We start from the raw sequence: 57,671 nt of genomic DNA on the forward strand, positions 1-57,671 counted from the left end.
AATGCCAAAGACTAAAGTGATAGAGGAGATGTCCACTTATGAATATTTATGATCAAGCCCACGGGCTTGCCAAAGCGCTGAAAGAAAGCAAGGAAGTCGAAGAGATCAACGCGGCTATGAAGCTGGTGGATGCCGATCCTGAGAGCAAACGGATGCTGGAGGATTTCCGTGCCCGTCAGATGGAAGTGCAGCAGCGGATGATGTCCGGCGATATGCCTGCCCAGGATGAGATGGAGCAAATGGAGAAGCTGTTTGATACGCTTAGCCTGAACCTGAACATTCGCCGCCTGTTTGATGCGGAGCGCAGACTTAGCGTTATTATCCAGGACGTGAACCAGATTATTTCGGACAGTCTGCAGCACCTGTACGGTGGTCCGAGCCAGCCGTAGTCTTTAATCTTTCAAACTTGCTCTCATATTTGTCCGAAAGCTTCATAGACTAGGAATATAGATTTCTAGCGAAGGAGTGTTTAAGGATGACAATTTGGGGGAAAGTGAAGCATATCCTGTACATGCTGGCTGCGCTGGTCATGCTGCTTTATGCGCTGCCGATGATTTCTTTTGCTCCGGGCAGCGGCTGGGTGTCCTGGTTTGGCGCCGTGTGGGCTTTATTTGCTTTTCTGGTGATCGGGGCCCATCTTCATTTCATTTTGGGTGTCGATACGGAGAATAAGAAGCAGCTAGAATGGATTCGCCAGGCCAAGCTTCGGGAGTGGCAGCTCAAGTGGTCCAAAGACCGCAAGCAGAGCCGGACCTTGTAAACCAGATGAACTGGCTGAGACAAGCCCTGTCGTCCGTTTTGGACAGCAGGGCTTTTTTTTGCGCAGCTGTGTTTGTATTTGCTCAGTTGTGTGATTTTTGCGCAGCTGTCTGTATTTTGCACGGCTGTAGCGCTTTGGTTTCGGGATGCCGCTAATGATGTTATAATAGATACAGATTAGTACAGATTTGCGTCCGGAGGGGTAACAGATGGAGGGACATGAAGAATCCATTACCAAACACGAACAGCTGCTCCAATATATAGAGGGCCTGAAGGTAGGTACCAAAATTTCGGTGCGCAAGCTGGCCAAGAATATGGGCGTCAGCGAAGGCACGGCCTACCGGGCTGTTAAAGAAGCGGAAAATGTCGGCATTGTCATTACAAAGGAACGGATCGGGACGGTGCGCGTGGAGAAGAAGCCGCGTAATTTGAGCGACCAGCTTTCTTTCGGGGATGTGGCGGAGATTGTGGAAGGCCATGTGCTCGGGGGAAACGAAGGGCTTAGCAAAGCGCTGCACAAATATGTGATCGGCGCCATGAAGATCGACGCCATGGTTCGTTATATTGACGCAGGCAGCCTGCTGATTGTCGGCAACCGTGAAGATGCCCATATTCTGGCGCTGGAGCAAGGCTCGGGGGTGCTGATTACCGGCGGCTTCGGGACAAGCCGGGAGGTCAAGCAGCTGGCTGACAAGCTGGCGCTGCCGATCATTTCTTCGCGCCACGATACGTTTACGGTCGCTTCGATGATCAACCGGGCGATCTTCGACCGGATTATCAAAAAGAAGATTATGCTGATCGAAGACATCGTAACGGCTTCCAAGAGAAAGGTCAGCTTTCTGAAGACAACCAGCTCTGTCGCCGACTTTGAGCGGCTGGCTGCTGATTCCGGACAATCGCGTTTTCCGGTCACGGACGACTGGAACCGGGTTATCGGCATTGTCAGCCGGAAGGATCTGGAAGAAGCCGATCCGGAGCAAGCTATCGAGAAATACGTCACCCGCAGCCCGATCACGGCCGGGCTTCAAACCTCGCTGGCTTCAGCGGCACAGATCATGGTTTGGGAAGGCATCGACTTCCTTCCTATTGTGGACCGCAACCGGAAGCTGGTGTCTTCCGTTACGCGCAAGGAAGTGCTCCAAGCGATGCGGGATGCCCAGAACCAGCCGCAGCTCGGCGAAACGTTCGAGCAATTGATGTGGAACGGCTTTGCCGAGGAACGAGGAGCGGATGGACATTTGTTTTTCCACGGGATTATTACACCGCAGATGGCGACTTACCTGGGGACCATTTCGGAAGGCGTGCTGTCTTCGCTGATGACCCAAGCCGGACTCGCAGCGGCCAAAGACCTGAGCGGAAGCGGTTATGTGGTGGACAATATGACCACGTATTTCATCCGTCCGCTGCAGATTGAGAATCAAATCGTTATTACCCCGGTTGTGCTTGAGGTCAGCCGCAGAACATGCAAGCTCGAAATCGAGATGAGCCATCATGACGGCATTGCTGCCAAAACGGTTATGACTCTTCAGTCGATTGATCACGGGTAAGAGGAGTAGAAATAGGAACAAGAAGCGGCTCCTAGATTAGGTAGAAGCAGGCTTCAGATCCACCCAGACCTGCAGCACGCCTTCGCTGACCAGCATCGTTTTGATCTGAATGCTGTATTCCTTGTCCCGGACCACGTATCTTTTCTGATTTAACAGGATGCGCGCCATTTTGGCGTCGCTGTCGATATCATACATATTCCGCCCCCGCAGAACATTCAGTTCGGTCTGCAGTTTCTGCGTTACTTCCTTGACGACAAGGGAGTCAAAAGGCGGATCGTGCTCTTCAATCGTGATTTTGATTTCCTTGATTGCGGTTTGGCGCCGGCTGTATTTCTTCATGGCCTGCAGATCAATTTTGGCTTGCTCCAATTCGATCTGCAGGTCTTTTTTTTCCGTCCAGATCCGGTTGTAGGCCGCATGGTACAGCGAGTTGTATACGATGCTTCCGGCGAGCATGCCCAGCACAAAGACGCCCGCAAGCTGCATAAAGGGCCTGAAACGGTCAAACTGCGGCACTCTCATACGTTATCCCCGGCTCCCTCCGCACACCCATTTCACAAGCTCCGAGCCCATATGGGCGCCCAGAAAGGCAAACAGCAGATATAGAATTTGCTTGATTGCGGGCGATAGATTCCCGTCAAAAAAATTGCTTTCAATGACCCGCATAGGGTCAATAGTTCCGCCGACGGCAGCAGCGAGCGCCCAGATCTTGATCCGGTCGGAAACGTCAAGCATGGTCTGGGTAGGAGGCTGAAGGGAGATGACAGCCCCGATGCCTCCGATCATCGCGCCTCCCAGGACAATGCCGAAGGCGATAAAGAAATCAAGAATGGCTTTGGTCATAAAAGAGCTCATTGTGGCGGATTCTCCTCTCCAGCCCCGCTTGTCCGGAGCGCTTTTATACCATTGTATGGGCGAATGGTGCTCTTATATGATAAAATCTTTAATAGGAACGGATGTGCCTATCCGGGATAAGGAAGAAACCTAAGGCGGAGTCCGAAGGTCGCCTGTTGTTGGGCGAAGGATATGTCTAAAATAACGGGCTGATGTCCGTTCGATTCATATAACCATTGGGTATGGAAAAAACTACGAATTACCGCGGCAGCTGCCGCGGCGGGGAGGGAAATGGATGACAAGCGAAAGTTTTGTGCATCTGCATGTGCACAGCGAATACAGCCTGCTGGACGGCGCGGCCAGACTGGAGGATCTGGTGGGCAAGGCGGCCGAATACGGCATGAAGGCCCTCTCCCTGACGGATCATGGCGTGATGTACGGGACGGTTCCTTTCTATAAGCTGTGCAAATCGAAAGGGATCAAGCCGATCATCGGCATGGAAGCTTATTTCACTGCAGGCTCGCGCAAGGAGCGCGGCAGCCGGAAGGATCAGCCGATTTACCACCTGATTCTGCTGGCCAAAAATGAACAGGGCTACCGCAACCTCATGAAGCTTTGCTCGATCGGGCATCTTGAAGGGTTCCACTACAAACCGCGGATTGACTGGGCCGTGCTTAAGGACCACAGCGAAGGGCTCGTCGTGCTCAGCGCCTGCCTGGGGGGAGAAGTGCCCCAGCATTTGCTGCATGGCCATCATGAAGAGGCCAAACGGGCCGCCTTGCGATACAAGGAGGTATTTGGCGAGGATTTCTATATCGAAATCCAGGATCACGGTCTGCCCGAGCAGAAGAAGGTCAACCCGCAGCTGGTGGATCTGGCCCGCGAAATCGGCGTGCAGCTGGTGGCTACCAATGATGTGCATTATCTCCGGCAGGAGGATGCGGATGTACAGGATGTGCTGATCTGTATCGGCACGGGGAAAAATGTCGACGACGAGGAACGATTTAAAATTCCAACCGATCAGCTGTATCTGAAAAGCCAGGCCGAGATGGCCCGGCTGTTCCCGCAGTGGGCGGAAGCCGTTGCCAATACAGCGGTCATCGCTGAGAAATGCAATCTGGAGCTCGAGTTCGGACGCTCCATCCTGCCCGAATACCGTCCGCTGCCGGAAGGCCTGGACGCGGCCGGTTATTTGGAGCAGCTGTGCCGCAAAGGGCTTGAAGAGCGTTACGCCAAGCTGGACCGCTGGCAGGATGAGAAGCTGCGCGCCGAGCTGGAACAAAGGCTGGCGTTTGAGCTTGGAGTCATCGACCGGATGGGCTTCTCAGATTATTTCCTGATCGTCTGGGATTTTATTGCTTTTGCCCACAGCCAGGGAATCGTTACCGGGCCGGGCCGTGGTTCTTCAGCCGGCAGCCTGGTCGCTTATACCCTGCATATTACAGATGTAGATCCCATGAAATACAATCTGCTCTTTGAACGGTTTCTGAATCCGGAGCGGGTGACCATGCCCGATATTGATATTGACTTCAGCGACGAACGCCGCGATGAAGTCATTGCTTACGTCGCCGGGAAATACGGCCCTGAACATGTGGCGCAGATTATTACGTTTGGAACGATGGCGGCCAAGGCGGCCGTCCGTGATGTCGGGCGGGCGTTAAACGTCCCTTTTGGTGAAGTGGACAGGGTTGCCAAGCTGATCCCTTCCCATCTGGGCATCACGCTTGAACGGGCGCTGAGGGACAGCCCCGATCTTAAAGCGCTTTATGAATCCTCGCCAAGGATTCGCGAGCTGCTGGACACGGCCATGAAGGTCGAAGGCATGCCGCGCCATGCTTCTACCCATGCTGCCGGCGTCGTGATTTCCCGCGATCCGCTTACCGATGCGGTGCCGCTGCAGGAAGGCAGCGAAGTAGCCGCTTTGACGCAGTATTCGATGGAGAATCTCGAATCCATCGGCCTGCTTAAGATGGACTTTCTGGGATTGCGGACCTTGTCGATTATTGAAAGGTGTATGAACTGGATCGTCAGCCTGGAAGGCCAGGCGCCGGATTTCCGCGTTGTCCCCGACGACGATCCGTTAACGTATGCGATGCTTTCCAAAGGGGAAACAACGGGCATTTTCCAGCTGGAATCCTCCGGCATCCGGCGGGTGCTCAAGGATCTCCGGCCCTCGAAATTTGAAGATATTATTTCGGTTGTTGCTCTGTACCGTCCGGGCCCGATGGAGTTTATCCCCAAATATATAGGCGGCAAACACGGCCAGCTGGAGGTCGAATATCCCCATGCGGATTTGAAGCCGATTCTGGAGGATACGTACGGCATTATCGTCTATCAGGAACAGATCATGCAGATCGCTTCCAATATGGCCGGTTTCTCGCTGGGCGAAGCGGATTTGCTGCGGCGCGCCGTTTCCAAGAAGAAACGTGAGGTGCTGGACGAGGAACGCGGGCATTTTGTGGCCGGCAGCCTTAAGCAGGGCTACAGCGAGCAGGATGCGAACGCTGTTTATGATATGATTGTCCGGTTTGCGGATTATGGATTTCCCCGCGCCCACGCCGCCGCTTACGGGGTGCTTGCCTTCCAGACCGCCTACCTGAAGGCGCATTATCCGGTCGAATTTATGGCCGCCATGCTGACGGCGGTGATGGGCAGCCACCGCAAGGTGGCGGAATATATTCTTGAATGCCGACGCATGGGCATCCAGGTGCTTCCGCCGGACGTTAACGACAGCGGCGTGCTGTTTACGCCGCGGCGCGGCACCGGGATTCCGGGCGCCGAGTCCGAAGCTTCAGGCGGGGGCGTGATCCGCTTTGGCCTGGCCGCGATCAAAAACGTCGGCACCCAGGCGATGGAGAGCATCATCCGCGAGCGGGCCGAGAAGCCGTTCGAAAGCTTGATTGATTTCTGCCGCCGCGTCGATCTGCGGGTCTGCAACAAGCGGGTTATCGAGTCGCTGATTCAGGGCGGCGCGTTCGACAGCCTGCCGGGCCACCGCGCCCAACTGCTGGCGATGCTGGACGAAGCGGTGGAAGCGGCGCTGAAATGGCGCAAGGAGCGGGAGGATCTGCAGATCCAGTTCTTTGATTTCGTCGAGACGGTCAACTGGGAGATCCCTTATCCGGAGGTGCCGCGTTTGCCTGCGGCAGACCAGCTGTCGCTGGAGCGGGAGCTGCTCGGCTTGTATTTGTCGGGCCATCCGCTCGACGATTATGAAGAACTGCTGTCTTCGGAAGGCGTGGACAAGCTGATGGATTTGGCGGAAGCGCCGGATGAGACCCGCACGGTCGTCGGCGGCATGGTCGTTTCGCTGAAGGCGATCACGACAAAAAAAGGCAAGCCGATGGCGTTCATGGAGCTGGAAGACCAGGTTGAACGCGTGGAGGTTGTGCTGTTCCCCGAGGTGTGGGTGAGAAGCCGCAGCCTTGTGGAGAAAGGCGCGCTGCTGGCCGTCCGGGCGACGGTGCAGCAGCAGGATGAGGGCTTCAAGCTGCTGGCCGATGAAGTGGCGCAGCTTGAAGCCGGGGGCCTCGCGAGGCTGCGCCGCGCGGCCCAGGCCCCGCGGGCGCGCAGCGCCGGCGCCGGTCCGGGCAGCCGTCCGGCGCCAGCCGCGGGGCAGAGGTCCGGGCCTGCCGCAGGCGCCCGGACTCCTGCAGCGGCCGGTCCGCAGACGGGACCGGCCGAAGGCAGCGCCGGCCCGGCCCGGCCGGCTGGCGCTCCCGCCGCCCGAGCAGGCGGGGCGGCGGCTTCGCCGGCCTCCCGCGGGGCCGGCGGCCAGGGCGTGAAGACGCAGGGGCAGCGCGTCTTCATCAAGATCGCCGCGGCGGCGGAGGACGCCCGGCTGCTGGAGCAGCTCAAGCAGCTGCTCCAGCAGCATCCGGGGCCGCTGCCCACGGTGCTGTTCTACGAGAGCAGCGGCCGGCTGCTCGCGCTGAGCGAGCGCTACCGCATCAAGCCGTCGCCCGAACTGGTCAAAGCGATGGAGCAGCTGCTTGGCGCAGGCACGGTCCGAATCAAATAGCCGCGCATTCGCGCGATCGGCGGCCTTCCGTTAAGCTTTGGGAGGCCGTTTCTTTATAAGTACAGTCGGATGATGGGTCCTTATAAGAGGCAGGCGCTACACAGGCGAAAAGGAATAAGATCTGCGTCATTTTTCACAAGAAAATTGCTGTTTTAATGATTAGGTTTTAAGAACTTTTTTCGCTCTCCCCGCATACACTTAGGAACACGCAAGGACAAAGATCGGGACGGTGCCCGGTAATTTGATCAGGCGTACTTTACGCACTAGATGCGGGAGGGATTAGATGACCTATGAATTGGCAGAAGCCCAGCTGCGCAGAAGGGGAGTCAGTCTGGAGTCCATCGCTTCCATCGTGTACCAGCTCCAACTGCCCTATCATCCGGGCTTGAAAGAGGAAGAATGTTTGACCAGCGTCAAATCGGTCCTGAGCAAAAGGGAGGTCCAGTACACCCTGTTTACGGGGATTGCGCTGGATGAGCTGGCGGAGAAGGGGCAGCTGCCCGAACCGCTGCAGGCGATTCTCGAAGCTGACGAGCCGCTGTATGGGGTGGACGAAACGATGGCGCTTGGCATTACCAGCCTGTTCGGCATGATCGGTTTGACGAGCCTGGGTTACTTAGACAAGGTGAAGCCGGGAATCATCGGGATTTTGAACGATCAAACGACTAACATCCACGTCTTTCTGGACGATCTGGTCGCCGGAATTGCCGCAGCGGCATCAGCTCGCATTGCCCACAACAACGAAAGCGCCAAGGAGTACCTCTAAATGGGTCAAAGCCGGGGACTGAATGCTGATTCAGCCTGCCCGGCTGCCGCCGGCTGAGTCGGACAGGCCCGGGGTGCTCAACAAAGCTGACTAATTTTGTTAAGATAGAAATAAGAACCTAAGTCGGGAGCCGGAATAGGTCCGTGGACTTCGGTTCGTTTGTTCCTGTGGTTGAGAATCAATGAGCTGTTACTGGGTGAGGATGGTGCTGGGTTATGATGCAATATGAGCTGCTGCTCAGGGTGCTGCTGGCCGGAATTTGCGGGGTAATCATCGGTTATGAACGCAAGAACCGGATGAAGGAAGCCGGGGTGCGTACCCATTTTGTGGTTGCTGTCGGAGCGGCCTTGATGATGATTATTTCCAAATACGGCTTTCAGGATCAGGTTGGTTGGGACAATCTGTCGCTCGATCCTTCGCGGATTGCGGCAGGGGTTGTCAGCGGCGTAAGTTTCCTTGGAGCCGGCATGATTTTTATGCAGAAGCAGACGGTCAAGGGTTTGACTACCGCAGCCGGGATCTGGGCAACCTCGGGCATCGGCATGGCGGTTGGCTCGGGTTTGTACTGGATCGGTTTAGGGGTGACGCTGATCATCTTCATCGGCCAGATTCTGATGCACAGCCGGGTCGGAGGCAAAGGGCTGACTACGCCCAAAAGTGAAAAAATCCATGTGCTCCTGCAAAATGAAGCAGGTGCGGCGGAACGTTTGTTGAATAAGCTTAAGGAGCAGCATATTGAGGTAACGACCTTTTCACTGGAAAAATTGGAAACCGGCTTGTCTCTCGAAGCCGTAGTCAAATGGAAGGGCGAATTGCCTTCCGATCAGCTGATTGCGCTGCTGAGCGAGCTTTCTGTCGTGCGGAAGGCGGAGCTGGAATAACGGCTCCGGACTGGAAAACGGCCTGTGTTGTCCCGTTTGGCCGAAGGTCGGTTTGTTGCGGGAAAAATGAAAATTATGTTATCATAATTCTATTATTCGGGTTCAGAACGTTTGTAAGGGGGCTTCACGAACTATAATGTGGACGGTTATTTACATTGCTCCTACCGCCAAATTGGCAGAAATGATCAAACACAGGCTTTCCGAAGAAGGCTTTCTGGTTCACATCCGTCCAGTGAATATGTCTAAGGGGCATTTTGAAATATTGGTTCCGTCAGGCGAGCTAGAGGAAGTGCAGGAAGTGCTGAATTTGATTCTGCATCCATAATACGAACGTTTGGGGATCGCATGAACTGCAAGATGCGGCCAATACATTAACGGCTGAAGAGGTGTAGCTTTTGTTCAAAGATTTGTTTCAGAAGAAAAGAAAATACGCGACCGTACCTTCAGAACGTTTGGGACAAGGCCATGCGGAAGAGGCTGGCGACCGTCCAAAACGCGAAATACCTGAAGGCTTGATGAATAAATGTCCGAAATGCGGCAGCATTCAGTACAGCAAGGAACTGGAGAAGAACTTTAAGGTCTGCTCCTCCTGCGGCTATCATATGCGTCTGAATGCTTGGGAACGCATTCGTTATACCGTGGATGAAGACAGCTTTACGGAGTTTGACGAGAACCTGGAATCGCTGGACCCTCTTGAATTTCCAGGGTATGCCTCCAAGCTGGAGCAGCAGAAGCTGAAATCCGGCTTGAAGGAAGCGGTTGTTACCGGCCAGGGACTGATCGGCGGTTATCCGGCCGTGCTTGCCGTGATGAGCTTTGATTTCTTCACCGGCAGCATGGGTTCCGTGGTCGGCGAGAAGATTACCCGCGCGATCGAAGCGGCAACCGAGCGGAATCTGCCGCTGATTATTTTCTCGACCTCGGGCGGAGCACGGATGCAGGAAAGTATTCTGAGTCTGATGCAAATGGCCAAGACCAGCGCGGCGCTGGCTCGTTTTCATGAACGAGGGGGTCTTTATATTTCGGTGATTACGGATCCAACCACTGGAGGCGTTTCCGCCAGCTTTGCTATGCTTGGGGATATTATCATTGCCGAGCCTGGAGCTGTATTCGGATTTGCCGGCCGGATTGTAATTGAACAGACGATCCGCCAGAAGCTGCCGGATGACTTCCAGACGGCTGAATTTAATTTGCAGCACGGCCAGCTTGACTTGGTGTCCCACCGGAAGGAACTGAAAACAACATTGTCCAAGCTGCTTGATTTGCATGGTGTGAAGGGAGGAACTGCAATTGGCGGGTGAAATGCCTTTTGAAGCACCGCTTGTTGAAATGCGGAAGAAAATCGAAGAGCTGCAGCAGTTCGGCGCTGAGAAAGGAATCGACTTCAGCGAAGAAATTGCAAGGCTCGAGGAACGTTATCGCCAGCTAGAAGAGGAAGTATACAGCAATATCTCCCCTTCACAGAAAATGCATCTGGCCCGGCATCATCAGCGTCCTACATCGCTCGATCTGATCGGGCTTATTTTTACGGATTTTATCGAGCTGCACGGGGACAGGCTGTTCGGCGATGATCTGGCCGTTGTTGGAGGGCTGGCCAAGCTTGGCGGCGTTCCGGTGACTGTGCTTGGCCAGCAGCGCGGCAAGGACACGAAAGACAACATTGCTAGATTTTTTGGCAGTCCGCATCCGGAGGGCTTTCGCAAAGCGCTTCGTTTGATGCAGCAGGCTGATAAATTTGGCCGTCCGATTATTACCTTTATCGATACCAAAGGCGCATATCCCGGCATTACAGCCGAAGAACGCGGCCAGTCGGAGGCCATCGCCCGTAACCTGAAAGAAATGGCATTGCTTCGGGTTCCGGTTATTTGCGTGGTTATCGGAGAAGGCGGCAGCGGCGGGGCTCTTGCGCTCGGGGTCGGCAACCGGGTACTGATGCTGGAAAATGCGATCTATTCCGTTATTTCGCCTAACGGCGCGGCCTCCATCCTCTGGAAAGATGCCTCAAGAGCGGACCAGGCGGCGGAAGCTATGAAAATTACGGCCAAAGACCTGCTGGAGATGGAAGTCATCGAAGAGATCGTGCCTGAGCCTCGTGGAGGCGCTCATCGTTCTTATGAAGAGACAGCAACCGTGATTAAAGAGGCGCTTGTCCGCCATCTTGAGGAGTTGTCCGCCCTGAATGGAGACGAGCTGCTGAGTGACCGTTATGCCAAATTCCGCAAAATCGGCAAATTTGCCGAGAAACAGGTTTTGCAGGAGCAAATGGAAGAAGTTGCCGATCCACCCGCCGAATCGGCCGTAACAGGCGGAGAATAAGCCGCAACTCACGCTGTCAATGACAAATCTCCTATACAAATGGGCAAGATTGTAGTAGATTTAATAGTTGGAAAAAGTGTGTTGGATTATGACGAATAAAGAGAGATTTCTAAAAACGGAGGAAAACCCAATGCGTAAAACGAAAATCGTATGTACTATCGGTCCTTCCAGTGAATCATTGGAGAACACAAAGAAATTGATTATGGCTGGAATGAACGTAGCTCGCCTCAACTTCTCCCACGGGGATTTTGAAGAGCATGGCAACCGGATCAAAAATATCCGTCAAGCCAACCAAGAGCTTGGCAAATCGGTTGCTATCCTGCTTGATACAAAAGGCCCGGAGATCCGTACAGGAAAACTGGCTGTTGAACCGATTGATTTGGTTCAAGACGAATTTGTAACATTGACTACGGAAGAAATTTTGGGTGACCAAAACCGGATTTCCGTTACTTATAAAGACCTGCCGAACGACGTTGAAGTAGGCTCCACGATTCTGATCGACGACGGTCTGATCGGTTTGACGGTAGTAGACATTCAAGGCACTGAAATCAAATGCCGCATCGTTAACGGCGGTACAATCAAGAGCAAAAAAGGCGTTAACGTACCTGGCGTTGCTATTTCCCTGCCAGGCATTACCGAGAAAGACGCGAATGACATCGTGTTTGGTATTGAGCAGAACATCGATTTCATCGCGGCTTCTTTTGTGCGTAAAGCTAGCGACGTGCTCGAAATCCGCGCTTTGCTTGAGAAACATAACGCTTCTCACATCCAAATCATCTCCAAAATCGAGAACCAGCAAGGCGTTGACAACCTCGATGAAATCCTCGAAGTTTCGGACGGTTTGATGGTTGCCCGCGGTGACCTCGGCGTGGAAATTCCGGCTGAAGATGTACCTTTGGTTCAAAAGATGATGATTGAGAAATGTAACCGCGTAGGCAAGCCGGTAATCACAGCTACTCAAATGCTGGATTCCATGCAGCGCAACCCAAGACCTACACGTGCTGAAGCAAGTGACGTGGCCAATGCGATCTTCGACGGTACGGATGCCATCATGCTGTCCGGTGAAACCGCTGCGGGTAAATATCCGGTAGAGTCTGTGCTTACGATGTCCCGTATTGCCGAGAAAGCGGAATCCGCATTGGCATATCGTGAAATTTTTGAGAAACAAAGCCACGCTCAGCAAAGCACTGTAACTGAAGCGATCAGCCAGGCGGTAGCAAGCTCTGCAATGGACTTGAACGCCAAAGCGATCATTACCTCGACTGAATCCGGTCATACAGCACGTATGATCTCTAAATATCGTCCACAATCGCCGATTATTGCGGTAACGACAGAAGATCAAACCCTGCGCCGCCTGGCTCTTGCCTGGGGCGTAACACCGGTGAAAGGCGAAGTTGCCGATTCCACCGATGCTATGTTTGACAACGCGATGAAAGGCGGACTGGCTTCCGGTCTGGTTAAGGAAGGCGATCTGGTAGTCATTACTGCAGGGATTCCACTTGGTCGTTCCGGTTCCACGAACCTGATCAAGGTTGGACAAATCACGAAATAAGAATCACCCGATAAGGAAATAAAGGAGAAAGCAATGGCCATCCGTCGCATGCGGAGCCATTGCTTTTTCCCTTTTGAAGGGAGCAGACAAAAAAATGAGTCAAAAGACATCCGCCGAGCGGACTGCATCAAGCTGCTGGTACACGAATGGTCTGCGTGTCAGATATCAGGAAACGGATCAAATGGCGATTGTTTATCATGCCAATTATTTAAACTGGTTTGAGATGGGAAGAACCGAATTTATCCGGCAGTTCGGATTTACTTACCGGTCAATGGAGGAGAAAGGTGTCCTGCTGCCGGTCATCGATTTGAATATTCAGTACAAACGTCCTGCCTTATACGATGACCTGGTTGCCGTATTTACCCGCGTAATCCGCTTTAATCCGCTCAGGCTCGACTTTGAATATGAGGTTCGCAGATGGCCGTCGGATTCTGAAGGGGAGCCTGGCTTAGATACGCTGGATAAAAAATGGCCGGTAGACCGCGAGCTCCCGGGCGAACTGCTGGTTACCGGCGCCTCTTCGCATGCCTGGGTCACGAAAGAGATGAAACCCCTCCGACTGGATAAAACCTTGCCTGAACTGTACAATATTCTAAAAGAGCAGATTTTATAGCGATTATACAGCTACCTTTAATAAAACAGCTCAAGGTTAGGAGTAATGTGATGCGAAAATGGTTGTTTGTTCTGATTCTGCTTGTCCCCATTCTGGAATTTTACGGTTTCGTTTATGTCGGCGATCGGCTGGGACTAGGCAAAACCATTTTTCTTACGCTTGCAACTTCTGTGATTGGCGGAGTGATGATGCAGTTTGAAGGGCGTAAAATTATGGCCGATGCCAAAATGAAAGCAAATAATGGAGGGCAGCTGCCCGGAAAGCTGGTGCTGAACGGCATCTGCGTGTTTGGCGGCGGCATTCTGCTGCTGATCCCCGGTTTCATAACCGACATTATCGGCTTCCTGCTGGTCTTCCCGTTAACCCGTCCGCTGCTGCGTTATCCGATCCGGAAATGGGTAGAGAAAAAGCTGAAGAACGGCACCATTACGTTTTTTCGGCGCTGAGCAGGTCAAATGACAGGCAAGATTCCTCTAATAAAGATAAAAGCCATGCTCCTGTGCAGGAACATGGCTTTTATGGTTGCAACTAAGAAAGTCCAGCTTTGTTCAGGTTTACCTGACTCTCCCGTTCATAATGTAATTCCGCAGTTCTCCAAACACCCCGGTTTTGTAGACGGCAGAAATGACCACAAAAGCGACAGGGCCGATGATCAAACCAAGCACCCCAAACAGCTTGAGTCCGACAAACATGCCTACCAGAGTCGGAAGCGGATCAAGACCAACGCTGGTAGCCAGCACTTTAGGTTCAATCAAATGCCGGGCGATGGTAATGACGCCGTAGAGAATGAGCAGGCCAATGCCGAGCTGCATATCGCCGGCCGCGAAATGGTAAACAATCCAGGGGACCATGACGGTTCCGACACCGAGATAAGGCAGCAGATCAACCAGGCCGATCAGGATAGCCAGGGTGAAGGCCGAATCAACGCCCAGAATCAGCAGTCCGATAAGTACAATAAAGGCGGTTATCGACACCATAATAAACAGGGAACGAAGGTAGCCGAAAAAGGCCTTTTTCAAACTGGACCAAATTTCGCCGGTTGTTTTGCGGAGAGGAGCGGGCACCCAGCCCGCCAGGGTCATGGTGTGCTTCTCCCAATTTTTTTCGATAAAGAAAGTCGCCAGAACCGTGACAATCAGAATCAGCAGGAAATGGGGCAGGGAAGTCAGCACCCCGACAATGCCGTTCAGGAAATCGGATACGAACTGGGTTACAGCGGCGCTGATCGTGTCCGTCGTTTTGTTAATATTTTTATTGATGGTATCTTCGTATTTTGGGTTATCCTGGATAAATTTATTGATTTCATAAACGATATTCTGAATGCCTTCGCTGTTCGACCAGCGGATGAAAATATCTCTGATCTGATCTACATAGGTATCAAAAGATTCGGTAAGATGAATGATCTCCTTGACCATTCGGGTAACAGCGGCAGACAGCACAAGCACAGCTCCCCCGAAATAAACCATTAAGCCGGAGGTCACGGCCAGCCATCTTGGCATTTTGGCTTTCCTCTGCAGAAAACGTACAAAAGGTTTCATAGCATAAGCGATCAGCCAGGCGATCAGGAACGGGTACAGCAGCGGGAGCAGCCAATAAGCTCCAAGGAGCAGAAGGGCGAAAGCAACCAATACCCATAAGCCACGCAAAATACGTTTGACGATAATATGATCCACGAATAACCCCTCCTACGATCCTCGTCTCCTATTTTATAGTATGCAGGATAAGCCTATTTAAAGGCAAATGGTGAGAAAAATCATTGATTTGTAACCGAATACAAAAATTGTTTATGTAACTGATAAAACATTTTGATGCTGCTAGAATCGCCGAAATTGTTCCCTTGCTCGCTAAAATCCAGTATGATGATAGAAGGTTTCACCACGTGTCAATTTTATTTTGACATTTTTCTGAACAAAATGACGTGTTCCCCTTGTCATTCATCACCAAAATTTTGTAAACTTTTAAAATGTAAATGTTTTCATTCGGCTTGTTGACACATTTCGTTCACAAAGGAGAGATGTATTATGACAGCTACCAAGGGTCTGGAAGGCGTTGTAGCAGCCGCTTCCTCGATCAGTTCTATTGAAGACGGCGTACTTGCCTATCGCGGCATTAATATCGATGAAATGGCGGAGCATGCAACCTTCGAGGAGACGGCCTTCCTGCTTTGGCATGGCCATCTGCCCAATCATCAGGAACTCGCGGAGCTGAAGCAGTTGATCAGTGACCATTCGGCTGTACCGGACGTTTTGATTGAGCAGCTCAAACTTTATCCGAAGGATGCAAATACGATGGCAGCGCTGCGGACTGCCGTATCCGCTCTTGCTTTGTATGACGAAACAGCGAATGATAATTCCAGGGAAGCCAATCAGATGAAAGCGATCAAACTGCAGGCCCAGCTTCCAACGTTGATTGCGGCGTTCGCCCGCATTCGCGAAGGTCAAGAGCCGATTGCTCCGCTGCCGGGCGTATCGATTGCCCATAATTTCCTGTATATGCTTACCGGCGAGGAGCCTGACGCTACGTCTGTAGTGGCTTTGGACAAAGCACTGGTCCTTCACGCCGATCACGAACTAAATGCTTCCACCTTCTCGGCCCGCGTTACGATCGCAACTTTGACCGACATTTATTCAGCGATCACCTCAGCGATCGGCACTTTGAAAGGACCTTTGCATGGAGGCGCAAATGAAGCGGTGATGAATATGCTGCAGGAAATCGGCACCGTTGAGAACGCTGAGCCGTATATTCAGCGCAAGCTGCAAAGCAAAGAGAAGATTATGGGTTTTGGGCACCGTGTATACAAAAACGGAGATCCGCGGGCCAAACATTTGCAGAAGATGTCCCGCCAGCTGGGTTTAATGCAGGGAGACACCACGTTATATGACATTTCAGTTAAGGTGGAGAGTCTGGTAACGGGGCAGAAGGGACTCCAGCCGAACGTAGATTTCTATTCGGCTTCCGTTTATACAATGCTGGGCATTCCGAAAGATCTGTTCACACCGATTTTTGCAATCAGCCGCTTGTCCGGATGGACGGCACACATTCTGGAACAGCTCGACAACAACCGGATTATCCGTCCGCGTGCCGAATACACGGGACAATTTAACCAAAAATATATTCCGATCGACCTGAGACCATAAACATCTGCATGAGAAATATAGGTGATTTATGTTACACTAGTCTCACGTAAAGGCGTTAGAGCCGGCTGGAGTCAGCGGTCTGTCCGAGTGAAGTTGGCTTGGGCTCACGCTATACCGCCGGCCTGCTTTTGCCGTTGTTCCATATCCATTACATAAACTGAGGAGGAACTTGAAATCATGCCAAAGTTGGAGAAATTTGCTCTGCCTACCGAAGGGGAAAAGATTGAAATTCAAAACGGTAAGCTTGTTGTTCCAAACCATCCGATCGTGCCGTTCATCGAAGGTGACGGAACAGGCCGCGACATTTGGAAGGCTTCCAAACGAGTGCTGGATGCAGCGGTTGAGAAGGCTTACGGCGGAGAAAAGAAAATCGCCTGGTATGAAGTATTTGCCGGTGAGAAAGCATTTCATACATACGGAGAATGGCTGCCTGCCGATACGCTGACAGCGATCCGTGAATATATCGTGGCTATTAAAGGACCTTTGACTACACCGATCGGCGGCGGTATCCGTTCCTTGAACGTGGCGCTCCGCCAGGAGCTGGACTTGTATGTCTGCCTTCGTCCGGTACGTTATTTCAACGGCGTGCCTTCGCCGGTTAAACGTCCTGAAGACGTGGACATGGTTATTTTCCGCGAGAATACGGAAGATATTTATGCCGGCATTGAATACCAGGAAGGCTCCGAGGAAGTCAAGAAGGTATTGGCTTTCCTGCAGAACGAAATGGGCGTGAGCAAAATCCGTTTCCCGGAAACATCCGGCATCGGTATCAAACCGGTATCGGAAGAAGGCTCCAAACGTCTTGTCCGCGCAGCCGTCGAATATGCTGTGAAGCATGGCCGCAAGAGCGTGACGCTTGTTCATAAAGGCAATATCATGAAATTTACGGAAGGCGCCTTTAAGAACTGGGGTTATGAAGTAGCTGAAGCAGAATTCGGCGACAAAGTGTTCACTTGGGCCGAATATGACCGCATCAAGGAAGCTTCCGGTACGGACGCCGCCAATGCGGCCCAGGAAGAAGCCGAGAAAGCAGGCAAAATCATCATTAAGGATGCGATTGCCGACATTGCCCTGCAACAGGTGCTAACCCGTCCTAAAGATTTTGATGTGATCGCGACATTGAACCTGAACGGCGATTATCTGTCCGACGCCCTTGCAGCACAAGTAGGCGGTATCGGTATTGCTCCGGGAGCTAATATCAACTATGTGACCGGTCATGCGATCTTTGAAGCTACGCACGGAACGGCTCCTAAATATGCAGACAAAGACGTAGTAAACCCGGGTTCGGTTATTTTGTCCGGCGTTATGATGCTTGAGCATCTGGGCTGGCAGGAAGCGGCGGACCTAATCTACAAAGGTTTGGAAACGTCGATTAACCATAAAACTGTGACCTACGATTTTGCGCGTTTGATGGAAGGCGCAACGCAGGTGAAATGTTCCGAATTTGCGGACGAAGTGATCAAAAACATGTAAGGAGGTTTACGATCATCGTGAATAACCGCAAGAAAATTACCGTTGTTGGCGCCGGGTTTACCGGCGCCACAACTGCTTTTATGCTGGCGCAGAAGGAGCTTGGCGACGTGGTGCTGCTGGATATTCCGCAGCTTGAGAATCCGGCCAAAGGCAAGGCGCTGGATATGCTCGAAGCCAGCCCGGTACTGGGCTTTGACAGCAGGATAACCGGCACTTCCAGCTACGAGGATGCGGCAGGCTCCGACCTGGTCGTGATCACTGCCGGAGTAGCAAGAAAACCGGGAATGAGCCGCGACGACCTCGTTACAACGAACGCGGCTATTGTTCGTTCTGTCTGTGAGAACATCAAAACCTATTGTCCGGACGCAACGGTGGTTCTCTTAAGCAATCCGGTAGATGCGATGACATATGCGGCTTATCAGACCCTTGGTTTTCCGAAGAACCGGGTCATCGGGCAATCCGGTGTGCTGGACAGCGCCAGGTACTGTACGTTTATTGCCCAGGAATTAAAGGTTTCAGTCGAAGATGTGCAAGGGTTTGTCCTGGGCGGACATGGGGACGATATGGTGCCTATGGTCCGCTACTCCAGCGTAGGCGGCATTCCTGTAGAGAGTCTGATTTCCAAGGATCGGTTGGATGCGATTATTGAGCGTACGCGGAAGGGCGGGGGAGAGATCGTTGACCTGCTGGGCAGCGGCAGCGCTTATTATGCACCGGCTGCGGCTCTGGTACAGATGGCGGAAGCAATCCTGAAGGATAAGAAACGGGTTCTGCCGGTCATTGCTTTGCTGGAAGGGCAATATGGGTATGAAGATCTGTTCCTCGGCGTTCCTGTCGTACTCGGAGGGGCAGGTATTGAGCAAATATTTGAACTTGAGCTGACTCCGGAGGAGAAGGCGGCCTTGGACCGCTCAGCCGATTCTGTTCGGCAGGTAACGGCTGTTGTTCAACGTTCTTAAGGTTTGGTTTCGTAGAAGGAACGGCAAAGAGACGGATGTCCGAAAGGGGTCCGCCTCTTTTGCTTTTTTGTCACTTCCCGGCTTTGCAGGGGGACAAGCTTACGGCTATAATAGATGGGAATCATTAGCAGTCAAGCTGTGAGCATGAATAGAAAGCATGAATAGAAAGGATGAATGAACAGGATGTTTAAAGTAATTATGTTTCTTCACATTTTGGGGTCGCTGGCTTTGGGCTTTTATTTGGTGCTTCCGTTTGTCGTCGGCGGCATCAGCAGGCTGTCCGAGGCGAGCCGGGAAGGTGTCTTGAATATTATCCGCTCCTTGAATCGTTTTGCCCAATACGGGCTTGTTCTTCAGCTGCTGACGGGCATTTATCTTGTATTTAAAGGCGATTATACGATGGCGTGGACGACGGTTGTCGGCATTCTGTTCCTTATCGCCGGCGGCTTGAGCGGCATGCTGGGCAAGCCGCTTCGTCTGGCTAAAAGCGGGGATGCGGCTTCGGCCTTTGGCAAGATCCGCAGCTTTAGCGCGCTGCTGGCGATCGTTGTGCTGGTGCTCAGCTTCTTTATGGTATACCGCCACATTATTTAAGTCGGGCAGTTTTCTAGGCACTCCATCAGTGCGGTTATAAGAACCGCAGGATGGAGTGTTTTTTATAGGGCTGAGCAGCGGGTTGTTTGAGGATTTGCCGACGGTGGTAAGGGATAGAGGAACGCCGCTGCAGAAGATTTTAGCATAAGCGGCGCCGATTGGGTCATTCTAAGCTTGATCCTAACCTTTGAACGACAAGAAAGGAGTTACCATCATGACGCAAAATCAACAGCCTAAACAAACCTTGCCTCCTCAGCATCAAAATCAACAGCCGGGAGCGGAAAGTGAGATGCACCCTCTTCCACAATATGAGGGGAATTATAAAGCAGCAGGCAAACTGAAAGGCAAAACAGCGCTGATCACGGGCGGTGACAGCGGAATTGGCCGAGCTGTGGCCGTAGCGTATGCCAAAGAAGGCGCCAATGTGGCGATCGTTTATTTAAATGAAGATCAGGACGCAGAGAAGACCAAACAGGAAGTGGAACAGGAAGGGATTAAAGCGCTGCTTATTCCGGGAGATGTCGGGGATGAGGCTTTTGCGGCCAAGGCCGTCAAGCAAACGGTGGATACCTTTGGCGGACTGGACATTCTGGTCAACAACGCCGGGGAGCAGCATCCGCAGCAGAGCATTGAGGACATTACCTCGGCCCAGCTGGAGAAGACATTCCGGACCAATATCTTCGGCATGTTCTATTTCGTCAAAGCGGCTATGCCGCATTTGAAGAAGGGCAGTGCAATTATCAACACGGCTTCCATTACGGCTTACGAGGGCAATCCTACGTTAATTGACTATTCGTCTACTAAGGGGGCGATCATAAGTTTTACCCGCGCTTTGTCCAATAACATCGTTGGCAATGGCATACGCGTAAACGCGGTAGCGCCGGGACCGATCTGGACGCCGCTCATTCCGTCTACCTTCGATGCGGAGAAGGTCAAGAAGTTTGGGGCCGACACGCCTATGAAACGGCCGGGACAACCGGAAGAGCTGGCGCCGGCTTACGTGTTCCTGGCTAGCGATGACTCCTCTTATATCAGCGGGCAGACGATTCATATCAACGGCGGCACTGTTGTGAACGGATAATGGTTTAACAGGCGATTAAGGCGGCTGTCGGGAGTGGATACAGCCATGCACAGCAGCTGAGCTTGGAAAGCTCCGGGGAAACCCGGGGCTTTTTAATATTTATGCAATGGGATTGTATGCGCTTTAAATTTAATGGAAATAGGCAGAAATGCGGCGTTCCCTGTGTTATGATAACTGTAGAATAAGCTGGAAAAGCAGAGAAAGGGGAAGCTTCGTGATGAAATCTTTTGAACAAAGTGTTTACGAGCTGATTGTCGAGACATCAACCAACCTGCCTGGAGATGTACGGATTGCGGTACAGCGAGGGAAAGCTGCCGAGAACGAAGCGACCCGTGCCGGTCTGGCGCTGTCTACGATTGTAACCAACATTGAAATGGCGGAGGATCAGGTTTCGCCGATTTGCCAGGATACCGGCATGCCGACTTTCATCGTGCATACGCCGGTCGGAGCGAACCAAATTCAAATGAAGCGGGACATTCATTCCGCTATTGTACAGGCTACCAAGGAAGGCAAGCTTCGTCCCAATTCGGTTGATTCCCTGACCGGGAAGAACAGCGGCGACAATCTGGGGCCGGGAACGCCTGTGATTCATTTTGAGCAATGGGAGAAAGATGAAATCGATGTACGCCTTATTCTAAAGGGCGGAGGATGCGAGAATAAAAATATCCAATACAGCCTTCCAGCCGAGCTCGAAGGGCTTGGCAAAGCCGGACGCGATCTGGACGGAATTCGTAAATGTATCCTGCACGCCATTTATCAGGCACAAGGCCAGGGCTGCAGTGCAGGCTTTCTTGGCGTAGGCATCGGTGGAGACCGGACTACCGGATATGAGCTGGCCAAACAGCAGCTGTTCCGGCCTCTGGATGACACGAACCCTATTCCTGAACTGGCGGAGCTTGAAGCGTATATTATGGACAATGCCAACAAACTGGGGATCGGCACTATGGGCTTTGGAGGCGAAGTGACGCTGCTTGGCTGCAAAATTGGCGTGATGAACCGGCTGCCGGCCAGCTTTTTTGTATCCGTCGCTTATAACTGCTGGGCTTTCCGCCGCCAAGGGGTTCTAGTTGACCCGGCTACCGGTGAAATCTCCAGCTGGATCTATCCTAGAGGCTCCGAGGTGGATATGTCGGCTTTGCAGGCTGCGCAGCAGGCTGAAGCAGGAGCGGCAGCAGCTGAGCTGACCGAAAAACAAACGGCAGCCGCTTCTTCGCGGGAAGTAGTGCTGCAGACTCCGATTTCGGAAGAACAGATTCGCAGCCTGCGCGTAGGCGATGTCGTAATCATCAAAGGTGAAATGCATACCGGACGGGATGCGCTGCACAAATATTTAATGGACCATGATGCGCCGATTGACCTGAACGGAGCTGTAATCTATCACTGCGGGCCGGTGATGCTGAAGGACGAAGAAGGCTGGCATGTCAAGGCGGCAGGGCCGACCACAAGCATTCGCGAAGAGCCGTACCAAGGCGACATTCTGAAGAAGTTCGGGATTCGGGCTGTTATCGGCAAAGGCGGCATGGGGCCTAAAACGCTGGCAGCTCTTCAGGAGCACGGTGGGGTTTATCTGAATGCCATCGGCGGAGCAGCGCAGTATTATGCGGAATGCATCAAGAAAGTGAACGGTGTGGACTTTATGGAATTTGGCATTCCGGAGGCGATGTGGCACCTGGAGGTTGATGGATTTGCGGCTATTGTGACGATGGATTCCCATGGCAACAGCTTGCATGCGGAAGTGGAGAAGGATTCCTTGGAGAAGCTGAGCCAGTTTAAAGAGACGGTATTCAAATGATTGTTAAAGGGTAAAACGGATAGGAGTGCGTTATGAAATCATTCCGTACCAGATTGGCCTGGATTCTGATGGGGCTGGTCGGCATTTCCATGTGTGCGGCCGGCCTGACCATGGCCAAAGTGTTTAAAGATTCTCACATTTCTGTTCTGGAAGACAATATGGCCCGGGAAATAAATATATTGTCCAGCACCTTTGCCTTTCAGCCGGCAGAAAACAATCCGGAAGCGTTCAGCTATTACTCCTCCAAGGCGGCTGAATTGGACAACCTTACCGGACTGCGGGTGACTTTCATTCGGGCTGACGGGCAAGTGATGGGGGATTCCGAAAGCAACGCTTCCAAGATGGAAAATCACCTGCACCGCCATGAAATTGAAACGGCAGGCCAGGCGGGCTCCGGCCATCCGGGTATTTCTATTCGTTTCAGCGATACGATCAAAGAAGATATGCTTTATGTCGCCGAGAAGGTAACCAGCGATCAGGGCTTTGACGGATACATCCGTCTGTCGATGAGCCTTCATACGGTTAAGGAAGGATTATGGAAAGCCTGGTCTCTGATGATCGGCGGTTTGCTTATTCTGTTTGTGGCCGCAGGATTGGTCAGCTACCGTCTGGCTTACAGCATTACCAAACCGCTTAACAAAATTACCCAAGTGGCCAACCGGATTTCGCGGCTCGATTATGATGCCAGAGTTTATTTGCAGCGGCGGGTGGATGAAATCGGGCAGCTTGGCGGCGCCATCAACCGGATGGCGGACAGCCTTCAGCAGCAGCTCAAGGTCATCCGCGAAAATGAAGACCTGCTGCAAAGCGTACTCGCCAACATGACGGGCGGTATTATTATCGTAGATGTTGACGGGCATATTGCGCTTGTAAACCGGGCAGCTTGCCGCATCTTGCGGATCCGGGAGCAGGAGGCGCTGGGAAGACCTTATCAGGAAATCAAACGGAGTTATGAATTAACGAAATTTATAGATGAAGGCGTATCCCGCAGGGGTTATGTATCTGAAGAGCTGACCGTTTATGATCCGGAAGAGAAAATTTTGCGTATTGATGTGGTTCCAATGTATGAGGAAGGCGATGCGTACAGGGGCATGCTGTTTCACTTCCAGGATGTGACGGAAATCCGCAAGCTGGAAAGAATGCGCAGCGAATTCGTTGCTAATGTATCGCATGAGTTAAAGACGCCGATTGCAGCCGTTCAAGGTTTTGCGGAGACGCTGCTGACCGGTGAAGTGAAGGATGAGGAGACGGCCCGCTCCTTCCTGCAGATTATTTATGATGAAGGCGACAGGCTCAACCGGCTGATCGGGGATATTTTGGAGCTGTCCAAAATCGAATCGCGCCGCGTGCCACTTGCCTTTGAACCCATAGAACTGCGCCCGCTGTTCGAAAGCCTGTTTGAGGTACTGAAGTCGGCTGCGGAGAAGAAATCCATTTCCTTGAAGCTGGAAGTGCCGGAAGGCATGTTTATGGAAGGGGATGAGGACCGGCTGCGGCAGATTTTCATGAATCTGTTGTCCAATGCGATCAGCTACACCCCGGATGGAGGCAGAGTCAAGGTAACAGCGGAAATTCTGGACGACGGAGACGAAGAGAAAATCCGGTTTGTCGTATCCGACACGGGCATCGGTATTCCGAAAAAAGATCTGCCCCGCATCTTCGAGCGTTTCTATAGAGTGGATAAAGCCAGATCGAGAAGTTCAGGCGGCACAGGACTGGGACTGTCCATTGTTAAACATTTGGTAGATCTGAATCACGGAACGATTAAGGTGGAGAGCAAGGTGGGAGAAGGGTCTTCCTTTATTCTGGAAATGCCGATGGTGCAGCAAATCGATTGACAGATGATCAGTCCGGTTAGTCCAATGCGGGAAAATACGATTTTACACCGGGTTAACATTTCCGTGCTATGCTGATAATAAATGAGTCCCGGCAATCCGCCGGATTCATCAATCAGAAGGTAAATGGGGGTTCCTATGGCTAAGCGATTGCTGGTTATTGAGGATGAGCCAACACTGTCACGGCTGCTGTCTTATAATTTAAAGAACGAGGGCTACGAGGTAACGGTAGAGGAGAATGGCCACAGCGGATGCGAGACAGGGCTCCGGTCAAGCTTTGATCTGATTCTGCTGGATTTGATGCTTCCGGGAATGAACGGCTTTGAAATTATGTCTAAGCTGAGAAACGAAGGCATCGGGACGCCGATCATTATCCTTACAGCTAAAAATGCCGAAGAAGAAGTGGTGCAGGGGCTCAAATCCGGTGCCGATGATTATATAACGAAGCCGTTTGGCGTAGCCGAGCTTTTGGCCCGCGTAGCTGCGGTGCTCCGGAGATCCTCTGGAGACGAGGAGATTGTGAAGCCTGTGCTGGAAACCGAATCCCAGATTGTATTGGGAGAACTTGTTATTTATCCGGAGAAATATGAAGTCACTTTGGGCGGAGAAACGATTACGCTCAGACCGAAAGAATTCGAAGTGCTTCTTTATCTGGCCAGGAAGCCCGGTGTCGTCATGACCCGGGACGATCTGATGAATGCGGTTTGGGGATTTGACTATATCGGAGGACAGCGGACGGTGGACGTGCATGTCAGCTCGCTTCGCAAAAAGCTGGAGCTGGACCCCGAGTCCGTTCATATCGATTCGATCCGCGGCGTAGGGTACAAGCTGGTTGTAAATAAGAAAAAAGGGTTATCCCAAAAGGTTTAACGGGCCGGGATAGCCCTTGTTTTTTGTCCATTTTATGAATTTACATACTTTACAATTACTTTTTACTTTCCAGGCTTATGATAAAGCTGCAAACGGAACAATGACTACAGGGGGTCTAACGAGATGCAGTTAACACCTATTCAAGAACGTGAACAAGCTGCCGCCCATTTATGGAAAACGGAGGTACCCTTGGTTTCACCTGAAGTCACTTGTAAGGAGCTGCTGTCGCGTTTTCAGGAACAGGATGAGCCGCCTTGCGTTGTGTTGTGCGACAATGCTGGTCAAATAGCAGGACTGATCATGCGGGAGCAGTTCTATCGCAAGCTTACCGGCCGGTTTGCGGCCGAATTATTTTATGATCGTACCGTATCCAAATTTGCCGATCCCCATCCTCTTATCATGGAGATAAGCCGTGATCCGGCAGAAATTATAGATGCAGCATTGGCCCGGGAAGAAGAACGTTTCTATGATTGTGTTATTTTAACGGATAACGGCCGTTTCAACGGCGTTATTACCGTCCATCATTTAATGATGTTATCCCGGCTATTACAGCAGGAAGCCCGCCACTCCCGTTACAGCGTTCTGGCTTCCTCACGAAAGGCAGTCGAGACGATTGAAGTGGCCACCCGGGAGGTGACCAGCGCTGCCGAGCAGGGCCAGGCGTTAACGGAGAAAATGATTGATCTGACACAGGACGGACGGATTGAACTGCAGATGGTCAAGCTTTCCTTCGAACGTGTGTTATCCATGATTATGGCGCAGGCCGAACAAATCGGGCATTTGCGGAACATGGCAGACGATATTATGCGTATCTCCGCATCGATTCGCGAGCTCGCCGACCGCTCGGGCATGCTGGCTATGAACGCAGTGATCGAAGCTTCGCATGCAGGGGAGCATGGCCGGGGATTTTCAGTTGTAGCGAACGAAGTGAAGAATTTGGCCAACCAGACCAAAAGCTTCTCGGATGAAATAGGAGCCACACTTAAGCAGGTGAATGCGTTAGTCCACCAAGCCGTTCAATATTCGGCTGACTCGGAGCTGGAGATGGAGCAGAGTAAAACCCGGGTAGACTCGGCGGATCAAACCTTTCAAAACATGGATGAAGCGGTTAAAGCGGTTGAGCTGGCCGACAAGGAAATCTCCAGACTGGCCCATGCTGCCCGGCAGCAGGCTGAGTATGTCATCGAAGAGCTGAATAATCTCGGTTAACTGCTAAAGAACCATATTTTACACTTAGTTAACAATTCGCTTCATTCCGTTTTACATTCCGATTGTAAAATCAGAGATGGTTTACAATTCATTTGCATGGGCAAATGGAAGGAGAAGTCGATGAAACCTATTATTCACATCAACGAGTTGAACTTATATTACGGTTCTTTTCATGCGCTGAAGAACGTATCTATGGATATTCCGGAGAAAGAGATTACCGCTTTTATTGGCCCTTCCGGCTGCGGGAAATCCACGCTGCTTCGTACGCTGAACCGGATGAATGATATGATTCCAGGAACCCGAATAGAAGGCAAGGTAGAGGTGGGAGGAAACGATATTTACGGCGCCCAGGTTGAAGTGGAGTCGTTGAGACGAAACGTCGGCATGGTGTTTCAGCAGCCGAATCCTTTTCCAAAAAGCATATATGATAACGTTGCATATGGCCCAAAACTGCACGGAGTCCGCAGCCGTCCCGAACTGGATGCTATAGTCGAGAGAAGTCTTCGGCAAGCTGCATTGTGGGATGAAGTTAAGGATTATCTGAAACGTTCGGCGCTTCGGTTGTCCGGCGGTCAACAGCAGCGTCTTTGTATTGCCAGAGCCCTTGCCGTACAGCCTGATGTTCTGTTGATGGACGAAGCGACTTCCGCACTCGATCCGATTTCGACCTTAAAGATTGAAGAGCTGGTTCAGGAGCTCAAAGACAGCTACACTATCGTCATGGTTACCCATAATATGCATCAGGCTGCCCGTATTTCCGGGCGTACGGTATTTTTCCTCAATGGAGAAGTTGTGGAGGCGAATGAGACCCAGCAGTTGTTCTCGAACCCTCGGGATTCCCGGACCGAAGATTATATCTCCGGCCGTTTTGGATAAAGGAAAGGGGCATGTGCCGATGATACAGAGAAAAGAGTTTGATTTGCATTTGGAAGGTCTGCGGCAGCAGCTCCGCGAAATGGGCGAACATGTGAAGGCCGCCCTTCAAAATGCCGTCTCTTCCCTGCAGAACCTCAACCTTGAGCAAGCCCAGGAGGTTGTGGCCAAAGATGCCGAGCTGAACCGCATGGAAGAACAGGTTATGGAGCTGGGCTCCAAGCTGATCGTTACGCAGCAGCCGGTGGCCAAGGATTTGCGTAAAATTATCGTAGCGTTCAAAATCTCCAGCGACTTGGAGCGAATGGGTGATCTGGCCGTGGATATCGCCAAAGTTACGCTTCGCCTTGAGGACCAGAAGCTGATCAAACCGCTTGTTGACATCCCAAAGATGGCCGGACTCGTTGAGAAGATGGTAGAGGATTCACTGAACTCTTATCTCGATGAGAACACGGATTTGGCTTATAAAATGGCGCAGGATGACGACGAGGTCGATCACTTGTACAGCCAAGTTCTCCGCGATCTGTATGAAATGATTAATAAAGATTCGGAGCAGATTCATCAGGCGCTGCTGCTTACGCTGGTGGGCCGGTATGTTGAGCGGATCGGTGACCATGCTACTAATATTGGAGAAAGCACGGTTTACCTCGTTACCGGCAAACGTCCGGATTTGAACCAATAAGCTTTTGTTTCGCAGCCCAAGACCACAGGAACTTTTCTGTGGTCTTTTTCTTTTTAGGCTTCAGCCTGTTGAGCGCGTGAAACGCGCGAAATATAAAACCACCCGCTATGCGGGTGGAGGGATCTAGGGTTACACCAATAAGACCATCCCGATAAAATTGAGATGTTCAGGCTCAATTCGAAAGGATGGTCTTAAATGGCAAATAAAAACTTTAGTTTAGCGCACACAAAGTGGATGTGTAAGTATCACATTGTGTTCACCCCGAAGTATAGACGTAAAGAGATCTACAATCAAGTGAGACGAGATCTAATTGAAATCATGAAGCGTCTATGTAAATACAAGGGAGTCGAGATATTAGAAGGACATATGATGCCGGATCATGTGCACATGCTGGTGGCGATTCCACCGAAAATATGGGTGTCTTCCTTTATGGGCTATTTAAAAGGGAAAAGCGCACTCATGATCTTTGAGAAGCATGCCAATTTGAAGTATAAGTATGGGAATCGTAAATTCTGGGCGGAAGGCTACTACGTAAGTACAGTGGGGCTAAATGAAGCCACCGTCGCCAAATACATTCGAGAGCAAGAGGCACATGACCAGGCAGTGGATAAGCTGAGTGTAAAAGAGTATGAAGATCCATTCAGCAGCAACAAGAGCAAGAAAAAGTAAAACCAGTTTAACTGGTAAGTGAAAGAGACAAATAACACTGAGCCTGAACGCTTTGTGGTCAGGCTAGCGTCTTTAGGCGCAGTTTGGCAACAAGGGGTTATACCCCTAGTGCAAACCACCCGTTGGACGGGTGGTTCTGATTTGTTTTTGCTGGTGTAGGGTGCTGTGTTATCATAGAGTACAAGAAGCCAAACCTAAGAACGAGGTGCACGAAATGGAGAAATTGATCCTGATTGACGGGAACAGCATCATATACAGGGCGTTTTTTTGCCATGCCCCCGCTTACCAATTCAGCTGGTCAGCATACCAATGCCGTATACGGCTTTACGAATATGCTGCTTCGGTTAATTCAGGAGCAGCAGCCAAGCCACATTTTGGTAGCTTTTGATGCCGGGAAGCAGACTTTCCGGCATGAGGGTTATAAGGATTATAAAGGCGGCCGGGAGAAAACACCGCCGGAGCTGTCGGAGCAATTCCCGGTGCTGAAGGAGCTGCTGGACAGCTTTGGCATCGCCCGCTATGAATCGGAAGGTTTTGAAGCGGATGATATTATCGGAGCTGTGAGCAAACGGGCGGACGAGGAAGGCAAGCAGGTGCTTGTTGTTACCGGTGATAAAGATATGCTGCAGCTCGTATCCGACCATGTCCAGGTCGCATTGACCCGGAAAGGCGTTACGGAAGTCGAGTCGTATGGTTTTGCCGAAATCCAGGAACGCTACGGACTCAAACCCGAGCAGATTACCGACTTGAAAGGCCTTATGGGCGATACCTCGGATAATATTCCAGGCGTGCCCGGCATTGGCGAGAAAACGGCGCTCAAGCTGCTGCACCAGTTCGGCAGTGTTGAGGAAGTGCTGGCCCGAACGGACGAGCTGAAAGGCAAAATGAAAGAAAATCTGGTCAATCATGCGGATGATGCCCGGATGAGCAAGCAGCTGGCGACCATTCACCGCGAGATGCCGGTAGACAGAAGCTGGGAGGATATGGTGTTTGCGGGCCTCTCAGAGGACAAAGCAGCACCTGTGCTTCGCAAGCTTGAGTTTAAATCGCTGCTGGAACGTTTGTCTTTCGCTGCCGAAGGCGGAGCCGCGCCGGACGGACAGACAGACCGGAAAGCGGAAGAAGAGCTGGAGATCCAGGTTTGTACAGAGGACAATCTGGGTGAATTGCTGGGAATTCTCCCTCAGGTTACGGCTCTACATATTGAGACTAACGGAGATAATCCGCATCAGGCAGAAGTTGTTGGCCTTGCTTTTGCCGCTGCGGAGAGGCACTATATCGTTTCTTACGAGCTATTGAGCAAGGCAGCTGCCACGCCGCTTAAAGCCTGGCTCGCCGACGAGACCATCCCCAAAAACGGCTACGATCTGCATCGCGCCGATCTGGCGCTCCACTGGCACGGGATTCCGTTTGCAGGGGCAGCCTTTGACGTCAGTATCGCCGCTTATCTGCTTGATCCTACAGGGGGAGATCAGAGCATCTCGGCACTGGCGGACAAATATGGTCTGGCGCAGGTAACCTCGGATGAAGGTGTATTTGGCAAAGGGGCTAAATACAAAGTGCCGGAGGAGGAGCTTCTCGGCAAACATCTGGCCCGGAAAGCCGCCGCGATCGCCAAGCTGGTGCCTCTGCAGCAGGAGGATTTGGAGAAGAACGGCATGAGCAAACTCTTTTTCGATCTGGAGATGCCTTTGTCGCGGATTTTGGCCGATATGGAGAAGCAGGGCGTAGCGGTTAACCGCGAGGATCTGCAGCAGCTAGGAGCGGAGTTCCAGGAACAGATCAACAAGCTGGTCGCTCAAATTTATGATATTGCGGGAACGGAATTTAATCTGAATTCACCGAAGCAGCTCGGGGAAATTTTGTTCGACAAAATGCAGCTTCCCGTCATCAAGAAAACAAAAACCGGTTATTCGACGGATGCGGACGTGCTGGAGAAGCTGGCCCCTTATCATGATATCGTGCAATTTATTCTCGATTACCGTCAGCTGGCCAAACTGCAGTCCACTTATGTGGAAGGTCTGCTGAAAGAAATTCGTCCGGAGACCGGCAAGGTGCATACGTATTTCCGGCAGACGATTACGGCAACAGGCCGGCTGAGCAGCCAATATCCGAACCTGCAGAACATTCCGATCCGTCTGGAGGAAGGACGCAAGATCCGCAAGGTGTTTGTGCCTTCCGAGCCGGGCTGGCATATCCTGGCGGCCGACTATTCTCAGATCGAGCTGCGGGTGTTGGCTCATATTTCAGGGGATGAGCGGCTGAAAGAAGCTTTCCTGGATGAGATGGATATTCACACCAAAACGGCGAGCGATGTGTTTGGCGTGCCGCAGGATCAGGTTGACTCGAATATGCGCCGCTCGGCCAAAGCGGTCAATTTCGGGATCGTATACGGGATCAGTGACTATGGCCTGTCCCAGAACCTCAACATAACAAGGAAGGAAGCCGGGCAGTTCATTGAGCAATATTTTGCCGTCTTCCAGGGGGTTCGCAGATATATGGACTCGATCGTCAAGGAAGCCAAACGGGACGGCTATGTGACCACACTGCTGGAACGCCGGCGGTATTTGCCGGAAATTAATGCAAGCAACTTTAATCTTCGCTCCTTTGCGGAAAGAACGGCCATGAATACGCCGATTCAGGGAACGGCGGCAGACATCATCAAGCTGGCGATGGTGCGGATGGTGGAGGCGCTGAGCGAACGGAAGCTGAAGAGCCGCATGCTGCTTCAGGTGCATGACGAACTTGTATTTGAGGTTCCGGAGGACGAGCTCGAGCTGATGACCGGGCTGGTGCCTGAAGTCATGGAGAAGGCGCTTGAGCTGTCCGTGCCGCTGAAAGCGGAGGTCAGCAGCGGGAACAATTGGTACGAGGCCAAATAAAGGGGCACGGCAGGGCTTTTTCCGGTATAATGGGACATGAGGTGAAGAAAGAATGCCGGAATTGCCGGAAGTTGAAACCGTAAGACGAACGTTAACCCAGTTAATTACAGGCAAGAAGATAAAGAAGGTAACCGTAAATCTGGCGCGGATTATCCAGCGCCCTGACGATACGAAGCTGTTCAGCCAGGAGTTGGAAGGACATGTGATTACCTGTGTTGGCCGAAGAGGCAAATTTCTGCGGATCGAAATGGACAATCTGGTGTTGGTCTCTCATTTGCGGATGGAAGGCCGCTATGGTTTGTACCGCAGTGACGAGCCGGTGGAGAAGCATACCCATGTGATTTTTCACTTCACGGATGGAACTGAACTTCGCTACCGTGATGTCCGCCAATTCGGGACGATGCATTTATTTGCGCCGGGAGAGGAATTTAGAAACAAACCGCTGCAGAAGCTTGGGCTTGAGCCTTTGGATGAGGGATTTACACTTGAAGCTTTAAGAAAGGTGCTTGCCGGCCGGAAGACAAAAATCAAGGTGGCTCTGCTGAATCAGGAATACATTGTAGGGCTTGGCAATATCTATGTGGATGAGGCTTTGTTCCGTGCCGGCATCCATCCGGAGCGCCCGGCGGATTCGTTAAGGGATGAAGAGTGGACAGCCCTGTATCAAAGCATTATTTCGACCTTGACCGAGGCTGTTGAAGCCGGCGGTTCATCCATCAAGTCCTATGTGAATGGACAAGGGGAGATGGGGATGTTTCAGCAGCAGCTGCAAATATATGGCCGGAAAAATGAGAGCTGCAGCCGCTGCGGCGGCGTGATTGAGAAATCGGTCGTCGGCGGGCGCGGCACCCATTATTGCCCGCGCTGCCAGCAGCTTTAGCTAGTATGATTTAATGAGGTGAGTGCAATTGAAGATCGGGCTGACAGGCGGAATAGCAACGGGGAAAAGCACGGTTTCCCGCATGCTGACCCGCCGGGGAGCGCTGTTGATTGATGCCGATGTTCTGGCCCGCGAGGTCATGGAACCCGGGCATCCGGTGCTGGAGGCCGTTGTGCAGCGTTTTGGAAAGGACATCCTGCTGCCGGACGGAACCTTGGATCGGAAGAAGCTGGGGACCCGTGTGTTCGAGAGCCCGGAAGAACGTCTTGCTCTGAATGCGATCACACATCCCGCGATTCGTGCGGAGACGAAGCGAAGAATAGAGGCGTATGAAGCCGAATATCCGGACAAGCTGGTAGTAGCCGACATTCCGCTGCTCTATGAATCCGGTCTGGATTCGCTTTATGAAACCATTATGGTCGTATATGTGCCGCGGGAGATCCAGCTTATGCGCCTGATGGAACGCGATGGTCTTGATGCACTCCAGGCTGAAGCCAGATTGTCCGCCCAGATGGACATTGAACAGAAGAGGACGATTGCCGATATCGTGATTGATAACAGCCAGGGACTTGAACAGACTGAAGCCCAGGTCGAAGCGTTCTGGAAAAGCTGTGGGTTGTCATGAAGTGGCTCCGTAAGAAAAGAGTGCTGCTGCTATTGTTCATGGGTTTTATCGTGTTGATCTTTATGAATACGCAGTGGCTCACTTTGTTTTATCCGATTTATTATAAGGATGATATTCGCAAGCACTCGGAGAAAAACCAGCTTGATCCGTTTATGGTTGCTGCTATTATCAAGGTTGAAACCAATTACAAACCAAGCAGGCAGTCCAGAAAAGGGGCGCTGGGCGTGATGCAAATTATGCCGGATACAGCGCAGTGGGTATTGGAGCAAGCCAAGCTGCCAAACGTATCCATGGACAGGATCAATAACGAAACCGGGACAAACATTGAAATTGGAACCTGGTATTTAAAGAGCTTGTCCGATCAGTTTGACGGGAATATGGTTGCGGTGATCGCAGCTTATAATGCGGGTCCTACGAGGGTGAAGAACTGGTTGAAGAGCGGAACATGGGACGGCACTGTGGAAACAACCAAAAACATCCCGCTAGGAGAAACCAGGCATTATGTGCAGCGGGTTGTTCATTATTATGAGCAGTATACCAGCATCTATAAGCAGTTCTAAACAAGAAAAACGCCGGAGAGAATGTAGAATTCTCCCCGGCGCTTCTTAGCTGCTTGTCAGTTCTTATTTGAATTGACCAGCCAATTGTTGTTCTGCCAGTGTTACAAGACGTTTAGTAATGTAACCCCCGATAGAACCGTTTTCGTAAGAAGTCAAGTTACCTGCATATCCATCTTGTGGAAAAGAAATGCCGAGTTCTTGAGCAATTTCATATTTCATTTGCTCGAGTGCGCCAGAAGCTTGTCGAACTACCAGGTTGTTGGAGTTACCGCTGTTGTTGTTTGCCATTGTCTTTTTCACCTCCTTGGGTTGGTAACTGTATTATGTGCCGTATTACGGAATCTACTCACAAAGTTTAAAATTTTCAGATGGAATTGTTATCCAGATAGGTGAAAACCTTGATTTGCTAAGAAAGGAGAGGGTATTTTGAAGTGTCCGTACTGCGATTATAATGGCACTAAGGTGCTGGATTCCCGGCCTGCGAATGAAAACCGCTCCATTCGCAGACGGCGGGAATGCGAGAAGTGCAACCGCCGATTTACGACTTTTGAGATGGTGGAGGAAACGCCGTTAATCGTAATCAAGAAGGGCGGCAGCCGCGAGGAATTCAGCCGGGAGAAGATGCTGCGCGGATTAATCCGCGCCTGTGAGAAACGCCCGGTGTCCGTGGAGCAGCTGGAGTCGATCGTCTCTGAGGTCGAAACGTCGCTGCGCAATACAGCGGTGGCTGAAGTGGAAAGCATGGAAATCGGCGAGCTTGTGATGGAGCATCTGTATCCGGTTGATGAAGTGGCTTACGTCCGGTTTGCCTCGGTATACCGCCAATTCAAGGATATCGATATGTTTATGCGGGAGCTGAAGGGATTGCTGTCTAAAGATACGGGCAGCGGAGAATAAAAAAATTTGATGGGCCCTGGAGAGATTCCTGGGCTCTTTTGGTGTTCCGGAATAATTGTCTGTACAAACAATCCGGTAATGAAGTACCATGTGAGAGGGCGTCCCGGAGTCCGGAGAGGGAGGACATTTTATTATGAAAGCTGCGATATTATTTGTGCTTGCGGGGGTGGCGGAAATCGGGGGCGGATATTTGATCTGGCTTTGGCTGCGCGACGGAAAAAGCTCGCTGTACGGCCTGTTTGGCGCGTTGCTGCTCATTGCCTATGGGATAGTCGCAACCTTGCAGTCTTTCTCGTCCTTTGGCCGCGTCTATGCGGCTTATGGAGGGATTTTTATCGTATTGTCCGTCCTGTGGGGATGGTGGGTGGACCGTAAAAATCCAGATGCTTATGACTGGGCAGGGATGATCATTTGTTTGATTGGGGCACTCGTGATGCTTGCGCCCCGCAAATGAGCAGAGGGTCCGGATTTTGAAGTGAAGAAGGAATTCACAATCATGAAGGAAACAAAATCAGTTTATGTAAATGTGGTCTTGTTGACCATTGGAGTCATTTCGATCGGATTGTCCTCCATTTTTATTAAATGGGCCACCGCGCCGGCTTCTGTACTCGGCATGTACAGGCTTTTTTTTACGCTGGTATTAATTACGCCGATGCTGCGCAAATTATCTTTGCGCGCCATATTTAAGGATCTATCCCGGAAGGAGCTGCTGCTTCTGCTGCTGGCGGGTGTTTTCCTTGGGCTGCATTTTCTGCTCTGGATGGAATCGCTTGCTCATACGTCCGTTGCCAGCTCCATGATCCTGTTGTCGCTCCAGCCTGTATTTATTATGCTGGGTTCTTTCTTTATGTTTAAGGAGCGGACAACCGGAGGAGGCGTGCTCGCTTTAAGCGTAGCGGTAATTGGATCGGCAGTAACGGCTTGGGGCGATGTGGGACTGTCCTCAGAGGCCATGTATGGTGATGTGCTCTCACTTCTTGGAGCCGTCACTTCTTCCCTTTACATGCTGACAGGGCAGAACCTGGTGCGCCGAATTCCGCCGATTGCTTACAGCTATATCGTGTTTGCTGTGGGCGGCATCGTGATGCTGATCTACAATTTGGCCAAGGGGGTTGTGTTATTCGATTACGACAGCAAAGAATGGGTTTTGTTCCTGCTGCTGGCTATCGTTCCTACAATCTTTGGGCAAATGCTGTTTAATCGTCTGCTGGGCTCGCTCGGGGCAACGACCATTTCCATGGTCATCGTGGCGGAACCGGCTGTAGCGATCCTGCTGGCTGCTTTCTTGCTGAATGAGAAGCTCACCCTTCTGCATGGCGTGGGAGGCGTATTGACTTTGGCCGGAATTGGTTTGTTTTTCTGGTTTAAACAGATGATGATTAAGCGGGGCCAAAAAAGTTTAAGGTAATTTTCAGCTTTCTATAAGGTTACATTAATCTAGGACGTGTATATTGAAATTACCCTCTTAATGATAAATTGGTTGACGGAGATCGGCTGGGTGGGGCCGGCCGATCTCTGATCAGCCGGATACAAGCTCGGCGCAGAATTCCCTTGGACATAGGGCGTGCCTTAAATATACAAGATATACAAGAGAAGATACATAATGAACATGATGGGCAAGACCTTGCGGAAGCAGGGTCTTTTGTTTTGTGCTATTAGGCCATGAGGATTGGCCTTTGGGCAGACGCGGAAATCCGCACTCACGGGCTTAAGCCTACAGCAAAATTTGAGGTGCTTCATATGGTATAGAGTAATCCACCAAGAGGAGGTCGTTAAAATGGGTGAAGTAGCAGGAGCAGGTTACGGCGTAGGCGGAGCATTTACTTCAACAGGTGCAATTTTGGTATTGTTTATTTTGCTGGTTATCATTTCCCGCGCTTGGCTGCTGTAATATCGGCTGAGCACTAAGGAAGAAGTGTCTTCTACCCCCTTGCTGCCCGAAGCAGCGAGGGGGTTTTTAGCGGAAGAAATAAATGACAAAAAAAGTTGACAAGCTTTTGACTCCCGTGATATTATCTATCTTGTCGCTGCTGAAGTTACTGAGTAACAAACAGCAACAATAATTATGCGGTTGTGGCGGAATTGGCAGACGCGCACGGTTCAGGTCCGTGTGGGCTAACCCCCCGTGGAGGTTCGAGTCCTCTCAACCGCATCCTTTAAAGAAAAGCCCGTGAGTTTCCTTTATGGAAGCTCACGGGCTTTTTTTAATTTTGAATCCGGGAGGCGGATCTTGGAACTGCGGATTTAATCAAACGTCAACTTGTACAAAGGAAAGAATTGAAATAAAGAAAAGCTATTCGCTACCTGTGGGACTGCCCCCTGTCTTTTCGGGCCATTTGTTGAGGGCTGTCCACAGATCGGATCATTAAAGGACATGAACGACTTCGGCATGCAAATACCTTTTGCTTTGTTCTCCGCATGTAAATCAATACGCGAAAAAGATTTAATAATAATTTAATAAATTCCTTATGACGGCTTAATTTCAATTATCAGCGGCCAAATCTATAATTCAATTACAGCAAATAACACACCAAAATTATAGGAAATGGGGAGTTTTTAAGATGAAAAAGCTTTGGATGGCAGGAGCAACAATGATGGTTACGGCGGCAGTGCTTGCCGGATGCGGTTCGGGAAAGGAGGCGGCGAATACGTCACCTGCAGCCTCAGCCGAGGTGCAGGCTTCAACGCCGGCAGCCTCAGCCGCGGCAGCAGTCGCTAAAACCGGGATGTTGAGCCCAATCGGCAAGGAAGTATCGCAAGGCAACATAGAAATCAAAGACGGAAAATTGATGCTCACCAACTTTAAAACCTCGGAAGGTCCGGATCTGCACATCTATTTGGCCAAGGGGCAGGACATAGCTACAGGAAAAAGCCTCGGTAAAATTGACCTGAAGCAATCGGAGCAAACCTTCGATCTGGCCGGCGCCGATCCGGAGGAATACGATTCCGTCGTCATCTACTGCAACAAGGCGCATGTGGCATTTGGCGCGGCCGACCTGAAATAACGTTTCCGGGGGCCTCTTCTGGACGATAAAGGAGAAGCCCTCGAATCATTATCCAGGAATATGCCGGGAAAAGCACCGGGGAAATACCGAAAAGATAACGAAGGTACGTTCGAAAGGCATTAGAAACAGAAAGGCGGTGTTACGGTGAAAGTCATTTATCTTCTGGCCGGATATGGGTTTAGCCTGCTTCGGGTAGTGTTTGGATTGATGTGGTTCAAGTCCGGCTATGCCAAAATTTCCGGGGGGTTTGGCGTGGAAAGTCTGGTTCCGGTTGTTGCCGCTAATGCCGATTCACCGGTGTGGTATAAGCATTTTTTTGCCCAGGTGGTAGGTCCGTATGCGAATGTGTTTGATCTGGTCATTCCTATTGGAGAGATGCTGATCGGAGTAGGTCTGGTGCTCGGACTGCTGGCAGTGCCGGCAATTGTCATGTCAGTGTTCGTTAATGTAAACTATATCCTGGCGGATATGATCTTTACTTATCCAGCCGAAATCATGCTTGCGGTCATTTTGTTAGTGGGCCATAAGTTCAGCACCGCTGTAAGCATAGAGCGCTGGCTTTACCCGAAATGGAAAAATCGCAGGCTGGACACGGGGATGTGACCGTATTGTCTTCTATTTTAATTGTTGATGATGAAAGGCCAATTGTAGAGATTTGCCAGTTGTATTTACGAAATGAAGGATATACGGTTTACACCGCCAGCAACGGCGAAGAAGCGGAGGAAATGGTCCGGAACCATCCGATTGATTTCATCGTGATTGATGTGATGATGCCAAAGAAAAATGGCTATGAGTTTATTGAAATGCTTCATCATGAAGGGATGGATATCCCTTTTTTATATTTGACGGCGCTGAATCAGGAGAAGGATACGTTGTACGGCCTTGCACTGGGAGCAGACGATTATATTACCAAGCCCTTTAGCCCTAGGGAGCTGGCCTTCCGTATTAAAAATATATTGAAGCGGGTTAATAAATTTAAACAGACCGAGGTTCGTTTTTTGCGCGAGAAAGAACTTTATTTGAACAAGGATGAGCGCGAAGCCCGCCTATATGGAGAAATACTTGATTTGACGAACAAAGAGTTTGATTTGCTGTGGACCCTGGTCGAAGAGAAGCATCGCGTATTGTCTAAATCCGAGCTGCTGAAAAAGGTATGGGGTTACGAATATTACGAGGACGCCGCCACGGTTAATGTTCATATTCATCATTTACGCGAAAAACTGGCTGCTTTGGATAAAGGAAACACGCTGTCCATCAAGACGGTATGGGGCATTGGTTACCAATTCAAGGGAGAGGAGGGGGAGCAATAATATGAAGCTGCGAACCGTCCTGCTGCTTTCTTATTTGGCTAGTTTATGTGTGGTAACGCTGCTGCTGTTTGGCGCTTACCAGCAAATGTTTCTGGATTATAATAAGCTAAAAATGGCTATGGCCATTACGATATCATCCAGTGTGTTATCCTTGTTGATCAACTCCTTTTTTATTTTTCCGATGGCTAAAGCGATCGCCCGGCTGAATAAACAAAGCCAGGCTATTGCCAAGGGAGAGTATGACATTAGCGTTACGGAAAGCCGTACCCTCGAGCTTCATGAATTGGGAAAGTCGCTGCATATGATGGCCCAGGAAATCAAGGAAAAAATCACTGCGCTTCAGCAAGAGGAAAGCAGGCGCAATGAATTGATTGCCAATCTGTCGCATGACATCAAAACGCCGTTAGCTTCCATTCGTTCATATTCGGAAGCGCTGCTTGACGGGATGGTACATAAGCCGGATGACGTCCGCAGCTATTTGCTTGGTATCGGAGAGCAAACCGAACGGGTCGTATCCTTTGCCAATGAGCTCTTCTCCATCGCGGCCATTGACCAGAAAAATATTGAAATCAGCATGGAAATTTTGTGGCTTGATCAGCTTTTGGTGAACACACTGCAAACCTTTGAGGCGCAAATCGTGAAGGAGAACCGAACAATCGAAGTCAAGATCAGCGAGGAGTGCGTTTCGGTTTATACGGACAAAACCTGCATGGAGCGGATCTTATACAATCTGATCGGAAACGCAATCAAATTCTCCAGACCGGGGACAACCATTTGGCTAAATATATATAATGACAGAGATTCTACCTGTTTTGAAGTAAAGGATGAAGGAACCGGAATTCCTTCCGAAAGGCTAAACCGGATTTTTGACCGGTTTTACCGGGTAGAGGAATCGCGCAATCAAATGTATGGAGGGGCCGGCATCGGCCTTGCCATCGCGAGAGAGCTGACAGAACTGTTACAGGGCCAAATTTCGGCAACCTCTGTTTATGGAGCCGGAAGCACATTTACGGTCCGCCTTCCGAACCACCCCGATTTCGGTAAAGAGTAGAGAGTAAAGCAATCCCATGTATTCAAATTTCACAGTTGGCGCAAGCACTTTCTCTCTCATTTGCGCCTGAGAAAATTTATAATAAAATAGTATTGACATGTCCCAGTATTTTCTGTAATATTTAGAAGTCGCCTCTGAAAAGACGACGATATACGAAATGAGGGGCCTTAGCTCAGCTGGGAGAGCGCCATTGTACACTACGATAACCAGTAAAATAGTTAATAAAAATAATTAAAGCAAAGTATCATCATCTAGTTTAGGGGCGTTAGTTCAGTGGGAGAACGCTTCGCTGGCAGCGAAGAGGTCAGGGGTTCGACCCCCCTACGCTCCACCATAATAAAAAAAACAAGACCTGCCATTGGCAGGTCTTTTGAGTTTAAGTATTTATTTTTATCTTCCCCTCTAATTGACCTCGCTGAAAATAACCAATATTCATAGTGGTAATACACATGGTTTCATACTTAGTCTTAGTAATTATTATGGACTTTTCGTGTATACTAAAACTACGACAAGTAGCTTCATCAAGCTTGTTATGAAGCATTCATTAGTGTAAGAACGCTTCGATTGCTGCGAAATAAAAAGATCAGTACGTAAAAAGATGATTTCCGTATAATTGAAATCATCTTTTTTACGGTGTTTCATTTGCTATTTTTGCATACTCTGCATTCTCCAGGACTTCACTGCACTTAATATCGTATTATCCTTGCCACATTGTTTCCATTCATCCCAAAAGTCAATAGTACTACTATTAGGCTTATTGTTTGGTTCCGCGATTCTTATCCTACTTGGTAACAAACATGAGTCACCAACAACTAGAGCTTCCCCGGTATCTAACACTGGCAATAATTCAGAAAATCCTCCTAGACTATCTGGTAATAATCTTTTTATTACATTTTGATCCTCAACATTTGACAATCTTAGAGCTACAAAATTATTACATTGACTAAGTATTGTTTTATTCAACTCAGAAGGCCTTTGACTAATTACTACAAGGCCTACCCCATATTTTCTGCCTTCTTTTGCTATTCTCTCAAAATACCTTTGGGACGTATCATAAGATCCGGTACCGCTAGCATTACTAGGAATGTATAAATGAGCTTCGTCACATAACAATGCTATAGGATGTCTTTGTGATTTATCTGTCCATTGTTGAATCGAGAAAACCAAACTAGCTACACGTCCTACCACCATTGAAAGGATATCGGAAGGTACCTCAGAAAAATTTATTACTTTTACTCCACCTTTTTTATCACTTTGGTTATCTCTTCCGGATAATAAAGCCTGTGCTAACTCGTTTAACCAAGACAATGTGTTAACTTCTTTTGGTGGATCCATCATAAATGCAAGTCGTCGATCGGACTTTTTGTTTTCCAATCTTGCAATAAATCTGCTCAATTTTCCGTGGAATTCTCCTTGTTTCTCCCCCCTTGTTCCAGCAACCATTTCAGTATTTAATCTATTTAATTCCTCTAATACATAATCTAAATCATATGGAATCGGACTATCTACAGTAAAATTATCAATCATCTCAGATCCATCGTTTTCCTTAAGAAATTTCATTTTTGCAGAAATCACAGTCCGAGATAAAATCATCGATTGATTTGGTGCATTTTGGTCACTTCTATCCACTAGCATACTTGTCATATCTTCGTACCCTAATAACCAGTAAGGAAAGTATAAAATTCCATTTCTAATACTGTCTCCACCATTGGTAATTTCCTTTGGCCCAGCAACTTTAAAATGCTTGATGCCCTCGCTCTTTAAATCACTGTACTCGCCATGAAGGTCAAATAATATTGCATTTGAATTAGGCAAATCTGCTATTTGTTCAACTAATCTTGCAGTAGTCCATGATTTACCTGATCCGGTACTTCCGACAATAACTGCATGTCGTTGAAAAAATTTGTTTGCATCTAAATAAGCAACAGCTTCTTCATCTAGTGTATAATTGCCGAGACTAAGAGAATCTTCTTGATCCGCTGATTGAAAAGAAATAGCTTGCATAAATAAGGATAACTTCTCCCCTTCAATTGGATAACAATCAGCATCGATTTCAGGAACGGTCTCAAGAGTTCGCCTAAAAACATTTGGTTTATCTAAGAGTTTATCAAAAAGGGTTCCAATTAGTGTAATTCTAACCGAATTATTCTCATAAAATATATCGCTATCGTTCTCTTCGTTATTTTCCAATGTTCCATCAAGCTTTCTAATAATTTTATGTATGATTCCAATTAAGTGTTGTCCAGCTCTACTACTTCTAAGACACACCAATCGGTTTACCTGCATTTTCCTAAGAACATCAACATTATTTACTATTAATGTAACACTTGCAGTGTCTACTGCTACTACCCTACCTAAAACTTCATCCTCGGAGTATTCAAATATTGTCAAATTTAATCCTCCTCTATATCACTAGCTTAATTAATTCCTCAAGAGACCAAAACGATAGTTCTTCGATTATTTCTTCTTTATCTGAAAAAACAATTCTTGTACCGCTCTTAAATTCTTCAATACCAAAAACAGTTGAGGATGTTGCACTCTTAATAAATCTCATCCCACTGTCGGACAGTTTCTTTGTAGCAATTAGAATAGGCGTCTTGCCTTGTCTCATCTTGTCTATTAATTTAGGTTGAATATGGTTATCATTAAATCCATAACCTACACACAATATTGAATTTGCATTTTCAAATGCAGAATCAGCCCTTGCTATAATGCTCCTAAACGGTTCATTATGTGTATGCTCATATTTTCTAATGCCCGGTGTAACCATTAATGGGACCATTTCAATAGAATCCATTATGTTATCTGGTACACAAATTACTCCAGAATCATCTGTTAAAAACCAGTCAAGGGAACCATGAACCTTTAAAAGTTCAACTTTTTCATAAGTTGCACTAGGTAGCCCTCTAAATGTTTTCTGATATTCACCAAAAAAAACCGTTATTCATGCTAAGAAATGCTTGATCAATAGCGTATTCAGCTAAACGGTCATAATTTGTTGTAACCACCTTTATTTTTTGATTAGCAGTCCTTCCAAGATGTTGTAAGAGTCTTCCAAGAGGTAATGTTATTTCGTTTCTAATAACTTTTTGAAAAACCGTTATATCATGTGCCAATATTAAGTCCCTTGTCTTTTTTACTATTTCTCTTTCAAGTTCTCTAGATAGTGATACCTCGTGAAGTGCACTTTCAAGATCCTTCCCTGATTGAATTGCTGTAATAAAATCTGACCATCTAGCTTCATCCTTTGGTTCAGGCCTTATAATGTCGATTAAATACTTGGCCAATTGCGGCATTCCTGCATAACCATATGCGGCTGATGCTCCACTACCCAATACAGTTACCGGGACTAAAGATATACAGCGTTGAATCAACTTTAAGCTACTCTCTGAAATATTATGCCTCAGGATAATCCCCCCAAAAAAATCCCCAACAAGTAAGTATTTCGACACAATCCCTCTTTTTTCCTTTTTATGTTATAAAATAAACAGAAAATTCTGTATTAATTTTCTTTCATGGTAGTAACCAAGGATAACGTGGGAGAGCGCATCGCTGGCAGCGATGAGGTCAGGGGTTCGATCCCCCTAGGCTCCATAATGAAAAAAGCCTTTAAGCACAAGGAATTCCGAGTGTTTGTAGGCTTTTTTCTATGCTTGGACAGTGATTGTTTCTCATCTTTACAAGCCTGAAATGAGATTCTATAATGTTAACTGTATGTGTAGAAGTTCGAAAGGGGAATCCATAAGTGGCAGTTGTTTGCTTGTAGGCGGCAAAAGTGCAAAATTTCGTGAGTTCGTTCACGGAATACGTATGCCCTTTTGACCTAATACAAGGAACTTCTCGCATCGTATTTTTTGGATACCGACGGAGTGCCTTATTTGAGGTACTCCGTTTTTTTGGGTGAACTGAGGAGGAAAACACATGCTAACGCCATTTATGGAAAACCACGAATTTAATTTGATCAAGCGCCTGTTGGGGCGCCTCGAATATAACATCAAAACCACAGCCGACCAGAAAGTTATATCGGCCATCCGGCACACGACTTGGACCCGGGTCATGGAGATGTTCCCTGCTATGACGGAGGAACAGAAGCGGTTTTTCGACCGGATTCCGACGCTAAACCGTGCCGAGGAGTTCCATGCTTATTTGAGCGAGCTGGAGTCATGCGTGACAGCCTTTCCGCAGGTAACGGAACAGCAGCTGAAGAAGCTTTATCCCAAAATTAAAAAGCTGAAGCTTCCGCCGCTGTCCGAGCTCGATTTCCGCTTCCTGACCTATATCGGCTGGGCCGACATTTCAACGAATAAACTATTCATCGTCTACAATCTGGACGGGAAAATGACGGGCATTGAGGGCCGGTTCACCCCGACGAACAAGAAGGGGGTCTGCTGCCTCTGCAACAAGCATGAAGAGGTGGCCTTCGTGACCGCGCAGACGAAAGCCAAGGGACCGGCATTGGATCATTTTGGGCGGGTCGGAAATTATATGTGCATCGACAGCGCCAAGTGCAACCAGAATATTACCGATGTGTCTCAACTGGAACGGTTTATGAAGGATGTTTTAAACTAACCAAGCTAGTTTTGAGAGAAATAGAGAAGCTTTCGGGGGGAATCCCGGAGAATGTACACGGGCAGGCCGACCGGCCTGCCCGTGTTATTTTCCTTTGAGCTATCGGATCGGGATCGGGAAATAGGTTTAGTGGATCAGCAGCACAAGAGGGGGCGCCTGGATATCGCTGCTCATGAACAGGTTGTGTCGCCCCAAGGGCCATAAACTGTATCCTAAAGGAACTGAGGACTGGAGAACGATCCAGCCGTACAAAAGCAACAGCAGCTTCTCCCGGTCCATCCGTATCTATTGACTAGGCAGTGCCTTAATCAGCGCACGAATAGTTTTAGATTGGCCCAGATCAGGGGAGGCATGCGATGAGTATAAGGCTTTCAATATTCGCAATTTACAAACCGATGGTCGGTTTGTATAATGGAATTAACGATCGGGATTTTTCTCACAGAAGACATAGAAAGTTTGGAGGCTGACATGAAAAACGAAGAGCGAAGACAACAAACGATTCGCAAACTGCTTGATGCAACCAAAGAATTGCTGCAGGACAAAAGCTGCCATGTCGTTACCCTTAAGGACATCATGGATAAAACGGAATTATCCAAGGGCGCTATTTTCCATTATGTGAAGAGCAAAGACGAGATTTTCACCTGGATTCTGCAGGAACGGCTTGAGGAAATCAATCAACGGTTTATGAAGGAGGTGGAACAAAGCGGCAGCCGATTCGACGAGCCGATGCAGGCCATCTCAAACAGTCTGAGGACTTTGGAGGATCCCCAAGAAGTAACAAACAAAATTCTTATGTATTTGCTGGGAAAAGAAGAGGACCCGCTCATCGCTGAAGCTCTTCGGGGCTTTAAGGACAGATCCGTGCAGCTAGCCAAACAATGGATCATGACGGGGCAGCAGCATGGAGTGATTCGCCCGTCAATTGACGCGGATCAAACTTCAGAGTTATTTGTCCTGTTATCGTTTGGCCTGCGTGTCGGTTCTACCATCTGCTCGGCTCCTGCCTCCTTTGGTTCCGGGGAGCTGTCATCTTTTATGGCCAAGATGTTAAAAAACGAATCTTTAAAGAACTAACCTTAAAAAACTAGTCTGCCGGTTTGCAGAGACTACTAAACGTTAGGAGAGAGGTTTATGGCGCCATTTATTGCGTTTGTTTTTTCTTTTTTGGTGTTCCGGGTGATCGGTCTGCTGGGGTGGAGCTACTTTGACAATTGGCACTTTTCGCTTGCAGGAGCCGTAACCATTATGCTGCTGCTCGCGGCTTCAGCCCACTGGGGAAAAAGAAGGAAGGATCTGATTCGTATGGTCCCGCCTAAATTTCCTAATAAAGAAGGGATCGTGACCTTCACTGGGCTGCTGGAAATCGCGGGAGCGATTGGAATTTCATTGCCGGTGCCGGCTATTGCTCTTGCCGCTTCGATCGGTTTGACACTGCTGCTGATCGCTATGTTCCCTGCCAATGTATACGCAGCTAGAGAAAACTTGACGATGGGCGGCAAACCTGTGCCAAAGCTGATGATCCGGCTGCCGCTTCAACTGGTCTTCATCGGATCGGTTCTCTTGGCGTCGCCCATGTTTGGTTAGGACGATCGGGTACTCGCCGTCTGAGTCAATTTGGCTTTCGCCCCTTTGCCGCTTGGCAGTAATGGGAGCGATGCTGAGCCGGGAGCCCTAGTAAATCGAATTTAATTGAATATTTTTCCAATATAAGGATATCCTGTTGTTAGTTGTGAGCGTGAAAGGAATTTAAGCGGTGAATGCCATGTTTTGGGAAAATACAATTTGGTTTGTTTTACTCGGAATGACAACGATTCTGGAATTGGTCTTGATTTTCCGGAAAGCCGATGACCGAAAGCGCACAGCAGCAGTATATTTAACCATCAGCGGGATGACGTTCTGTTTTGAAATGTTTGTTTTATCCTATTTAAAGGCATATGACTATTATCCGAAAATCTTCCCCGACTCTCCTGCAGACGATAATATTGCCGGGAATTTGTTTTCCCAGTTCTCGGTTTCGGCCACGGCCCTACTGCTGGCGGTTTTTGATCTGAATGGGGTGTGGAAGCTGATCTTTATTGCGGCGTACAGCGGCATTGAAGAAGGTTTTAAAGCGTTGGGGATTTACCGTCAGCACTGGTATCGTACCTGGATGACTATGGTGAGCCTTCTTCTGCTGTTCTGGTTAGCCAAACATACTTATGCTGCTGGCAGGAATTATTTGAAGCGATGGGTTCGGTACTTGTTTATTTTCCTAGGTTTAATTACGCTGCATGAGCATCTGATTGTCTGGGTGTTGAGATTAACCGGCATTCGGCTCTTGAGCGAGCATGTATTGCCTGATAAAGAGCACAGCTTAGTTGTTTTATCAGCTGTCTATATGCTGCTGCTGAGCGTATTCGTTATGTTCCTCTATTTTTCAAGCATTCGCTGGGGATGGAAGCTGCTGCTGCTGGCTATTCTTTATTTTGGACATTGGCTGGCAGCCCGCTATAATTTGATTCTCTATAAAGAGAGCTGGATGTGGATCGCTTCATCCATTTCAATTTGGAGTATGTATGGATTTACATTCTTGCTCGACAAGCTGTACGGGAGTTCCCCTGAACCCAAACCTTAATATCGGATGCAACTCCTCACCCGCCAAACCAAAGGATCTGTCCTGTATTGGCGGGTTCATTTCTCCCCTACGAATTTATCCTGTAATTCTAATTTTATTATGGGATAATTTAGGAAAACGGAAGAGGGGCGACTATAAAAGATGGGAACGATGATAGATTCCGTACCGGTCATCGAGATCAAAGATCTCAGAATGAGATACGGAGCAAGATTTGTGCTGAATGGCATTGACCTTACGGTGCATGCAGGCCAGATTATCGGTTACATAGGACCCAATGGAGCGGGCAAAAGCACAACTGTAAAAATCATGCTCGGCCTTGTGCAGGGCTATACTGGCGAGGTGCGTATTTTTGGGCAGGATATTGCCAAGGCTGGGCCGGATTACAAAAGCAGGATAGGTTATGTGCCCGAGGTGGCTGACCTTTACGATACGCTTACGGCACGTGAATATCTGACGTTTATAGGCAGGCTTTACGGGCTGGAGGCGCAGGAGGCTGAATTCAAGGGGCTGCAGATGGCGGATATTTTAGGACTGAGAAATGCTTTTGACAGCCGAATCTCTTCTTACTCCAAAGGAATGAAACAGAAAGTGATGCTGATCTCAAGCCTGCTGCATAATCCGGATATTCTATTTCTGGATGAGCCGCTGAGTGGTCTTGACGCCAACAGCGTGATGGTGATCAAGGAGATTCTGGAGCTGCTGGCCCGGCAGGGCAAATCCATTTTTTATTCTTCTCATATTATGGATGTTGTGGAAAAGGTCAGCAGCCGCATTATTTTGTTAAATGACGGGCGGATTGCGGCCGATGGCAGCTTTGAAGAGCTGAAGGAGCAGAATCTGGAGAGCAGCCTGGAGGATATTTTTACACAGCTTACCGGATTTGATGAACACCGCAGTTTGGCGGAACGTTTTGTTGCAGCCGTGAACGAGGTGAGGTCATGAAGGAATTTCGAATTTTGAAGCTGCTGGATAAAATACGGGTCCCGCTTGAGAAAACGGGTGTCCAATACCCGGAATTAAGGCTTATTTTACAGGTTAAGCTGACGATGGACGGCCGGAGGGTTCCAACGGTTGGAGCCAACATGTTCTCTCGAGGCAGAGAGCGCGACCTGGATCGTCGTTTATCCGGCAACGGCTCGGCAGAGGAGGCTGGTTCCGGCAACCGGTTTATCCGCTCCCTGTGGCTTTACGCGTTAATTGGACTTGTGCTTCTGCCATTTATTCTAATGGGCGACAATTATTTGTTTCAGATGAGTGTGATCTTTTCGATTCTTTTTTTTATGGTTACCAGCTCGCTGATTTCCGATTTCTCTTCAGTGCTGCTGGATATCCGGGATAAAACGATTTTGGTATCCAAGCCGGTTAACGCAAAGACCATCAATCTGGCTAAAATGATCCATATCCTGATTTATTTGTTTTATATTACGGCGGCTGTAACGGTTCCTTCGCTGCTTGCGGCTGTTTTTAAACATGGAATCGGATTTTTGCTGCTTTATTTGGCCGAAATCATCCTTATGGATTTCTTCATTGTTGCCTTGACAGCTCTGCTGTATTTCCTGGTCCTGCGTTTCTTTAACGGAGAGGTTCTTAAGGACATCATTAATTATGTGCAGATCGGTCTGACCATCGTCTTGACGGTGGGCTACCAGCTTGTGTTTCGTTTATTTAATCTGTCGTCGGGATTGGCGGTTCATTTCGAGCCGAAAATTTGGCAGTATTTCCTGCCTCCCGTCTGGTTTGCCGGCGCTTTTGAAGTGCTGTTTAACGGAAAACATGCAGAGATTTATCTTTCTTTCGCTCTGCTCGCGCTGCTGGTGCCCATTCTGTCTTTGGCTGTGTATACCCTGCTGATGCCCCGCTTTGAACAGCATCTTCAGAAGTTGTCCGAGCAGGGAGAGGGAGGGCGGCGAAAAACCTCCCGTTTCTATAGACGGATAGGTTCATGGGTTTGCCGTACTAAGCAGGAGGCGGTGTTCTTCGACTTTGCTTCGATCATGCTGGGACGGGAACGGGATTTCAAATTAAAGGTTTATCCATCCCTTGGCTTGTCTATTGTATTCCCGTTTATTTTTCTGATTACGAACTTTAGAACGGGCTCCAGCTGGGCCGAAATTTCGTCCGGGCAGAGCTACCTGTTTATCTATTTATGCACCATTATGGTGCCGACGGTAGTTATGACGCTGAAATACTCGGGAAATTATAAAGGGGCCTGGATTTATAAAACAGTGCCGCTCGGACAAACCAAGGACATTTTTAAAGGGACGTTAAAGGCTTTTTTGGTGCGGCTGCTCCTGCCCTTATTTCTGGTGGAGGCGATCATTTTTACGGCAATATTCGGGGTGCGCATTCTGCCGGATTTGCTGGTGGTGCTGCTTGTTCTTTTCCTGTTTACTTATATATCGTTTAAGAGAATCGGAGGAGAACTGCCGTTCTCCCGTGAGTTTGAAACGGTTCCGGAGGAGGGAGCGGGGTTCAAAACCCTGGGGCTGTTGCTTATTTTGGGCGGGTTCGCCCTGCTTCATTATTTGTCCTTGAAGCTGAATTATGGTATTTATGGCTATCTGCTGATCTTGTTTGCCGTGAATTTAAGGGCTTGGAGAAAGGGGTTTGAAGACTGATCATCGGCGAACCCCTTATTTCCGATCAAGCGGTTCGCCCAATCATCCACAATCTCATCCCACATGGTCTTCATCTCCTTTCTAGCTGTGAATGAAGCCTGGACCGCGCCGGATTATCATCAGCCCCTTAACTCCACCGTCTGGGTTGCGATCTTTCGGGTGAATTCACGGTCATGCTCTACAAAAACCATGGTCGGTCTGTATTCGAGCAGCACCTCTTCGATCTGCATGCGGGAGATGACATCAATAAAGTTGAGCGGTTCATCCCAGATGTGCAGATGAGTCTGTTCGCAGAGGCTTCTAGCGATCAGCACTTTCTTTTTCTGTCCGCCGCTGAACCAGGCCATATCCTTCTCGAACTGCAGGCGGGAGAAGTCCAGCTTTCTCAAAATAGCTTTAAACAGACATTCGTCAATATCCTGCTCGCGGGCATAGTCGGACAAGCTGCCTCTTAAATTTGAGGTGTCCTGCGAAACATAGGAGATTTTTAGTCCGCTGCCCTTGCGAAAGGTTCCGGAGAAAGGAATGGCTTCGCCTAGAATCAGCTTGAGCAGACTTGATTTGCCTGAGCCGTTGGGTCCGGTAATCGCGATCCGGTCGCCTTGTTCGATCAGGAAGCTGATATTTTGGCAAACGGTCTGATCTCCATAGTTGATGGATACATGATCCAACTCAGCTAATCGTGATTTGGGATAAACAAGCTGCGACAGCTTCAAGCTTTCCGAGGTTTCGATGTTTTGCAGCAGCTTGGATTTCTCTTCGGCAGCTGCTTGCTGCCGCTGCTCAATCGCTTTGGAGCGTTTCATCATTTTGGCTGCTTTATGCCCAACATAACCTTTATCCACCTTGGAACCCGAGTTTCGTGTTCCATTTTTTGTTTTCTCCACCTCATGGGACCACTGCCCGGTTCTCCGGGAAGCTTCGGTCAGCCGTTTAATGTCTTTGTGCAGCTTCTCGTTCTCATTCAGCTCATATTGATCCTGGCGCTGTTTGTTCAGCCACCAGTCGGAGAAGTTGCCTTTCTGAATCTCGATATTCGTTTTGTTGATGGACAAAATATGGTCTACGCAGTGATCCAGAAACGCCCGGTCATGGGAGACCAGAATAAAGCCGCTCTTCCGGCTCAAATATTCGCTGACCAGCTGTCTGGCGTGGAGATCCAGGTGGTTGGTCGGTTCGTCAATCAGCAGAAAATGATTTTCCTTCAGAAACAAGGTCGCAAGCTGTATCTTGGTCTGCTCTCCGTTCGATAAGGTCTCATAGGGGCGGTATAACACATCTTCCGATAGTTGAAGCAGGGACAGCTCCCTCTGCAGCCGCCAATGCTCATAATCCGGGTAAATCTCGTTGACTACCTCGTAGGTCAAGTATTCGGGGTGTTCCACCGCAAATGGGAAATAATCAAAGCTCACGGGCGATGTAATCGTCCCGTTGTACTCCAGTTTACCTAGAAGCAGATTCAGGAACGTCGTTTTGCCGCGTCCGTTTCTGCCCGTGAACCCCAATTTCCAGTTGGTATCGAGCTGAAAGCTGACCCGCTCGAAAATGTTGTCATAGCTGCCTTCATAAGCAAAGGTGAGCTCGGATACGCTGATTAATGACATGGATGATCCCTCCTGGTTCTGTAAAAATAAATGAGCTGCAAGAAAAGGTACTTTTCCTGCAGCTCATTCGAATAGAACAGACCAGTCCAGCCCTGCGCAGGGGCTGGATCGGGCATATATTCAGAGTGAAAGGAATAAGTAACCTTCTTGCACAGACGGTCTAAAGAACACAACAAAAAACTGTTCTATTCTTTAAAACCAGGCAAGAAATCTTACATTATTCCGACACTCCCTTCGTTAAGTTTGTAGTCATCATAACATAACAAAATAAGGGTTTCAAACCATTGACAGAATTAGTAAGCTGGCATATAAATAAATTATAAATCGTAAGTAGTAAGTAATAAGTAGCCTGCTAATCCTCTAAACAAGGAGAGATTTGCCATGAACGATTTGACATTGGCCCAGCAATTTTCATTAGTCGGCTTAAATGGACAGGACAGCCTTCACGGGACTGTAGTAAAGAAAGCCGCCCTGCGCTGCGTAGCAGCAGCGGTGGTTCTGGAAGCGTGGCTGGAGGGGATTTTTGTCCAAGAGGGGGAACGGTTTGTCCTTGACCTGAGTAAGACTGAGGCATTTTGTGAAGAGCCCTATAGACAATTGGTGATGAAGACGCTGCTGCCTAAAGGGAAGAAAGCCGAGCTAAGCTGGTGGATCAGGAAAGCCTCCGGATTGTCGAAGCGAAAGTTAACCCGACTGGAGCATGCGATAACGGCACCTTTAAGAAAGCAGTGGCTGATCGAGGATATTCCCGGCCTCCTGGGCTGTGACCTGTATCTGCATTCCTCGGGAGTAGAGATCAAGGAATACCGTACCGATAACCAGACCTTTACGAGAATTACGGAATCCGTCCGTGCCGAAGTGCTGGAGGAGGGCAGCATCACTGATGAAACGATCTGTATGCTTTGGCTGCTTAGAGAAAGCGGCTGCATGCATGATTTGTTCTCGCAGAATGAAATGCAAACCATAGCGGAGAAGATGGGGAACCTGTACCGCAGCCATCCGCTGGCCAGACAGCTTTATAGGCTCCAGATCCGACGGGGATTCGAACTGGCTTATAAACAGTTCCTGAAATTCAAACGCAGAGCTGTGCAGACGGTAACGGGCAGCGGAATCAACTTCCTGTTCCCGGCATTGGAGCGGTCGCAGTCGGTTTTTATTGAGATGGAAGCCTGGTTCTCCAATCCGGAGCGGCGGTTGAAAGATATCAAGAACCGGCTGGAATCCCAGGGCCATGAATTTACCGTCCTCCGGGAAGGCCAGATACCGCTGATTAAAATTGATAATGTAGTCTATGAAGCGATTCCGCATGCCATTTATGGAAGGGTTCCGATTCATGGGGTGCGGCTGCTTCCGAGACGTCCATTCTAAGGCAGGCGGCTAACATGGCGAAGGTGGCGGCATAATGTCCAGACAACGGTCCATCGAAGTGATATTGGCCTCCGAATACGTATCCATTGGGGAATTGGTGCGGATTACGGGGACCCGTTACAGCACATTGAAATTTTACACAGAAGAAGGCATGCTGCCTTTTGAACAGGCGGAGGAAAATTTGACGCGCAGATTTCATAGAGAGGCTACGGTTAAGCGGATTCAAAGGATCAAACAAATGAAAGCCGAGGGTTTGTCGATCCCGCAAATGAAAGAGCTGCTGGCCAAAGAGAGGTAAAAAGACCAATAATTCCCGGCGGGCCAATAAACCTCTCTAGTTTTTTTACATAGTTTAACGTTAAGTAGTCATGGCCTGAACAATTTTTTGTTATACTAATGGAACCGGTTTTCAGCCGGCTTTCATAGATTATGCTTTACAGCAAATCTCAAATCAGAAGAGGGAAGAGGAGGAGTTTGGTTCATGAATTTTGGAAAGAAACCTTTAGGCAAAGCAGTTGCCGCGGCGGTCATAGCTCTCGGTTTGCTGCCAGGCTTCACTGTAGGAGCCGCTTCGGCGGATGGAGACGCAGGTTCAGCGAATGGCTTTGAATTCCGGATCCTGCATACCAACGATACGCACGCCCATCTCGATAATATCGCCCGCAGGGTGACCGCTATTAACGAGGCCAGAACCGACAATACGCTTCTGCTCGATGCGGGGGATGTATTCTCCGGGACCTTGTATTTCAACCAATATAACGGCCTGGCCGACCTGTATTTCATGAACAAGCTTGGGTACGACGCCATGACATTTGGCAACCACGAATTCGACAAAGGTCCTGCCACCCTGGCCGAATTTGTGGAGCAGGCGAAATTCCCGTTCGTCAGCGCCAACGTGGACTTCTCCACTGAACCGGCTTTAAACGGCAGCTTTCATCAAACCCTGGGGCAACCAGGTGAAGACGGACAAATTTATCCGGCTATTATTAAAGAGATTAATGGTCAACAAATCGGCATTATCGGTCTAACAACTCCTGAATCTGCCGTGCTTGCTTCTCCTGGACCTAACATCAAATTCCAGGATGAAGTGGAAAGCGCCCAAAAGCAGGTAGATGCGCTGGAGCAAGCGGGAATTAACAAAATCATCGCTTTGACCCACTTGGGGTATACGGTTGACCAGCAGCTGGCTGAAGCCGTCAAAGGCATTGACATCATCGTGGGCGGCCACTCTCATACCCAGTTAAACGATGCGGAAGTGCATCATGCGGACACCGAACCGACGCTGATTGTGCAAACCGGCGAATATGACAACAATTTGGGCCAGCTTGATGTGACGTTTGATGAGAACGGCGTCCTGACGGCTTGGAAAGATAAACTGATTGCACTGGATGCGAAAGATGCAGCAGGGAATTATGTGATTAAGAGTGATGCCGAATCCGAAACAAAACTTGCGGAATTTGCCAAACCGCTGGATGAACTGAAGAAGACTATCATTGGAAAGGCGGAAACCGATCTTAACGGCGAACGCGGCAGCGTACGCAAAGAAGAAACCAATCTGGGCGACTTGATGGCTGATGGCATGCGTGCTAAAGTCATGAGTATCGTCCATGAACCGGATGTTAAAGGATATGTCACGATTCAAAACGGCGGTGGAATCCGCGCCTCCATCGGAGCGGGCGATATTACGCTGGGCGATCTGCTGACCATGATGCCGTTCGGCAATAACCTCAGTGCCGTGAAGATGACCGGCAAAGAAATTACGGCAGCTTTAGAGAATGGGGTAAGCGGCGTTGAAAACGGTGAGGGACGTTTCCCACAGGTTTCCGGAATGCGTTTCTTCTATGATTCGACCAAGCAGCCAGAAGTGCTGGACGATGTTACGGGCGAGCTCAAACAAGCCGGCAGCCGCATGGTGAAGGTTCAAATTCAAAACAGCGACGGCACTTATACGGATATTGATCCCGACGCTTATTATATTGTAGCGACCAACTCTTATATGGCGGATGGCGGGGACTTCTACCGCTCCATGAAGGCGGCAAAAAACGACGGACGTTATTACGAACTGAATCTGGTGGATTATGAAGTGTTCCGCGAGTATTTGGAGACGATAGGAACGGTAAAACAATCCACGGAAGGCCGTATTACGGATTTGAAAGGCGCAGCCCTTCCGGCAGAAGCAGGCGGCGTGACCGGTTCGGAGGGCAGCGGCGCTAACGCTCCTGTCTTCACCGACCTGGCTGACGACAGCGCCAAAGCAGCTATTGAGGCTGCAGCTGCAGCCGGATTGGTGCAAGGATATGGCGACGGAACCTTCCGTCCGGACCAGCAGGTGACCCGGGCCGAATTGGCGGTTATGGTCAGCCGGGCGTTCCAGGTGAAGGCTTCGGAGGTCAAACCGGCCTATTCCGATGCAGCCAGCATTCCGGCATGGGCTGAGCCAGCGGTTGCTGCCTTGAAAGCAGCCGGTCTGCTGGACGCATTCAAGGGCAATACGTTTGCAGCTAACCAGAAAGTAACGGCAGCAGAAGCAGCGAACATTATTGCTGCAGCTTCCGGCGCGGATGCTTCCGCTGCACCAGCTAAAGCTGCAGTAACACGCAGAGATGTAGTGCTTATGCTGGCAAATGCCGTAAAATAAATGCTGAGAACCCTATTAAAGGATTAAGTGATCAGAATACCCCCTGGCTATCCGAGGACGTAAATCCTTATGGGGAGCCAGGGGGTATTTCGGTTGTTTATTTATTTCTTCGTTTATTCTTCGTTTAATGCCGCAGCGGCCAAGGTTTGGATGATCGTATTCTCCATAGGCGGGTTATGCAGACCTGCCCGCACATCCCGGTAATATCGCTCCAAAGGCAGATTCCGGGACAAGCTGGTGCCGCCAACAATCCGCATAGCCAGGTCGACGACCTTGATGGCATGGTTGGTCACGATATATTTGGCCAAACCCAAATCCGGTTTCAGTTCAGTCCGGCTCGCGGGCTCTTTATCCCAGCGGTCCGCGGTAGCGTACAGCAGGGAACGGGCGGTCCGCAGCTCGCTCTCCATCTGACCGATTTGATGCTGTACGGACGGGAGAGAGCGGATAGGTTCGTTTAAGTTGTTTGGCTGATACGTTCTGGCGAAATTCAGCGCATAGTCCCTGGCCGCTAAAGCAATCCCCATATAACAAGCAGGGATATGCAGGAGCCAGCCGCCGCCATCGTCTGCACCTTTGCTGGTGATCCGATTTGCTGCCGGTGCGAATGCGCCATTCAATACTACGTCATGACTGCCTGTGCCGCGCATGCCCAGCGTATCCCAGGTCTCCACAATTTCAACTTTGTCCGTACGTTCTACGAGAAACTCGGACATGGCGTCTTCATCGGGGATATAAGCAGTCACAACAAAACGGTCGAGAATCGGCGACAAGGTGCTGAAGGTTTTGCGTCCGGTAATGAGCCAGCCGCCTTCAGCCGGAACGGCCGTTGTCTCCGGTTTGCCCCCCCGGCTGGGACTGCCGGTAGCTGCTTCGCTCGCAAAGGAGTTAATCATCGTGCCATGCTCCACGGAGGAGCGGCAGAAGGCTGCAAACAGCTCTTCCGGCCACTTTCGGCTGGTCCGCAGATGAAGCACCTGGCCCAGATGCCAGCCGACAGCAAGAGCCGTAGAGCCGTCTCCGTATGCCAGCCGCTCTTGAAGCATTACCATTTCATAGAGGGAAATTTCATCCCCTCCGTATGCCTTGGGAATGGTCAGCTTCAAGTAGCCGGCTTCCTTCAGGTCGGCAAAGTTCTCGAAAGGAAAGGACCCCTCCCGATCCTGTTTGGCCGCTCGACCGGCAAAGAGAGCCGCAAGCTCCGAAACCATGTCCACCTGGGCCAGCTCCTGTTCGCTGCGTATATATTGATTAATAAAACGATGATCCTTATTCATAGTAAACCAACTCCTTCCCTATGCAATTATAACTATAAGGCAAATGAGGTTAAAAGGAGAAGTCAGATCCGCCGATTTCATCCGTTTTCGGCCGATTTTAATCGTATACTTGTATTCAAGATGCTTCTTTCTCGGTTTTCTCGGGTTTCCTGGCAAGTGCAATCCTGATTTATATACGATATGATCTATTAGAAGTCATCCCGGAACCCCTTTCAGAAAGCGCTAACAAGAACATCCGGAGAACGGCTGCCGTTCCCGCTTGGCAGAGTTCATCTCTTGCCCGGGAGAAGATAGAAACTTAAGGATGAGGAGTGCAAGAGACATGATCAGACCAAGTGATGACCAGGAACGTTATGAATTAACAAGCCCGACATTACTGCCGAAAGCTTCGGGGTTTCTGTGGAATGAGAACATGATGATTCACATGAACTGCCGGGGTTATGCGGTGGCCCAGTTTATGCAGCCGGAGCCGGCCAAATATTCGCATGCGCCGAATCTGGAGGCCAAGACGTTTATGCAGCCGGAGCAGCCTTATTACGCCCATCATCCGGGCCGTTTTGTATATGTGAAGGACGAGGAGGACGGCCGGATCTTCTCCGCGCCTTATGAGCCGGTGCGCGTTCTGCCGGACGATTATGTTTTTTCGGTTGGCAAGCAGGACATACGCTGGCAGGTGCAAAGCGGGAATATTCAAGTTGAAATGACTTTGGGGCTGCCGAAAGAGGACACCTTGGAGTTATGGAAGATCAAGGTCAAGAACCTGTCTCAAACAGAGCGCAAGCTGAGTTTGTATCCTTATTTTACGATCGGCTATATGTCCTGGATGAATCAGTCCGGCGAATACAGGGAGGAGCTTCAGGCGATTGTCGCTTCTTCCGTTACGCCTTACCAGAAATATCAGGATTACGATAAAATCAAACATTTCAGCGATAAAACCTTTCTGCTTGCCGAACATCAGCCGGATGCCTGGGAAGCGAACCAGGAGGAGTTTGAAGGCGAAGGCGGCATTATGATGCCGTCCGCTCTCCGGGCAGAACGGCTGGCTGGAGGAGAAGCGCGTTACGAAACGCCTGCAGCGGTGCTGCAGTACAGACTTCAGCTGGCGCCGGGCGAGGAACGCGAGTTCCGCTTTGTGTTTGGTCCGGCGCACGACGAAGCGGAGATTGCGGAGGTTCGGCGCAAATATTTTACAGAGAAGAATAACCGGGGAGAAGCCGGATTTGTACAGGCCGAACGCGAATACGGCGCGTATATTCGGGAAGGCAAGGGAGCGCTTGAAATTCATACACCGGACGCCGATCTGGATAATT

The 57,671-nt window shown here is 49.7% G+C and carries 55 protein-coding genes and 3 tRNA genes (1 of these 58 running past the window's edge); 49 read left to right on the forward strand and 9 right to left on the reverse strand.

Annotation, left to right across the window (positions count from 1 at the left end):
• Positions 1 to 38: 38 nt before the first annotated feature.
• From AWM70_RS03400 to AWM70_RS03410, 3 genes are all read left to right on the forward strand, one after another.
• A complete protein-coding gene (locus AWM70_RS03400; protein WP_068694347.1) occupies positions 39 to 389 on the forward strand; it encodes a YlbF/YmcA family competence regulator in 351 nt (116 codons plus the stop codon).
• A gap of 86 nt (positions 390 to 475) precedes the next feature.
• Positions 476 to 760, forward strand: a complete 285-nt coding sequence (locus tag AWM70_RS03405; RefSeq protein ID WP_068694348.1) for a hypothetical protein — start codon at positions 476 to 478, stop codon at positions 758 to 760.
• Between the two features lie 208 nt (positions 761 to 968).
• Positions 969 to 2,306 carry a DRTGG domain-containing protein gene (locus AWM70_RS03410; RefSeq protein WP_068694349.1) on the forward strand — a complete coding sequence of 446 codons (1,338 nt, stop codon included), beginning with the start codon at positions 969 to 971 and terminating at the stop codon, positions 2,304 to 2,306.
• 36 nt (positions 2,307 to 2,342) lie between these two features.
• On the opposite strand, the gene AWM70_RS03415 is transcribed toward AWM70_RS03410, so the two are convergent.
• Together AWM70_RS03415 and AWM70_RS03420 are read right to left on the reverse strand one after the other, a co-directional pair.
• A complete protein-coding gene (locus AWM70_RS03415; RefSeq protein WP_068694350.1) occupies positions 2,343 to 2,828 on the reverse strand; it encodes a sporulation membrane protein YtrI in 486 nt (161 codons plus the stop codon).
• A 3-nt stretch (positions 2,829 to 2,831) separates the two neighbouring features.
• Complete coding sequence (locus tag AWM70_RS03420) at positions 2,832 to 3,161, reverse strand: YtrH family sporulation protein (RefSeq protein WP_068694351.1); 330 nt, start codon at positions 3,159 to 3,161, stop codon at positions 2,832 to 2,834.
• A gap of 274 nt (positions 3,162 to 3,435) precedes the next feature.
• On the opposite strand from AWM70_RS03420, the gene AWM70_RS03425 reads away from it, so the two are divergent.
• From AWM70_RS03425 to AWM70_RS03465, 9 genes are all read left to right on the forward strand, one after another.
• Positions 3,436 to 7,161: a DNA polymerase III subunit alpha gene (locus AWM70_RS03425; protein ID WP_068694352.1), complete on the forward strand. Its 3,726-nt coding sequence runs from the start codon at positions 3,436 to 3,438 to the stop codon at positions 7,159 to 7,161.
• 283 nt (positions 7,162 to 7,444) lie between these two features.
• Positions 7,445 to 7,927: a phosphatidylglycerophosphatase A family protein gene (locus AWM70_RS03430; protein WP_068694353.1), complete on the forward strand. Its 483-nt coding sequence runs from the start codon at positions 7,445 to 7,447 to the stop codon at positions 7,925 to 7,927.
• Positions 7,928 to 8,145: 218 nt separating this feature from the next.
• Positions 8,146 to 8,808: an MgtC/SapB family protein gene (locus tag AWM70_RS03435; protein ID WP_418303208.1), complete on the forward strand. Its 663-nt coding sequence runs from the start codon at positions 8,146 to 8,148 to the stop codon at positions 8,806 to 8,808.
• A 136-nt stretch (positions 8,809 to 8,944) separates the two neighbouring features.
• Positions 8,945 to 9,133 (forward strand): glutamate decarboxylase, encoded by a 189-nt coding sequence (locus AWM70_RS03440; RefSeq protein WP_068694355.1) that lies wholly within the window; start codon positions 8,945 to 8,947, stop codon positions 9,131 to 9,133.
• A gap of 70 nt (positions 9,134 to 9,203) precedes the next feature.
• Positions 9,204 to 10,109 carry an acetyl-CoA carboxylase, carboxyltransferase subunit beta gene (accD, locus tag AWM70_RS03445; protein WP_068694356.1) on the forward strand — a complete coding sequence of 302 codons (906 nt, stop codon included), beginning with the start codon at positions 9,204 to 9,206 and terminating at the stop codon, positions 10,107 to 10,109.
• Positions 10,099 to 11,124 (forward strand): acetyl-CoA carboxylase carboxyltransferase subunit alpha, encoded by a 1,026-nt coding sequence (locus tag AWM70_RS03450; protein ID WP_068694357.1) that lies wholly within the window; start codon positions 10,099 to 10,101, stop codon positions 11,122 to 11,124. The genes accD and AWM70_RS03450 overlap by 11 nt, the downstream gene beginning before the upstream one ends.
• Before the next feature lie 130 nt (positions 11,125 to 11,254).
• Entirely contained in the window at positions 11,255 to 12,676 is a 1,422-nt protein-coding gene (gene pyk, locus AWM70_RS03455; protein ID WP_068694358.1) for a pyruvate kinase, read from the forward strand.
• Positions 12,677 to 12,770: 94 nt separating this feature from the next.
• The gene (locus AWM70_RS03460; RefSeq protein ID WP_068694359.1) at positions 12,771 to 13,289 is read left to right on the forward strand and encodes an acyl-CoA thioesterase; all 519 of its coding nucleotides are present in this window, start codon (positions 12,771 to 12,773) and stop codon (positions 13,287 to 13,289) included.
• Between the two features lie 50 nt (positions 13,290 to 13,339).
• The gene (locus tag AWM70_RS03465; protein ID WP_068694360.1) at positions 13,340 to 13,735 is read left to right on the forward strand and encodes an FxsA family protein; all 396 of its coding nucleotides are present in this window, start codon (positions 13,340 to 13,342) and stop codon (positions 13,733 to 13,735) included.
• Between the two features lie 108 nt (positions 13,736 to 13,843).
• Here AWM70_RS03465 and ytvI read toward each other — a convergent pair whose 3' ends face one another.
• Entirely contained in the window at positions 13,844 to 14,962 is a 1,119-nt protein-coding gene (gene ytvI, locus AWM70_RS03470; RefSeq protein WP_068694361.1) for a sporulation integral membrane protein YtvI, read from the reverse strand.
• Between the two features lie 348 nt (positions 14,963 to 15,310).
• Between ytvI and AWM70_RS03475 the strand changes: the two genes are divergently transcribed.
• The 16 genes from AWM70_RS03475 to AWM70_RS03550 all read left to right on the forward strand — a co-directional run bounded on the left by AWM70_RS03475 (position 15,311) and on the right by AWM70_RS03550 (position 33,410).
• Entirely contained in the window at positions 15,311 to 16,426 is a 1,116-nt protein-coding gene (locus tag AWM70_RS03475; RefSeq protein ID WP_068694362.1) for a citrate/2-methylcitrate synthase, read from the forward strand.
• 177 nt (positions 16,427 to 16,603) lie between these two features.
• On the forward strand, positions 16,604 to 17,899 hold the full coding sequence (gene icd / locus AWM70_RS03480) for an NADP-dependent isocitrate dehydrogenase (RefSeq protein WP_068694363.1): 1,296 nt from the start codon (positions 16,604 to 16,606) through the stop codon (positions 17,897 to 17,899).
• Positions 17,900 to 17,916: 17 nt separating this feature from the next.
• Entirely contained in the window at positions 17,917 to 18,858 is a 942-nt protein-coding gene (mdh, locus tag AWM70_RS03485; RefSeq protein WP_418303196.1) for a malate dehydrogenase, read from the forward strand.
• A gap of 183 nt (positions 18,859 to 19,041) precedes the next feature.
• The gene (locus AWM70_RS03490) at positions 19,042 to 19,452 is read left to right on the forward strand and encodes a hypothetical protein (protein ID WP_068694364.1); all 411 of its coding nucleotides are present in this window, start codon (positions 19,042 to 19,044) and stop codon (positions 19,450 to 19,452) included.
• A 214-nt stretch (positions 19,453 to 19,666) separates the two neighbouring features.
• Positions 19,667 to 20,533 (forward strand): SDR family oxidoreductase, encoded by an 867-nt coding sequence (locus tag AWM70_RS03495; RefSeq protein ID WP_068694365.1) that lies wholly within the window; start codon positions 19,667 to 19,669, stop codon positions 20,531 to 20,533.
• A gap of 217 nt (positions 20,534 to 20,750) precedes the next feature.
• Positions 20,751 to 22,325: a fumarate hydratase gene (locus tag AWM70_RS03500; protein WP_068694366.1), complete on the forward strand. Its 1,575-nt coding sequence runs from the start codon at positions 20,751 to 20,753 to the stop codon at positions 22,323 to 22,325.
• A gap of 32 nt (positions 22,326 to 22,357) precedes the next feature.
• On the forward strand, positions 22,358 to 24,163 hold the full coding sequence (pnpS, locus tag AWM70_RS03505; RefSeq protein WP_068694367.1) for a two-component system histidine kinase PnpS: 1,806 nt from the start codon (positions 22,358 to 22,360) through the stop codon (positions 24,161 to 24,163).
• A 135-nt stretch (positions 24,164 to 24,298) separates the two neighbouring features.
• Positions 24,299 to 25,030, forward strand: a complete 732-nt coding sequence (locus AWM70_RS03510) for a response regulator transcription factor (protein WP_068694368.1) — start codon at positions 24,299 to 24,301, stop codon at positions 25,028 to 25,030.
• 123 nt (positions 25,031 to 25,153) lie between these two features.
• A complete protein-coding gene (locus AWM70_RS03515; RefSeq protein WP_068694369.1) occupies positions 25,154 to 26,239 on the forward strand; it encodes a methyl-accepting chemotaxis protein in 1,086 nt (361 codons plus the stop codon).
• A gap of 120 nt (positions 26,240 to 26,359) precedes the next feature.
• A complete protein-coding gene (gene pstB / locus AWM70_RS03520; RefSeq protein WP_068694370.1) occupies positions 26,360 to 27,115 on the forward strand; it encodes a phosphate ABC transporter ATP-binding protein PstB in 756 nt (251 codons plus the stop codon).
• A gap of 19 nt (positions 27,116 to 27,134) precedes the next feature.
• Positions 27,135 to 27,794: a phosphate signaling complex protein PhoU gene (gene phoU / locus AWM70_RS03525; RefSeq protein WP_068694371.1), complete on the forward strand. Its 660-nt coding sequence runs from the start codon at positions 27,135 to 27,137 to the stop codon at positions 27,792 to 27,794.
• Positions 27,795 to 27,989: 195 nt separating this feature from the next.
• Positions 27,990 to 28,463 carry an IS200/IS605 family transposase gene (gene tnpA, locus AWM70_RS03530; RefSeq protein WP_068694372.1) on the forward strand — a complete coding sequence of 158 codons (474 nt, stop codon included), beginning with the start codon at positions 27,990 to 27,992 and terminating at the stop codon, positions 28,461 to 28,463.
• A gap of 272 nt (positions 28,464 to 28,735) precedes the next feature.
• On the forward strand, positions 28,736 to 31,345 hold the full coding sequence (gene polA / locus AWM70_RS03535) for a DNA polymerase I (RefSeq protein WP_418303197.1): 2,610 nt from the start codon (positions 28,736 to 28,738) through the stop codon (positions 31,343 to 31,345).
• A 52-nt stretch (positions 31,346 to 31,397) separates the two neighbouring features.
• Positions 31,398 to 32,225: a DNA-formamidopyrimidine glycosylase gene (gene mutM / locus AWM70_RS03540; protein WP_068694373.1), complete on the forward strand. Its 828-nt coding sequence runs from the start codon at positions 31,398 to 31,400 to the stop codon at positions 32,223 to 32,225.
• Between the two features lie 28 nt (positions 32,226 to 32,253).
• On the forward strand, positions 32,254 to 32,850 hold the full coding sequence (gene coaE, locus AWM70_RS03545; protein WP_068694374.1) for a dephospho-CoA kinase: 597 nt from the start codon (positions 32,254 to 32,256) through the stop codon (positions 32,848 to 32,850).
• Positions 32,847 to 33,410 (forward strand): lytic transglycosylase domain-containing protein, encoded by a 564-nt coding sequence (locus AWM70_RS03550; RefSeq protein ID WP_068694375.1) that lies wholly within the window; start codon positions 32,847 to 32,849, stop codon positions 33,408 to 33,410. The genes coaE and AWM70_RS03550 overlap by 4 nt, the downstream gene beginning before the upstream one ends.
• Positions 33,411 to 33,473: 63 nt before the next feature.
• Here the strand turns inward: AWM70_RS03550 and AWM70_RS03555 are convergent, their stop codons facing one another.
• Positions 33,474 to 33,698 (reverse strand): alpha/beta-type small acid-soluble spore protein, encoded by a 225-nt coding sequence (locus AWM70_RS03555; protein ID WP_068694376.1) that lies wholly within the window; start codon positions 33,696 to 33,698, stop codon positions 33,474 to 33,476.
• Between the two features lie 138 nt (positions 33,699 to 33,836).
• Here AWM70_RS03555 and nrdR point away from each other — a divergent pair, with 138 nt between their 5' ends.
• The 10 genes from nrdR (at position 33,837) to AWM70_RS03600 (ending at position 40,007) form a co-directional block, all read left to right on the forward strand.
• Positions 33,837 to 34,307: a transcriptional regulator NrdR gene (nrdR, locus tag AWM70_RS03560; protein ID WP_068694377.1), complete on the forward strand. Its 471-nt coding sequence runs from the start codon at positions 33,837 to 33,839 to the stop codon at positions 34,305 to 34,307.
• A 133-nt stretch (positions 34,308 to 34,440) separates the two neighbouring features.
• Complete coding sequence (locus tag AWM70_RS03565; RefSeq protein WP_068694378.1) at positions 34,441 to 34,761, forward strand: YnfA family protein; 321 nt, start codon at positions 34,441 to 34,443, stop codon at positions 34,759 to 34,761.
• A 42-nt stretch (positions 34,762 to 34,803) separates the two neighbouring features.
• Complete coding sequence (locus tag AWM70_RS03570) at positions 34,804 to 35,715, forward strand: DMT family transporter (RefSeq protein ID WP_068694379.1); 912 nt, start codon at positions 34,804 to 34,806, stop codon at positions 35,713 to 35,715.
• Between the two features lie 369 nt (positions 35,716 to 36,084).
• Positions 36,085 to 36,198 carry a sporulation protein YjcZ gene (locus AWM70_RS22535; protein ID WP_083180111.1) on the forward strand — a complete coding sequence of 38 codons (114 nt, stop codon included), beginning with the start codon at positions 36,085 to 36,087 and terminating at the stop codon, positions 36,196 to 36,198.
• Positions 36,199 to 36,374: 176 nt separating this feature from the next.
• Positions 36,375 to 36,459 (forward strand) — tRNA-Leu (locus AWM70_RS03575).
• Positions 36,460 to 36,868: 409 nt separating this feature from the next.
• Entirely contained in the window at positions 36,869 to 37,312 is a 444-nt protein-coding gene (locus AWM70_RS03580) for a DM13 domain-containing protein (RefSeq protein ID WP_068694380.1), read from the forward strand.
• Positions 37,313 to 37,456: 144 nt separating this feature from the next.
• Positions 37,457 to 37,915 carry a DoxX family membrane protein gene (locus AWM70_RS03585; RefSeq protein ID WP_068694381.1) on the forward strand — a complete coding sequence of 153 codons (459 nt, stop codon included), beginning with the start codon at positions 37,457 to 37,459 and terminating at the stop codon, positions 37,913 to 37,915.
• Positions 37,882 to 38,622, forward strand: a complete 741-nt coding sequence (locus tag AWM70_RS03590) for a response regulator transcription factor (protein WP_335582142.1) — start codon at positions 37,882 to 37,884, stop codon at positions 38,620 to 38,622. The genes AWM70_RS03585 and AWM70_RS03590 overlap by 34 nt, the downstream gene beginning before the upstream one ends.
• A 1-nt stretch (position 38,623) precedes the next feature.
• Positions 38,624 to 39,673 carry a sensor histidine kinase gene (locus AWM70_RS03595; protein ID WP_068694383.1) on the forward strand — a complete coding sequence of 350 codons (1,050 nt, stop codon included), beginning with the start codon at positions 38,624 to 38,626 and terminating at the stop codon, positions 39,671 to 39,673.
• A gap of 259 nt (positions 39,674 to 39,932) precedes the next feature.
• Positions 39,933 to 40,007, forward strand: a tRNA-Ala gene (locus AWM70_RS03600).
• Between the two features lie 311 nt (positions 40,008 to 40,318).
• Here the strand turns inward: AWM70_RS03600 and AWM70_RS03605 are convergent.
• From AWM70_RS03605 to AWM70_RS22545, 3 genes are all read right to left on the reverse strand, one after another.
• Positions 40,319 to 42,064, reverse strand: a complete 1,746-nt coding sequence (locus AWM70_RS03605; protein ID WP_068694384.1) for an ATP-binding protein — start codon at positions 42,062 to 42,064, stop codon at positions 40,319 to 40,321.
• Between the two features lie 13 nt (positions 42,065 to 42,077).
• Positions 42,078 to 42,470 carry a hypothetical protein gene (locus tag AWM70_RS22540; protein WP_083180112.1) on the reverse strand — a complete coding sequence of 131 codons (393 nt, stop codon included), beginning with the start codon at positions 42,468 to 42,470 and terminating at the stop codon, positions 42,078 to 42,080.
• Positions 42,471 to 42,597: 127 nt separating this feature from the next.
• Positions 42,598 to 43,125, reverse strand: coding sequence for a hypothetical protein (locus AWM70_RS22545; protein WP_083180113.1), 528 nt, complete (start codon positions 43,123 to 43,125; stop codon positions 42,598 to 42,600).
• A 77-nt stretch (positions 43,126 to 43,202) separates the two neighbouring features.
• On the opposite strand from AWM70_RS22545, the gene AWM70_RS23215 reads away from it, so the two are divergent.
• From AWM70_RS23215 to AWM70_RS03640, 7 genes are all read left to right on the forward strand, one after another.
• Positions 43,203 to 43,267 (forward strand) — tRNA-Ala (locus tag AWM70_RS23215).
• 327 nt (positions 43,268 to 43,594) lie between these two features.
• The gene (locus tag AWM70_RS03615) at positions 43,595 to 44,242 is read left to right on the forward strand and encodes a FusB/FusC family EF-G-binding protein (protein ID WP_068694385.1); all 648 of its coding nucleotides are present in this window, start codon (positions 43,595 to 43,597) and stop codon (positions 44,240 to 44,242) included.
• Positions 44,243 to 44,710: 468 nt separating this feature from the next.
• Entirely contained in the window at positions 44,711 to 45,316 is a 606-nt protein-coding gene (locus AWM70_RS03620; protein ID WP_068694386.1) for a TetR/AcrR family transcriptional regulator, read from the forward strand.
• A gap of 57 nt (positions 45,317 to 45,373) precedes the next feature.
• On the forward strand, positions 45,374 to 45,826 hold the full coding sequence (locus AWM70_RS03625) for a DoxX family protein (RefSeq protein WP_068694387.1): 453 nt from the start codon (positions 45,374 to 45,376) through the stop codon (positions 45,824 to 45,826).
• Between the two features lie 217 nt (positions 45,827 to 46,043).
• Positions 46,044 to 46,856: a hypothetical protein gene (locus tag AWM70_RS03630; RefSeq protein ID WP_237167821.1), complete on the forward strand. Its 813-nt coding sequence runs from the start codon at positions 46,044 to 46,046 to the stop codon at positions 46,854 to 46,856.
• Positions 46,857 to 46,997: 141 nt separating this feature from the next.
• Positions 46,998 to 47,798: an ABC transporter ATP-binding protein gene (locus AWM70_RS03635; protein ID WP_083180114.1), complete on the forward strand. Its 801-nt coding sequence runs from the start codon at positions 46,998 to 47,000 to the stop codon at positions 47,796 to 47,798.
• The gene (locus AWM70_RS03640) at positions 47,795 to 49,474 is read left to right on the forward strand and encodes an ABC-2 family transporter permease (protein ID WP_068694388.1); all 1,680 of its coding nucleotides are present in this window, start codon (positions 47,795 to 47,797) and stop codon (positions 49,472 to 49,474) included. Before AWM70_RS03635 ends, AWM70_RS03640 begins: the two co-directional genes overlap by 4 nt.
• 119 nt (positions 49,475 to 49,593) lie before the next feature.
• Here the strand turns inward: AWM70_RS03640 and abc-f are convergent, their stop codons facing one another.
• On the reverse strand, positions 49,594 to 51,078 hold the full coding sequence (gene abc-f, locus AWM70_RS03645) for a ribosomal protection-like ABC-F family protein (protein ID WP_068694389.1): 1,485 nt from the start codon (positions 51,076 to 51,078) through the stop codon (positions 49,594 to 49,596).
• A gap of 381 nt (positions 51,079 to 51,459) precedes the next feature.
• Here abc-f and AWM70_RS03650 point away from each other — a divergent pair, with 381 nt between their 5' ends.
• The 3 genes from AWM70_RS03650 (at position 51,460) to AWM70_RS03660 (ending at position 55,084) form a co-directional block, all read left to right on the forward strand.
• Positions 51,460 to 52,446, forward strand: a complete 987-nt coding sequence (locus AWM70_RS03650) for a hypothetical protein (protein WP_068694390.1) — start codon at positions 51,460 to 51,462, stop codon at positions 52,444 to 52,446.
• A 34-nt stretch (positions 52,447 to 52,480) separates the two neighbouring features.
• The gene (locus AWM70_RS03655; RefSeq protein ID WP_068694391.1) at positions 52,481 to 52,744 is read left to right on the forward strand and encodes a helix-turn-helix domain-containing protein; all 264 of its coding nucleotides are present in this window, start codon (positions 52,481 to 52,483) and stop codon (positions 52,742 to 52,744) included.
• Positions 52,745 to 52,927: 183 nt separating this feature from the next.
• Entirely contained in the window at positions 52,928 to 55,084 is a 2,157-nt protein-coding gene (locus AWM70_RS03660; protein WP_068694392.1) for a 5'-nucleotidase C-terminal domain-containing protein, read from the forward strand.
• 113 nt (positions 55,085 to 55,197) lie between these two features.
• Here AWM70_RS03660 and AWM70_RS03665 read toward each other — a convergent pair whose 3' ends face one another.
• Entirely contained in the window at positions 55,198 to 56,361 is a 1,164-nt protein-coding gene (locus AWM70_RS03665) for an acyl-CoA dehydrogenase family protein (RefSeq protein WP_068694393.1), read from the reverse strand.
• 322 nt (positions 56,362 to 56,683) lie between these two features.
• Here AWM70_RS03665 and AWM70_RS03670 point away from each other — a divergent pair, with 322 nt between their 5' ends.
• Positions 56,684 to 57,671, forward strand: the 5' portion of a protein-coding gene (locus tag AWM70_RS03670) for a GH36-type glycosyl hydrolase domain-containing protein (protein ID WP_068694394.1). Its footprint extends 1,391 nt past the window's final position; 988 of the gene's 2,379 nt are visible here — the first part of the coding sequence; its start codon is at positions 56,684 to 56,686; the stop codon falls past the right edge of the window.

It is taken from the genome of Paenibacillus yonginensis (genome assembly GCF_001685395.1).
Lineage (GTDB): Bacteria > Bacillota > Bacilli > Paenibacillales > Paenibacillaceae > Fontibacillus > Fontibacillus yonginensis.

Coding starts and splice junctions, on each gene's coding strand:
- pnpS (WP_068694367.1), top strand. CDS start 22,358: ATGAAATCATTCCGTACCAGATTGGCCTGGATTCTGATGGGGCTGGTC.
- phoU (WP_068694371.1), top strand. CDS start 27,135: ATGATACAGAGAAAAGAGTTTGATTTGCATTTGGAAGGTCTGCGGCAG.
- AWM70_RS03420 (WP_068694351.1), bottom strand. CDS start 3,161: ATGAGCTCTTTTATGACCAAAGCCATTCTTGATTTCTTTATCGCCTTC.
- pstB (WP_068694370.1), top strand. CDS start 26,360: ATGAAACCTATTATTCACATCAACGAGTTGAACTTATATTACGGTTCT.
- AWM70_RS03570 (WP_068694379.1), top strand. CDS start 34,804: ATGAAGGAAACAAAATCAGTTTATGTAAATGTGGTCTTGTTGACCATT.
- AWM70_RS03665 (WP_068694393.1), bottom strand. CDS start 56,361: ATGAATAAGGATCATCGTTTTATTAATCAATATATACGCAGCGAACAG.
- AWM70_RS03400 (WP_068694347.1), top strand. CDS start 39: ATGAATATTTATGATCAAGCCCACGGGCTTGCCAAAGCGCTGAAAGAA.
- AWM70_RS03515 (WP_068694369.1), top strand. CDS start 25,154: ATGCAGTTAACACCTATTCAAGAACGTGAACAAGCTGCCGCCCATTTA.
- abc-f (WP_068694389.1), bottom strand. CDS start 51,078: ATGTCATTAATCAGCGTATCCGAGCTCACCTTTGCTTATGAAGGCAGC.
- AWM70_RS03640 (WP_068694388.1), top strand. CDS start 47,795: ATGAAGGAATTTCGAATTTTGAAGCTGCTGGATAAAATACGGGTCCCG.
- AWM70_RS03555 (WP_068694376.1), bottom strand. CDS start 33,698: ATGGCAAACAACAACAGCGGTAACTCCAACAACCTGGTAGTTCGACAA.
- tnpA (WP_068694372.1), top strand. CDS start 27,990: ATGGCAAATAAAAACTTTAGTTTAGCGCACACAAAGTGGATGTGTAAG.
- AWM70_RS03590 (WP_335582142.1), top strand. CDS start 37,882: ATGGAAAAATCGCAGGCTGGACACGGGGATGTGACCGTATTGTCTTCT.
- AWM70_RS03440 (WP_068694355.1), top strand. CDS start 8,945: ATGTGGACGGTTATTTACATTGCTCCTACCGCCAAATTGGCAGAAATG.
- AWM70_RS22535 (WP_083180111.1), top strand. CDS start 36,085: ATGGGTGAAGTAGCAGGAGCAGGTTACGGCGTAGGCGGAGCATTTACT.
- mutM (WP_068694373.1), top strand. CDS start 31,398: ATGCCGGAATTGCCGGAAGTTGAAACCGTAAGACGAACGTTAACCCAG.
- AWM70_RS03635 (WP_083180114.1), top strand. CDS start 46,998: ATGGGAACGATGATAGATTCCGTACCGGTCATCGAGATCAAAGATCTC.
- AWM70_RS03650 (WP_068694390.1), top strand. CDS start 51,460: ATGAACGATTTGACATTGGCCCAGCAATTTTCATTAGTCGGCTTAAAT.
- AWM70_RS03565 (WP_068694378.1), top strand. CDS start 34,441: ATGAAAGCTGCGATATTATTTGTGCTTGCGGGGGTGGCGGAAATCGGG.
- AWM70_RS03435 (WP_418303208.1), top strand. CDS start 8,146: ATGCAATATGAGCTGCTGCTCAGGGTGCTGCTGGCCGGAATTTGCGGG.
- AWM70_RS03425 (WP_068694352.1), top strand. CDS start 3,436: ATGACAAGCGAAAGTTTTGTGCATCTGCATGTGCACAGCGAATACAGC.
- AWM70_RS03615 (WP_068694385.1), top strand. CDS start 43,595: ATGCTAACGCCATTTATGGAAAACCACGAATTTAATTTGATCAAGCGC.
- AWM70_RS03660 (WP_068694392.1), top strand. CDS start 52,928: ATGAATTTTGGAAAGAAACCTTTAGGCAAAGCAGTTGCCGCGGCGGTC.
- AWM70_RS03430 (WP_068694353.1), top strand. CDS start 7,445: ATGACCTATGAATTGGCAGAAGCCCAGCTGCGCAGAAGGGGAGTCAGT.
- AWM70_RS03620 (WP_068694386.1), top strand. CDS start 44,711: ATGAAAAACGAAGAGCGAAGACAACAAACGATTCGCAAACTGCTTGAT.
- AWM70_RS22540 (WP_083180112.1), bottom strand. CDS start 42,470: ATGGATTCTATTGAAATGGTCCCATTAATGGTTACACCGGGCATTAGA.
- AWM70_RS03475 (WP_068694362.1), top strand. CDS start 15,311: ATGACAGCTACCAAGGGTCTGGAAGGCGTTGTAGCAGCCGCTTCCTCG.
- AWM70_RS03580 (WP_068694380.1), top strand. CDS start 36,869: ATGAAAAAGCTTTGGATGGCAGGAGCAACAATGATGGTTACGGCGGCA.
- AWM70_RS03490 (WP_068694364.1), top strand. CDS start 19,042: ATGTTTAAAGTAATTATGTTTCTTCACATTTTGGGGTCGCTGGCTTTG.
- AWM70_RS03655 (WP_068694391.1), top strand. CDS start 52,481: ATGTCCAGACAACGGTCCATCGAAGTGATATTGGCCTCCGAATACGTA.
- icd (WP_068694363.1), top strand. CDS start 16,604: ATGCCAAAGTTGGAGAAATTTGCTCTGCCTACCGAAGGGGAAAAGATT.
- AWM70_RS03550 (WP_068694375.1), top strand. CDS start 32,847: ATGAAGTGGCTCCGTAAGAAAAGAGTGCTGCTGCTATTGTTCATGGGT.
- AWM70_RS03500 (WP_068694366.1), top strand. CDS start 20,751: ATGAAATCTTTTGAACAAAGTGTTTACGAGCTGATTGTCGAGACATCA.
- polA (WP_418303197.1), top strand. CDS start 28,736: ATGCCCCCGCTTACCAATTCAGCTGGTCAGCATACCAATGCCGTATAC.
- AWM70_RS03510 (WP_068694368.1), top strand. CDS start 24,299: ATGGCTAAGCGATTGCTGGTTATTGAGGATGAGCCAACACTGTCACGG.
- AWM70_RS03625 (WP_068694387.1), top strand. CDS start 45,374: ATGGCGCCATTTATTGCGTTTGTTTTTTCTTTTTTGGTGTTCCGGGTG.
- pyk (WP_068694358.1), top strand. CDS start 11,255: ATGCGTAAAACGAAAATCGTATGTACTATCGGTCCTTCCAGTGAATCA.
- AWM70_RS03495 (WP_068694365.1), top strand. CDS start 19,667: ATGACGCAAAATCAACAGCCTAAACAAACCTTGCCTCCTCAGCATCAA.
- AWM70_RS03415 (WP_068694350.1), bottom strand. CDS start 2,828: ATGAGAGTGCCGCAGTTTGACCGTTTCAGGCCCTTTATGCAGCTTGCG.
- AWM70_RS03595 (WP_068694383.1), top strand. CDS start 38,624: ATGAAGCTGCGAACCGTCCTGCTGCTTTCTTATTTGGCTAGTTTATGT.
- AWM70_RS03405 (WP_068694348.1), top strand. CDS start 476: ATGACAATTTGGGGGAAAGTGAAGCATATCCTGTACATGCTGGCTGCG.
- AWM70_RS03410 (WP_068694349.1), top strand. CDS start 969: ATGGAGGGACATGAAGAATCCATTACCAAACACGAACAGCTGCTCCAA.
- AWM70_RS03465 (WP_068694360.1), top strand. CDS start 13,340: ATGCGAAAATGGTTGTTTGTTCTGATTCTGCTTGTCCCCATTCTGGAA.
- AWM70_RS03630 (WP_237167821.1), top strand. CDS start 46,044: ATGACAACGATTCTGGAATTGGTCTTGATTTTCCGGAAAGCCGATGAC.
- AWM70_RS03460 (WP_068694359.1), top strand. CDS start 12,771: ATGAGTCAAAAGACATCCGCCGAGCGGACTGCATCAAGCTGCTGGTAC.